The sequence below is a fragment of the Pseudomonas silensiensis genome (genome assembly GCF_050434865.1).
Classification (GTDB): domain Bacteria; phylum Pseudomonadota; class Gammaproteobacteria; order Pseudomonadales; family Pseudomonadaceae; genus Aquipseudomonas; species Aquipseudomonas fluorescens_W.
Genome location: NZ_JBNDJH010000022.1, coordinates 1 through 57,480, shown reverse-complemented (window position 1 = coordinate 57,480; position 57,480 = coordinate 1). Strand labels below are relative to the sequence as shown.

The 57,480-nt window shown below is 60.0% G+C and carries 53 protein-coding genes and 2 pseudogenes (1 of these 55 only partly in view); 26 read left to right on the top strand and 29 right to left on the bottom strand.

Annotated features, from left to right (window positions below):
• Positions 1 to 589: the 3' portion of a penicillin-binding protein 1A gene (locus QF010_RS25770; protein ID WP_419866178.1), read on the top strand. It extends 1,853 nt beyond the left edge of the window; 589 of the gene's 2,442 nt are visible here — the last part of the coding sequence; its start codon lies off the left edge, out of view; it ends in the stop codon at positions 587 to 589.
• A gap of 164 nt (positions 590 to 753) precedes the next feature.
• On the opposite strand, the gene QF010_RS25765 is transcribed toward QF010_RS25770, so the two are convergent.
• The 3 genes from QF010_RS25765 to rpmE all read right to left on the bottom strand — a co-directional run bounded on the left by QF010_RS25765 (position 754) and on the right by rpmE (position 3,251).
• Positions 754 to 2,022: a malic enzyme-like NAD(P)-binding protein gene (locus tag QF010_RS25765; RefSeq protein ID WP_223431115.1), complete on the bottom strand. Its 1,269-nt coding sequence runs from the start codon at positions 2,020 to 2,022 to the stop codon at positions 754 to 756.
• A gap of 183 nt (positions 2,023 to 2,205) precedes the next feature.
• A complete protein-coding gene (locus QF010_RS25760) occupies positions 2,206 to 3,006 on the bottom strand; it encodes a thermonuclease family protein (protein ID WP_429534189.1) in 801 nt (266 codons plus the stop codon).
• Positions 3,007 to 3,020: 14 nt separating this feature from the next.
• Entirely contained in the window at positions 3,021 to 3,251 is a 231-nt protein-coding gene (rpmE, locus tag QF010_RS25755; protein WP_008149553.1) for a 50S ribosomal protein L31, read from the bottom strand.
• Between the two features lie 170 nt (positions 3,252 to 3,421).
• Here rpmE and QF010_RS25750 point away from each other — a divergent pair, with 170 nt between their 5' ends.
• The 10 genes from QF010_RS25750 to QF010_RS25705 all read left to right on the top strand — a co-directional run bounded on the left by QF010_RS25750 (position 3,422) and on the right by QF010_RS25705 (position 16,162).
• Entirely contained in the window at positions 3,422 to 5,641 is a 2,220-nt protein-coding gene (locus QF010_RS25750; RefSeq protein ID WP_033055356.1) for a primosomal protein N', read from the top strand.
• A 166-nt stretch (positions 5,642 to 5,807) separates the two neighbouring features.
• Positions 5,808 to 7,544, top strand: a complete 1,737-nt coding sequence (gene argS, locus QF010_RS25745) for an arginine--tRNA ligase (protein WP_033055355.1) — start codon at positions 5,808 to 5,810, stop codon at positions 7,542 to 7,544.
• 1 nt (position 7,545) lies between these two features.
• The gene (locus tag QF010_RS25740; protein ID WP_033055354.1) at positions 7,546 to 8,250 is read left to right on the top strand and encodes an SPOR domain-containing protein; all 705 of its coding nucleotides are present in this window, start codon (positions 7,546 to 7,548) and stop codon (positions 8,248 to 8,250) included.
• A 232-nt stretch (positions 8,251 to 8,482) separates the two neighbouring features.
• Positions 8,483 to 9,013 (top strand): ATP-dependent protease subunit HslV, encoded by a 531-nt coding sequence (gene hslV, locus QF010_RS25735; RefSeq protein WP_007899242.1) that lies wholly within the window; start codon positions 8,483 to 8,485, stop codon positions 9,011 to 9,013.
• Positions 9,014 to 9,068: 55 nt separating this feature from the next.
• Positions 9,069 to 10,409: an ATP-dependent protease ATPase subunit HslU gene (gene hslU, locus QF010_RS25730; protein ID WP_033055353.1), complete on the top strand. Its 1,341-nt coding sequence runs from the start codon at positions 9,069 to 9,071 to the stop codon at positions 10,407 to 10,409.
• A 76-nt stretch (positions 10,410 to 10,485) separates the two neighbouring features.
• Entirely contained in the window at positions 10,486 to 10,863 is a 378-nt protein-coding gene (locus QF010_RS25725) for a gamma-butyrobetaine hydroxylase family protein (protein WP_008149540.1), read from the top strand.
• Positions 10,864 to 11,120: 257 nt separating this feature from the next.
• On the top strand, positions 11,121 to 12,800 hold the full coding sequence (gene phaC / locus QF010_RS25720) for a class II poly(R)-hydroxyalkanoic acid synthase (RefSeq protein WP_429534188.1): 1,680 nt from the start codon (positions 11,121 to 11,123) through the stop codon (positions 12,798 to 12,800).
• A 62-nt stretch (positions 12,801 to 12,862) separates the two neighbouring features.
• Positions 12,863 to 13,717, top strand: a complete 855-nt coding sequence (gene phaZ / locus QF010_RS25715) for a poly(3-hydroxyalkanoate) depolymerase (RefSeq protein WP_033055350.1) — start codon at positions 12,863 to 12,865, stop codon at positions 13,715 to 13,717.
• Between the two features lie 114 nt (positions 13,718 to 13,831).
• Positions 13,832 to 15,514, top strand: coding sequence for a class II poly(R)-hydroxyalkanoic acid synthase (phaC, locus tag QF010_RS25710; protein ID WP_429511322.1), 1,683 nt, complete (start codon positions 13,832 to 13,834; stop codon positions 15,512 to 15,514).
• A gap of 27 nt (positions 15,515 to 15,541) precedes the next feature.
• Positions 15,542 to 16,162 (top strand): TetR/AcrR family transcriptional regulator, encoded by a 621-nt coding sequence (locus tag QF010_RS25705; RefSeq protein WP_033055348.1) that lies wholly within the window; start codon positions 15,542 to 15,544, stop codon positions 16,160 to 16,162.
• A 258-nt stretch (positions 16,163 to 16,420) separates the two neighbouring features.
• Here the strand turns inward: QF010_RS25705 and QF010_RS25700 are convergent, their stop codons facing one another.
• From QF010_RS25700 to QF010_RS25690, 3 genes are all read right to left on the bottom strand, one after another.
• Positions 16,421 to 17,251, bottom strand: a complete 831-nt coding sequence (locus QF010_RS25700; RefSeq protein ID WP_033055347.1) for a phasin family protein — start codon at positions 17,249 to 17,251, stop codon at positions 16,421 to 16,423.
• A 10-nt stretch (positions 17,252 to 17,261) separates the two neighbouring features.
• The gene (locus QF010_RS25695; protein ID WP_429534187.1) at positions 17,262 to 17,684 is read right to left on the bottom strand and encodes a phasin family protein; all 423 of its coding nucleotides are present in this window, start codon (positions 17,682 to 17,684) and stop codon (positions 17,262 to 17,264) included.
• A 243-nt stretch (positions 17,685 to 17,927) separates the two neighbouring features.
• A complete protein-coding gene (locus QF010_RS25690) occupies positions 17,928 to 18,203 on the bottom strand; it encodes a polyhydroxyalkanoic acid system family protein (RefSeq protein ID WP_056741153.1) in 276 nt (91 codons plus the stop codon).
• 155 nt (positions 18,204 to 18,358) lie between these two features.
• Here QF010_RS25690 and ubiE point away from each other — a divergent pair, with 155 nt between their 5' ends.
• The 12 genes and pseudogenes from ubiE to QF010_RS25630 all read left to right on the top strand — a co-directional run bounded on the left by ubiE (position 18,359) and on the right by QF010_RS25630 (position 26,453).
• A complete protein-coding gene (gene ubiE, locus QF010_RS25685) occupies positions 18,359 to 19,129 on the top strand; it encodes a bifunctional demethylmenaquinone methyltransferase/2-methoxy-6-polyprenyl-1,4-benzoquinol methylase UbiE (protein WP_007948968.1) in 771 nt (256 codons plus the stop codon).
• On the top strand, positions 19,129 to 19,752 hold the full coding sequence (locus QF010_RS25680; protein WP_429534186.1) for a ubiquinone biosynthesis accessory factor UbiJ: 624 nt from the start codon (positions 19,129 to 19,131) through the stop codon (positions 19,750 to 19,752). The genes ubiE and QF010_RS25680 overlap by 1 nt, the downstream gene beginning before the upstream one ends.
• Positions 19,749 to 21,353, top strand: coding sequence for a ubiquinone biosynthesis regulatory protein kinase UbiB (ubiB, locus tag QF010_RS25675; protein WP_046052145.1), 1,605 nt, complete (start codon positions 19,749 to 19,751; stop codon positions 21,351 to 21,353). Before QF010_RS25680 ends, ubiB begins: the two co-directional genes overlap by 4 nt.
• A gap of 78 nt (positions 21,354 to 21,431) precedes the next feature.
• Positions 21,432 to 21,833 (top strand): phosphoribosyl-AMP cyclohydrolase, encoded by a 402-nt coding sequence (gene hisI / locus QF010_RS25670; protein ID WP_033055339.1) that lies wholly within the window; start codon positions 21,432 to 21,434, stop codon positions 21,831 to 21,833.
• A complete protein-coding gene (locus QF010_RS25665; RefSeq protein ID WP_008047820.1) occupies positions 21,826 to 22,158 on the top strand; it encodes a phosphoribosyl-ATP diphosphatase in 333 nt (110 codons plus the stop codon). The genes hisI and QF010_RS25665 overlap by 8 nt, the downstream gene beginning before the upstream one ends.
• A gap of 25 nt (positions 22,159 to 22,183) precedes the next feature.
• The gene (locus QF010_RS25660) at positions 22,184 to 22,456 is read left to right on the top strand and encodes a twin-arginine translocase TatA/TatE family subunit (protein WP_033055338.1); all 273 of its coding nucleotides are present in this window, start codon (positions 22,184 to 22,186) and stop codon (positions 22,454 to 22,456) included.
• Positions 22,457 to 22,466: 10 nt separating this feature from the next.
• Positions 22,467 to 22,928, top strand: coding sequence for a Sec-independent protein translocase protein TatB (gene tatB / locus QF010_RS25655; protein ID WP_033055337.1), 462 nt, complete (start codon positions 22,467 to 22,469; stop codon positions 22,926 to 22,928).
• Positions 22,925 to 23,719, top strand: coding sequence for a twin-arginine translocase subunit TatC (tatC, locus tag QF010_RS25650; RefSeq protein WP_033055335.1), 795 nt, complete (start codon positions 22,925 to 22,927; stop codon positions 23,717 to 23,719). Before tatB ends, tatC begins: the two co-directional genes overlap by 4 nt.
• Positions 23,716 to 24,423 (top strand): 16S rRNA (uracil(1498)-N(3))-methyltransferase, encoded by a 708-nt coding sequence (locus QF010_RS25645; RefSeq protein WP_033055333.1) that lies wholly within the window; start codon positions 23,716 to 23,718, stop codon positions 24,421 to 24,423. The genes tatC and QF010_RS25645 overlap by 4 nt, the downstream gene beginning before the upstream one ends.
• Before the next feature lie 113 nt (positions 24,424 to 24,536).
• Positions 24,537 to 25,331 (top strand): annotated as a pseudogene (locus QF010_RS25640) (methyl-accepting chemotaxis protein); the annotation flags it as partial.
• Positions 25,317 to 25,598 (top strand): annotated as a pseudogene (locus QF010_RS25635) (HAMP domain-containing protein); the annotation flags it as partial. The pseudogenes QF010_RS25640 and QF010_RS25635, both read left to right, overlap by 15 nt.
• Complete coding sequence (locus QF010_RS25630; protein WP_419866177.1) at positions 25,590 to 26,453, top strand: methyl-accepting chemotaxis protein; 864 nt, start codon at positions 25,590 to 25,592, stop codon at positions 26,451 to 26,453. The pseudogene QF010_RS25635 and the gene QF010_RS25630, both read left to right, overlap by 9 nt.
• Before the next feature lie 148 nt (positions 26,454 to 26,601).
• Here the strand turns inward: QF010_RS25630 and QF010_RS25625 are convergent, their stop codons facing one another.
• The 21 genes from QF010_RS25625 to hutC all read right to left on the bottom strand — a co-directional run bounded on the left by QF010_RS25625 (position 26,602) and on the right by hutC (position 52,696).
• Positions 26,602 to 27,336, bottom strand: a complete 735-nt coding sequence (locus QF010_RS25625; RefSeq protein WP_033055330.1) for an amino acid ABC transporter ATP-binding protein — start codon at positions 27,334 to 27,336, stop codon at positions 26,602 to 26,604.
• On the bottom strand, positions 27,329 to 28,288 hold the full coding sequence (locus tag QF010_RS25620; protein ID WP_033055328.1) for an amino acid ABC transporter permease: 960 nt from the start codon (positions 28,286 to 28,288) through the stop codon (positions 27,329 to 27,331). The genes QF010_RS25625 and QF010_RS25620 overlap by 8 nt, the downstream gene beginning before the upstream one ends.
• A 129-nt stretch (positions 28,289 to 28,417) precedes the next feature.
• Positions 28,418 to 29,215 carry a transporter substrate-binding domain-containing protein gene (locus QF010_RS25615; protein ID WP_429534185.1) on the bottom strand — a complete coding sequence of 266 codons (798 nt, stop codon included), beginning with the start codon at positions 29,213 to 29,215 and terminating at the stop codon, positions 28,418 to 28,420.
• 421 nt (positions 29,216 to 29,636) lie between these two features.
• Positions 29,637 to 32,207 (bottom strand): glucans biosynthesis glucosyltransferase MdoH, encoded by a 2,571-nt coding sequence (mdoH, locus tag QF010_RS25610; RefSeq protein ID WP_033055327.1) that lies wholly within the window; start codon positions 32,205 to 32,207, stop codon positions 29,637 to 29,639.
• Complete coding sequence (locus QF010_RS25605) at positions 32,200 to 34,047, bottom strand: glucan biosynthesis protein G (protein ID WP_429511327.1); 1,848 nt, start codon at positions 34,045 to 34,047, stop codon at positions 32,200 to 32,202. The genes mdoH and QF010_RS25605 overlap by 8 nt, the downstream gene beginning before the upstream one ends.
• Before the next feature lie 321 nt (positions 34,048 to 34,368).
• Positions 34,369 to 34,806: a D-aminoacyl-tRNA deacylase gene (dtd, locus tag QF010_RS25600; RefSeq protein ID WP_008149496.1), complete on the bottom strand. Its 438-nt coding sequence runs from the start codon at positions 34,804 to 34,806 to the stop codon at positions 34,369 to 34,371.
• Positions 34,803 to 35,774, bottom strand: a complete 972-nt coding sequence (gene pip / locus QF010_RS25595) for a prolyl aminopeptidase (RefSeq protein ID WP_033055323.1) — start codon at positions 35,772 to 35,774, stop codon at positions 34,803 to 34,805. The genes dtd and pip overlap by 4 nt, the downstream gene beginning before the upstream one ends.
• Before the next feature lie 113 nt (positions 35,775 to 35,887).
• Positions 35,888 to 36,808, bottom strand: coding sequence for an alpha/beta hydrolase (locus QF010_RS25590; protein ID WP_033055322.1), 921 nt, complete (start codon positions 36,806 to 36,808; stop codon positions 35,888 to 35,890).
• Entirely contained in the window at positions 36,808 to 37,755 is a 948-nt protein-coding gene (locus tag QF010_RS25585) for a choline ABC transporter substrate-binding protein (protein WP_033055321.1), read from the bottom strand. Before QF010_RS25585 ends, QF010_RS25590 begins: the two co-directional genes overlap by 1 nt.
• 240 nt (positions 37,756 to 37,995) lie before the next feature.
• Positions 37,996 to 38,799, bottom strand: coding sequence for an N-formylglutamate deformylase (gene hutG / locus QF010_RS25580; RefSeq protein ID WP_033055320.1), 804 nt, complete (start codon positions 38,797 to 38,799; stop codon positions 37,996 to 37,998).
• Between the two features lie 10 nt (positions 38,800 to 38,809).
• A complete protein-coding gene (gene hutI, locus QF010_RS25575; protein ID WP_046052158.1) occupies positions 38,810 to 40,015 on the bottom strand; it encodes an imidazolonepropionase in 1,206 nt (401 codons plus the stop codon).
• A gap of 17 nt (positions 40,016 to 40,032) precedes the next feature.
• Positions 40,033 to 41,442 (bottom strand): amino acid permease, encoded by a 1,410-nt coding sequence (locus QF010_RS25570; protein ID WP_429534184.1) that lies wholly within the window; start codon positions 41,440 to 41,442, stop codon positions 40,033 to 40,035.
• A gap of 109 nt (positions 41,443 to 41,551) precedes the next feature.
• Positions 41,552 to 43,084: a histidine ammonia-lyase gene (gene hutH / locus QF010_RS25565; RefSeq protein WP_033055317.1), complete on the bottom strand. Its 1,533-nt coding sequence runs from the start codon at positions 43,082 to 43,084 to the stop codon at positions 41,552 to 41,554.
• 115 nt (positions 43,085 to 43,199) lie between these two features.
• Entirely contained in the window at positions 43,200 to 44,723 is a 1,524-nt protein-coding gene (gene hutH, locus QF010_RS25560) for a histidine ammonia-lyase (RefSeq protein WP_429534183.1), read from the bottom strand.
• 135 nt (positions 44,724 to 44,858) lie between these two features.
• Positions 44,859 to 45,689, bottom strand: coding sequence for a quaternary amine ABC transporter ATP-binding protein (locus QF010_RS25555; protein WP_052962672.1), 831 nt, complete (start codon positions 45,687 to 45,689; stop codon positions 44,859 to 44,861).
• Complete coding sequence (locus QF010_RS25550) at positions 45,686 to 46,537, bottom strand: ABC transporter permease (RefSeq protein ID WP_033055315.1); 852 nt, start codon at positions 46,535 to 46,537, stop codon at positions 45,686 to 45,688. Before QF010_RS25550 ends, QF010_RS25555 begins: the two co-directional genes overlap by 4 nt.
• Positions 46,538 to 46,607: 70 nt before the next feature.
• Positions 46,608 to 47,576 carry an ABC transporter substrate-binding protein gene (locus QF010_RS25545; protein WP_033055314.1) on the bottom strand — a complete coding sequence of 323 codons (969 nt, stop codon included), beginning with the start codon at positions 47,574 to 47,576 and terminating at the stop codon, positions 46,608 to 46,610.
• Between the two features lie 69 nt (positions 47,577 to 47,645).
• The gene (locus QF010_RS25540; RefSeq protein ID WP_429534182.1) at positions 47,646 to 49,118 is read right to left on the bottom strand and encodes a purine-cytosine permease family protein; all 1,473 of its coding nucleotides are present in this window, start codon (positions 49,116 to 49,118) and stop codon (positions 47,646 to 47,648) included.
• A gap of 150 nt (positions 49,119 to 49,268) precedes the next feature.
• Positions 49,269 to 50,957: a urocanate hydratase gene (gene hutU, locus QF010_RS25535; protein WP_429534181.1), complete on the bottom strand. Its 1,689-nt coding sequence runs from the start codon at positions 50,955 to 50,957 to the stop codon at positions 49,269 to 49,271.
• A gap of 462 nt (positions 50,958 to 51,419) precedes the next feature.
• Entirely contained in the window at positions 51,420 to 51,989 is a 570-nt protein-coding gene (locus QF010_RS25530; protein ID WP_429511336.1) for a HutD/Ves family protein, read from the bottom strand.
• On the bottom strand, positions 51,986 to 52,696 hold the full coding sequence (gene hutC / locus QF010_RS25525) for a histidine utilization transcriptional repressor HutC (protein ID WP_177326944.1): 711 nt from the start codon (positions 52,694 to 52,696) through the stop codon (positions 51,986 to 51,988). Before hutC ends, QF010_RS25530 begins: the two co-directional genes overlap by 4 nt.
• A 146-nt stretch (positions 52,697 to 52,842) precedes the next feature.
• Here hutC and QF010_RS25520 point away from each other — a divergent pair, with 146 nt between their 5' ends.
• Positions 52,843 to 54,207, top strand: a complete 1,365-nt coding sequence (locus QF010_RS25520; protein ID WP_429511337.1) for a formimidoylglutamate deiminase — start codon at positions 52,843 to 52,845, stop codon at positions 54,205 to 54,207.
• Between the two features lie 119 nt (positions 54,208 to 54,326).
• Here the strand turns inward: QF010_RS25520 and QF010_RS25515 are convergent, their stop codons facing one another.
• Together QF010_RS25515 and QF010_RS25510 are read right to left on the bottom strand one after the other, a co-directional pair.
• Entirely contained in the window at positions 54,327 to 54,896 is a 570-nt protein-coding gene (locus tag QF010_RS25515) for a lipocalin family protein (RefSeq protein WP_033055307.1), read from the bottom strand.
• A gap of 31 nt (positions 54,897 to 54,927) precedes the next feature.
• Positions 54,928 to 55,182 carry a lipoprotein gene (locus tag QF010_RS25510; RefSeq protein ID WP_033055306.1) on the bottom strand — a complete coding sequence of 85 codons (255 nt, stop codon included), beginning with the start codon at positions 55,180 to 55,182 and terminating at the stop codon, positions 54,928 to 54,930.
• 30 nt (positions 55,183 to 55,212) lie between these two features.
• On the opposite strand from QF010_RS25510, the gene QF010_RS25505 reads away from it, so the two are divergent.
• The gene (locus tag QF010_RS25505) at positions 55,213 to 55,392 is read left to right on the top strand and encodes a hypothetical protein (RefSeq protein ID WP_429534180.1); all 180 of its coding nucleotides are present in this window, start codon (positions 55,213 to 55,215) and stop codon (positions 55,390 to 55,392) included.
• Between the two features lie 51 nt (positions 55,393 to 55,443).
• Positions 55,444 to 57,336, top strand: a complete 1,893-nt coding sequence (locus tag QF010_RS25500) for a methyl-accepting chemotaxis protein (RefSeq protein WP_429534179.1) — start codon at positions 55,444 to 55,446, stop codon at positions 57,334 to 57,336.
• Positions 57,337 to 57,480: the final 144 nt, after the last annotated feature.

Genomic DNA, 57,480 nt, shown 5'->3' with positions numbered 1-57,480 from the left:
CCCTGTCGTGGCCAACGCCTTCACCGTCAACGCAACCCCGGGCGAAGCCTTGACCGCCCAGCCAGCGCCACAAACGCCGGCCGTAGCCGAGCGCGTCGTCGATGGTCGCACCACGTTCATCCTCAACAGCATGCTCGAGGACGTGATCAAACTCGGCACCGGGCGCCGCGCCCTGGCCTTGGGCCGCAGCGACATTGCGGGCAAGACCGGTACCACCAACGAATCCAAGGACGCCTGGTTCTCTGGGTACAACGCCGATTATGTGACCACTGTCTGGACCGGTTTCGACCAGCCTGAAAGCCTGGGTCGCAAGGAGTTCGGCGGTACCGTCGCCCTGCCGATCTGGATGAACTACATGGGCGCCGCACTCAAAGGCCTGCCGCCACATACGCAGCCAGAGCCGGAAGGCATTCTCAGTCTCCGAGTCGACCCGGTCAGCGGCCGTGCAGCTAGCCCAGGCACGCCAGGCGCCTACTTCGAGCTGTTCAAGGTCGAAGACACGCCACCGTCGGCGAACGAGCTGGGCAACGGCACTGCGCCGGGCAGCCCACTGCCAGCGGATGAAGCGGCGCCGATCGATTTGTTCTGATCACCTGAAGCTGCAAAAAGCCCCGCCTTCGAAAGAAGAGCGGGGCTTTTTGTTGCGTGCCAGTAGCTCGCGAAGAGGCCAGCACAACCGCTGCAAAACCCACCGGTAATAAAAAAGCCCCGACTCGCAAGAGCCGGGGCCTTTGATTGAAGCGCTACAACGACTTAGCCGTTGAACACGTCATCCACGCTTTTCAGCGGGTAGTTCTTCGGATACGGCAGGGTCGCTACGCCGGTCTCGATCGCAGCCTTGGCCACGGCATCGGAGATCACGGTGATCAGACGGGCATCCATTGGTTTCGGAATGATGTACTCACGACCGAATTCCAGTTTGATGCCGCCGTAGGCGTCGCACACTTCCTGAGGAACCGGCAGCTTGGCCAGTTCACGCAGGGCGTTGGCTGCAGCCACTTTCATTTCTTCGTTGATGCGCTTGGCGCGAACGTCCAGGGCACCACGGAAGATGAACGGGAAGCCCAGCACGTTGTTGACCTGGTTCGGGTAGTCCGAACGGCCGGTCGCCATGATCACGTCGTCACGGGTGGCGTGAGCCAGTTCCGGGGAGATTTCCGGATCAGGGTTGGAGCACGCGAACACGATCGGGTTGGCCGCCATGGACTTCAGGCCTTCAGCGCTCAGCAGGTTCGGGCCGGACAGGCCAACGAACACGTCCGCGCCTTTCAGGGCGTCGGCCAGTGTGCGTTTTTCAGTCGAGTGAGCGAAAACAGCCTTGTACTGGTTCAGGTCGTCACGGCCGGAGTGGATCACGCCGGTACGGTCAACCATGAAGATGTTTTCGATATTGGCACCCATGCTCACCAGCAATTTCATGCAGGAGATGGCGGCAGCACCGGCGCCCAGGCAGACGATCTTGGCGTCAGCGAGGGTTTTGCCTGCGATTTCCAGGGCGTTGATCATGCCGGCCGCAGTAACGATCGCGGTGCCGTGCTGGTCATCGTGGAATACCGGAATGTCGCACTGCTCGATCAGAGCACGTTCGATCTCAAAGCACTCAGGTGCCTTGATGTCTTCCAGGTTGATGCCACCGAAGGTGATGGAGATGCGCTTGACGGTGTCGATGAAGGCTTGCGGGCTTTCGGAGTCGACTTCGATGTCGAAAACGTCGATGCCGGCGAAGCGCTTGAACAGCACGCCTTTACCTTCCATCACTGGCTTGGATGCCAATGGGCCGAGGTTACCCAGGCCGAGAATTGCGGTGCCATCGGAAATGACTGCAACCAGATTGCCCTTGCCGGTGTACTTGTAGGCGAGTTCAGGGTCGCGGGCGATTTCGCGGACTGGTTCGGCTACACCGGGGCTGTAGGCCAGCGACAGGTCGCGGGCGGTAGCGGTGGCTTTGGTGAGCTCGACGCTCAGCTTCCCTGGACGAGGATGGGCATGATATTCGAGAGCGGCAGTTTTCAAATCAGACATAGGGGCATTCCGCTTTTTACTGTGGGACAGACGGACCGCCGAGGATACTCGTGTCGCAAAGTCCCTACAAGACTGACCGGTCACCCCTGTCAAGCACCCGGCCCTACGACTTTGGACCAAGAGCCACGGAACACAAGGGATTGACTGTTCACAATCCACATTAAAAATGTCTACAATTTTTTATCACTGTGCCATCTGAAGCATCGCCGGGTCGGTCAATGGCAAAAGCCAGCGCGCCTGCCCTTCTTTCAGTCCGCCGCGCCGCGAACGGTCCAGCACCCAGCCTCGGGCCTCGATCTGCCTGCCCTTCAGCCGCTCGAGATTCGCAACATCAAACCGACCCAACAAATTGGGTGCAACGCGCAGTACAACCGAATCCTGCAACTCGATCCAAACCCCGCCGCGATTGCGTTGAACCTTGCTCACACGACCGCTGAGCACAACGAAGCCGGAAGTGCTGATCTGCTCCGCTTTCAGCACAGGGGATTGACGCCACAACCCGAGTCCGGCCTGACGGGCACTGTGTTCCGCCGCTTGCTGGCAGTCGACCAGATCGACATTCGGCGCGACCGCTACCTGGAAACCGAGTCCTTCAGCGAGCATCTGCGCTTCAAGGTTGGCGCCATCGGCGCTGTAGACATGGGCCAAGGTGCGGCCGTAATGATCTTTGCTTTCTTTACCGGGCAGTAAACCCACCCGCCCGTCGCTGGCGGCCACCAGAACCTCCAGACGTTGGCGCGCAACCACCGCGAACGGTTCGTCGGAGCGGCCTTTCTTGCCCAGCTCCGGCGTATTCAAACCGATCATGCGCACGCTGCGGCCATCACTCAGGCGCAGCGTGTCGCCATCCACCACCCGTTGCACCACAACGGGTGTCAGCCCGCTCGGCGCCGGACAGAAGGCCTGGGCACCGGAAAGCCAAATCGCAGACACAAAAAAGGCGCCCGCAAGGGACGCCTTTTTCATCAGCAAGGAAAAGCCCATGGGGCTTTCGAACCTTACTCTGCTGCAGCAGCAGGTTTCTTGCCGAAAGCACCGAAACGGTCTGCGAAGCGCTGTACACGGCCGCCAGTATCCAGAGTCTTCTGCTTACCGGTGTAGAACGGGTGGCACTCGTTGCATACGTCAGTACCCAGTGGCTTGCACAGGTTCGAACGAGTTTCGAACTTGTTGCCGCAGCTGCAAGTTACTTCGATGGTTTCGTACGCTGGATGGATATCGGCTTTCATGGTGTATTCCTCAGGCTAGTGTGCCGCCACTCAACACTATTGTTGAATACCGCACATAATTAGGCCGCGGATTCTACCAGACCTTTGCAATCACGCAAGCTGTCCCTTACACCAGTCGTCTGCTAGGCTCCCGGCCTTCTTCACCGCCCCATCATCGAGAAAACAACCGCGTGCCCGACGCCATTTTGCGCCTCGCCCTGCCTTCGCCCCTGCGCCGTCTGTTCGATTACCGTGCCCCGGCCGGGGTCCTGCGTGCCCAGTTGCAGCCGGGCATGCGCCTGCGGGTGCCGTTCGGCCGACGGGAGATGATCGGGATTCTGGTGGAGGTCACCGACACCAGCGAAGTGCCGGTAGAAAAGCTAAAGCCGGCCCTGGCCCTGCTCGATGCCACGCCACCCCTGCCTCCCGCGCTGTTCAAACTGTGCCTGTGGACCTCCCAGTATTACCAGCACAGCCTCGGCGACACGTTGAGCTGGGCGCTGCCGGTGTTGCTGCGCCAGGGTGAACTGGCCGAAGCACGGCAGGAACGCTTCTGGTCCGCCGCGCCCGGTGCCAGCCTTGATGACCCGCGCATCGCTCGCGCCCCGCGTCAACGGGAGGCCCTGGCGACCCTGGCCCAGCATCCCCACGGCGTCGCCCATCAGTTGTTGAGCAAACTGATGCTGAGCAAGGACAGCCTGGATTTGCTGCTGGCCAAGGATCTGGTGCAAGTCGAAATCCGCAAGCACGCCCCCGACGCCCGCCACGAACACTGGCTGGCGCAGCCGGAACTGCCGCTCAACCCGGAGCAGCGTGCGGCCTATGAGGCGATTCGCGCCGGCTTCGACAGCTATCACGCGTTTCTGCTGGCCGGCGTCACCGGCAGCGGCAAGACCGAAGTCTATTTGCAACTGATCCGCGAAACCCTCGAGGCCGGCAAGCAAGCGCTGGTGCTGATCCCGGAGATCAACCTCGGCCCGCAGACCCTGGCGCGCTTCGAGCAGCGTTTCAATGCACGCATCGCGCTGATCCACTCGGCGGTCAACGACCGCGAACGCCTGGAAGCCTGGCTCGCCGCCCGGGACGGTGACGCCGACATTATTATCGGCACCCGTTCGGCGCTGTTCACGCCGATGAAGAACCCCGGCCTGATCATCATCGATGAAGAGCACGACGGTTCCTATAAACAGCAAGAAGGCCTGCGCTATCACGCCCGCGACTTGGCACTGGTGCGCGCACGCCAGGAAAACATCCCGATTGTCCTCGGCTCTGCCACGCCTTCGCTGGAAAGCCTGCACAACGCCTACACCGGTCGTTATGGCCTCCTGCGATTAAACGAGCGTGCCGGTGGCGCCAAACAACCGCGCTTCCTGCGCCTGGACGTGAAAAGCCGTCCACTGGACAGCGGCATTTCCGGGCCGATGCAGCAGGCCATCGGTCAGACGCTGGCCGCTGGCCAACAAGTGCTGGTGTTCCTCAACCGTCGCGGCTTTGCCCCGACCTTGCTGTGCCACGACTGCGGCTGGATGTCCGAGTGCCAGCGCTGCGATGCGCGCATGACCGTGCACCAGCGCTCCGGCGAACTGCGCTGCCACCATTGCGGCTACGTCGAACGCGTCCCTCGGCATTGCCCGAAATGCGGCAAAGTCGATTTGCGGCCTGTCGGCGCCGGCACCGAACGCGCAGAGGAACGGCTGGGGATTCTATTCCCGGACGTCCCGGTGCTGCGGGTCGACCGCGACAGCACTTCGCGCAAAGACGCCATGAATCAGCTGTTCGCGACCATTCAGAAAGGCCAGCCGTGCATTCTGGTGGGCACGCAAATGCTTGCCAAAGGGCACCACTTTCCACGGGTGACTTTGGTGTCGATTCTCGATGCCGACGGCGGGCTGTTTTCCGGCGACTTCCGCGCCAGCGAGCGCATGGCGCAGTTGATCGTCCAGGTTGCCGGACGCGCGGGCCGGGCTGAAGAGCCGGGCAAAGTGATCATCCAGACCCACTTGGCCGACCATCCGCTGCTGGTGCAACTGACTGAACAGGGCTATTTCGCCTTTGCCGAACAGGCGTTGAGCGAACGTCGCTCGGCGGGGTTACCACCGTTTGCGCACTTGGCGCTGCTGCGGGCCGAAGCGCACAAACCGGGGCAAGCTGAAGGTTTTCTTGATGAGGCGTGCAGCGAGGCCGAGCGTTTGCTGGCCGAGCAGAACCTGACCGGGATTGAACTGCTCGGGCCGGTGCCGGCTCCGATGGAACGCCGGGCCGGGCGTTATCGTGCGCAGTTGTTACTGCAAGCGACGGCCCGGGCGCCGTTGCACCGACTATTAAGCAGCTGGCTGCTGGTGTTGGAGCAGATGCCGAGTGGGCGGGCGGTGCGTTGGTCTTTGGATGTCGACCCTGTCGATCTGTATTGATTTAGAGATCGCCTTCGCGAGCCTGTTCGCGAAGAGGCCCGAATAGTCACCACATATCCATAACCTGCCCGGTATAGTTGGCAAGCCCGTCTTCGCAACGGATAATGCCCAGTTTTTCCACTAGCGCATCCAGGCGCCGCCGCGCTTGCGGTCGAAAGAGAACACCATGAAAGACACCATTCGCCAGCTGATCCAACAAGCCATCACCCAACTCGTCAACGAAGGTGTGTTGCCTGAAGGCCTGTCGCCGGCGATCCAGGTGGAAAACTCCCGTGACAAGACTCACGGCGATTTCGCCAGCAACATCGCGATGATGCTGGCCAAACCGGCCGGCATGAAGCCGCGTGACCTGGCAGAAAAAATCATCGCCGCGCTGCCGGCTGACGAAAACGTAACCAAGACCGAAATCGCCGGCCCTGGCTTCCTGAACTTCTTCCAGAACACCCAAGCCCTGGCCACTCGCCTGGACGCCGCCCTGGCCGACGCCCACATCGGCGTGCGCAAGGCCGGCCCGGTGCAGCGCACCGTCGTCGACCTGTCGGCACCGAACCTGGCCAAAGAGATGCACGTTGGCCACTTGCGATCGACCATCATCGGTGACGGCGTGGCGCGGGTGCTGGAATTCCTCGGCGACGAAGTGATCCGTCAGAACCACGTCGGCGACTGGGGTACCCAGTTCGGGATGCTGATGGCGTACCTCCAGGAAAACCCGATCACCAGCGACGAGCTGTCGGACCTGGAAAACTTCTACCGCGCCGCCAAACAACGCTTCGATGAATCCGAAGAGTTCGCAGATCGCGCCCGTGGTCTGGTGGTCAAGCTGCAAGCCGGCGACCCGGACTGCCTGGCGCTGTGGACCAAGTTCAAAGACATCTCGCTGTCGCACTGCCAGAAAATCTACGAACTGCTGAACGTCAAACTGACCATGGCCGACGTGATGGGTGAAAGCGCCTACAACGACGACCTGATCAACGTGGTCAACGACCTCAAGGCCGCTGGCCTGCTGGTCGAGAGCAACGGCGCCCAGTGCGTGTTCCTCGACGAATTCAAGAACGCCGACGGCGACCCGCTGCCGGTGATCATCGTCAAGGCTGACGGCGGCTACCTCTACGCCACCACCGACTTGGCGGCCGTGCGTTACCGCAGCGGCAAGCTGAAGGCTGACCGCGCGCTGTACTTCGTCGACCAGCGTCAGGCCCTGCACTTCCAGCAAGTGTTCCAGGTCGCGCGTTTGGCCGGCTTCGTGACGCACCCGATGGACATGGAACACATGGGCTTCGGCACCATGAACGGCGCCGATGGCCGTCCGTTCAAAACCCGTGACGGCGGCACCGTGAAGCTGATCGACCTGCTGACCGAAGCCCAGGAGCGCGCCTACAACCTGGTGAAAGAAAAGAACCCGGAACTGGCTGAAGACGAACTGCGCAACATCGCCAAGGTCGTGGGCATTGGCGCGGTGAAATACGCCGACTTGTCCAAGCATCGCACCAGCGACTACAGCTTCAACTTCGACCTGATGCTGAACTTCGAAGGCAACACCGCGCCGTACCTGCTGTACGCCTACACCCGCGTGGCCGGCGTGTTCCGCAAACTCGGCAAGGACTTCAGCGAAGTCGAAGGCCAGATCGTCCTCGAAGCACCGCACGAACACGAATTGGCGGCGAAGCTCGCGCAGTTCGGCGAAGTGCTGAACAACGTTTCCGACAAAGGCACGCCGCACATCCTGTGCACCTACCTGTACGATGTTGCCGGCCTGTTCTCCAGCTTCTACGAGAACTGCCCGATCCTCAGCGCCGACACCCCGGCGCAAATGCAGAGCCGTCTGCGCCTCGCCGCGCTGACCGGCCGCACTCTCAAGCAAGGCCTGGAACTCTTGGGTCTGGAAACTCTGGAGCGTATGTAAGTTGGCTGCCAAGAAAAAACCTGCACCCAAGCGTGGCGCCAGCCGTTACCAAGCTCCTGCAAAACAACCGATCCCGGGCTGGCTGTGGATGGCCATCGGCCTGACGGTCGGCGCGTTTATTGTGTTCCTGATGAAGCTGGAACCGGGCAAGGGCAGCGAGAGCGTCAAGCGCGAGAAGATCGAGCAGCAGAAAGCCAAGATCGTCGAGGCCAACAAGACCCCGCCGAGCCCGACTCAACCGGTGAAGCCGAAGTACGACTTCTACACGTTGCTGCCGGAATCGGAAGTCATCGTGCCGCCGGATGCCGTGCCGGAGAAAACCCTGCCGACGCCACAAGTGCCGGCCATTCCGACGACGCCGGTCACACCAGAGCAAGCGGCGAAGATCGATACCGCGCGGGCTCAGGCCGCACTGGCAGGGATTACCCCGCCGCCAGCGCCACCGGTGTCCAAAGCGGCGCCAGTGACCAAGTTCTTCCTGCAGGCCGGTTCGTTCCGCAAGGAGGCTGATGCGGACAAGGTTCGGGCGCAGATCATCTTGCTCGGTCAGGCTGTGGCGGTTGAATCCGGCACCGTGAAGGACGAAACCTGGTATCGGGTATTGGTCGGACCGTTCAGCAACCGCGAACAGCTGACCACCGCCCAGAAACAACTGGCCGGCAGCGGGTTCAGCAACCTGTTGTTACAACAACGCCAAAGCCGCTGATTTCATCTGACGTACCGCGTTATCGTTCTTCGCGGGCAAGCCTCGCTCCTACAAGGATTGCGCTATCCCGTGTAGGAGCGAGGCTTGCCCGCGAAGGCGCCAGCACCGACAACGCCCCCATCCCAGCGAAACACCGCTCGTCCCCCGCCGCGCCCTACAGTTGAAATACGCTCCACCACCCCCATATGAGTTGGCATAAGGCATTTTCGCCCCGCTGCGTGGAGACTCTCCCTTGACCACCATCGTTTCAGTTCGCCGCCACGGCAAAGTCGTCATGGGCGGCGACGGCCAGGTTTCTCTCGGCAATACCGTGATGAAAGGCAACGCGAAGAAAGTTCGCCGCTTGTACCACGGCCAGGTGATCGCCGGCTTTGCCGGGGCCACCGCTGACGCCTTCACCCTCTTCGAGCGTTTCGAAGGCCAGCTTGAGAAACATCAGGGCCACCTGGTTCGCGCCGCTGTCGAACTCGCCAAAGAATGGCGCACTGACCGCTCCCTCAGCCGCCTCGAGGCCATGCTCGCGGTCGCGAACAAAGACGCTTCTCTGATCATCACCGGCAACGGCGACGTGGTCGAACCTGAAGAAGGTCTGATCGCCATGGGCTCCGGTGGCGGTTACGCCCAGGCTGCCGCCAGCGCGCTGCTGAAGAAAACCGATCTGTCGGCCCGGGAAATCGTCGAAACCGCCCTCGGCATCGCCGGCGACATCTGTGTATTCACCAACCACACCTTCACCATTGAGGAGCAGGACCTCGCTGAGTAAGCCTGTTTTGGCCACCATGCCACGGCTCACTTTTACCTGAGGACCGCCAATTACTATGTCCATGACTCCCCGTGAAATCGTCCACGAACTCAATCGCCATATCATCGGCCAGGACGATGCCAAGCGCGCCGTCGCCATCGCGCTGCGTAACCGCTGGCGCCGGATGCAGTTGCCTGAAGAACTGCGCGTTGAAGTCACGCCAAAAAACATCCTGATGATCGGCCCGACCGGTGTCGGTAAAACCGAGATCGCTCGTCGCCTGGCGAAACTGGCCAACGCGCCGTTCATCAAGGTCGAAGCGACCAAGTTCACCGAAGTCGGCTACGTCGGCCGCGACGTTGAATCGATTATTCGTGACCTGGCCGACGCAGCGATCAAGCTGCTGCGCGAACAGGAAATGACCAAGGTTCGCCACCGCGCCGAAGACGCCGCCGAAGAACGCATCCTCGACGCCCTGCTGCCACCAGCACGCATGGGCTTCAGCAGCGACGACGCCGCACCGTCGGCCGACTCCAACACCCGTCAGCTGTTCCGCAAGCGCCTGCGCGAAGGTCAGCTGGATGACAAAGAGATCGAAATCGAAGTCGCCGAAGTGACCGGTGTCGATATCTCCGCGCCGCCGGGCATGGAAGAGATGACCAACCAGTTGCAGAGCCTGTTCGCCAACATGGGCAAAGGCAAACGCAAGAGCCGCAAGATCAAGGTCAAGGAAGCACTGAAACTGGTGCGTGACGAAGAAGCCGGTCGCCTGGTCAACGAAGAAGAGTTGAAGGCCAAGGCGCTGGAAGCCGTCGAGCAGCACGGCATCGTGTTCATCGACGAAATCGACAAGGTCGCCAAGCGCGGCAACTCCGGTGGCATTGACGTCTCCCGTGAAGGCGTACAGCGCGACTTGCTGCCGCTGATCGAAGGCTGCACCGTCAACACCAAACTGGGCATGGTCAAGACCGACCACATCCTGTTCATCGCGTCCGGTGCGTTCCACCTGAGCAAGCCGAGCGATCTGGTGCCTGAGCTGCAAGGTCGCCTGCCGATTCGTGTCGAACTCAAGGCGCTGACGCCTGAAGATTTCGAACGCATTCTCAGCGAACCGCACGCATCGCTCACCGAGCAGTATTGCGCACTGCTGAAAACCGAAGGCCTGGTGATCGAGTTCCAGCCGGACGGTATCAAGCGCATTGCCGAGATCGCCTGGCAGGTCAACGAGAAGACCGAGAACATCGGTGCCCGTCGCTTGCACACGCTGCTTGAGCGTCTGCTTGAAGAGGTGTCGTTCAGCGCCGGTGATCTGGCCAGCGCCCACGATGACAAGGCGATCCTGATCGACGCCGATTACGTCAACAGCCACTTGGGCGAATTGGCGCAGAACGAAGACCTGTCCCGTTATATCCTGTAAGAAACACTTACAGTGATGGAGGACCTGTGGGAGCGAGCTCGCTCCCACAGGGTTCTACCAAAAACGGAACGCAGTCATGACCCAACTCCCCACCGATATCAAACTGCACAAAGCCTCGAAAACCCTGTCGCTGAAATACGCGTCCGGCGAGGAACATCACCTGCCCGCCGAGTTCCTGCGCGTGCACTCTCCTTCCGCCGAGGTCCAGGGCCACGGCAAACCTATCCTGCAATTTGGCAAGATCGGCGTAGGCCTGACCAAGGTAGAACCGGCCGGTCAGTACGCACTGAAATTGACCTTCGACGACGGCCATGACAGCGGCCTGTTCACCTGGGAATATCTGTACCAGTTGGGCGTGCGCCAAGAGGATCTCTGGAACGATTATCTTGCCGAACTAAAAGCCGCCGGAAAGACCCGCGATCCGAACGAGTCCATCGTCAAGCTGATGCTCTAAATCGGGCCTTTCGCTCATTAGAAGGCATTTTCTAATTCCATCTGTTTGAATGCTCCGCTTCCTGGCCGACGATTGGCCTGCTTGCGAAAAAAATTAAACTCGGGTAACCAATGGAGCTGGCAAGGTACCTGCAGTGCTCTCTGAACTAAAAAGCAGCGATGCAGAATTAACGGTCACCCGAGCAGTAGTACCTGGCATTGGCTGTGGACTGCACAGCTGGACCCAGGTACTCGTCTCAGGACAATGGAGCGTCGTAGATGAGTAACAAGAATAACGATGACCTGAAAGTTCAGGCCTCGGAAAATACCTTGGGGCTGAATCCGGTCGTTGGACTGCGTAGAAAAGATCTGTTGGGCTCTGCCCGCATGGTGCTGACCCAGGCCATCAAACAACCGATTCACAGTGCAAAGCATGTCGCTCATTTCGGCATCGAACTGAAGAACGTGCTGTTCGGCAAATCCGCGCTGCAACCGACAAGCGATGACCGTCGCTTCGCCGATCCGGCCTGGAGCCAGAACCCGCTCTACAAACGTTATTTGCAAACTTACCTGGCGTGGCGCAAGGAGCTCCACGACTGGATCGGCGAAAGCAATCTCTCGCCCAAGGACGTCGCACGCGGGCATTTCGTGATCAACCTCATGACCGAAGCCATGGCCCCGACCAACAGTGCGGCCAACCCGGCGGCGGTCAAACGCTTCTTCGAAACCGGTGGCAAAAGCCTGCTCGACGGCCTCTCCCATCTGGCCAAGGATCTGGTGCACAACGGCGGCATGCCGAGCCAGGTCAACATGGGCGCGTTCGAGGTCGGCAAGAGCCTGGGCGTCACCGAAGGCGCGGTGGTGTTTCGCAATGATGTGCTGGAGCTGATCCAGTATCGGCCGACCACCGAACAGGTGCACGAGCGCCCACTGTTGGTGGTGCCACCGCAGATCAACAAGTTCTATGTTTTCGACCTGAGCCCGGAAAAGAGTCTGGCGCGCTTCTGCCTGCGCAACAACATGCAGACGTTCATCGTCAGCTGGCGCAACCCGACCAAGGAACAGCGCGAGTGGGGTCTGTCGACCTACATCGAAGCGCTCAAGGAAGCGGTCGACGTGGTCACCGCGATCACCGGCAGCAAAGACATCAACATGCTCGGCGCCTGCTCCGGCGGCATCACCTGCACCGCCCTGCTGGGCCACTACGCCGCGCTCGGCGAGAACAAGGTCAACGCCTTGACGCTGCTGGTCAGCGTGCTGGACACCACCCTGGACAGCGACGTGGCCCTGTTTGTCGACGAACAGACCCTCGAATCCGCCAAGCGCCACTCTTATCAGGCCGGCGTACTGGAAGGCCGCGACATGGCGAAAGTTTTCGCCTGGATGCGCCCCAACGACCTGATCTGGAACTACTGGGTCAACAACTACCTGCTGGGCAACGAGCCGCCGGTGTTCGACATCCTGTTCTGGAACAACGACACCACACGGTTGCCCGCAGCGTTCCACGGCGACCTGATCGAGATGTTCAAAACCAACCCGCTGATCCGTCCTGACGCACTGGAAGTGTGCGGCACACCAATCGATCTGAAGCAGGTCACTGCCGACATCTTCTCCCTGGCCGGCACCAACGACCACATCACCCCGTGGAAGTCCTGCTACAAGTCGGCGCAACTGTTCGGTGGCAAGGTTGAATTCGTACTGTCCAGCAGTGGGCATATCCAGAGCATTCTGAACCCGCCGGGCAATCCGAAATCGCGCTACATGACCAACACCGAGATGCCGCTCAAGGCTGAGGAGTGGCAAGAAAACTCCACCAAGCACACCGATTCCTGGTGGCTGCACTGGCAGGGATGGCAAGCCGAACGTTCGGGCAAGCTGAAGAAGTCTCCAAACAGTTTGGGCAACAAGGCTTATCCGGCGGGCGAAGCTGCGCCGGGCACCTATGTGCATGAGCGGTAATTGAAGTAACACACGTGGGAGCGGGCAAGCCTGCTCCCATACACACCTACAGGGCTCCGTGCATGCCGCAACCGTTCATATTTCGTACCGTCGACCTGGATGGCCAGACCCTCCGCACGGCGGTACGCCCCGGCAAGCCTCACTTGACGCCCTTGCTGATTTTCAACGGCATCGGCGCCAACCTGGAGCTGGTGTTTCCGTTCGTCGCGGCGCTGGACCCGGACCTGGAAGTCATCGCTTTCGACGTCCCCGGTGTCGGCGGTTCGTCGACGCCAAACCGACCGTATCGCTTTCCGGGACTGGCGAAACTCACGGCGCGGATGCTCGACTATCTCGACTACGGGCAAGTCAATGTCATCGGCGTTTCCTGGGGCGGCGCCCTCGCCCAGCAGTTCGCTTACGACTATCCCGAGCGCTGCAAGAAACTCGTTCTGGCGGCCACGGCGGCTGGCACGGTTATGGTGCCGGGCAAGCCGAAAGTCCTGTGGATGATGGCCAGCCCACGACGCTACATCCAGCCGTCTCACGTGATTCGCATCGCGCCGATGATCTATGGCGGTGCGTTCCGTCGCGATCCAACCCTCGCCGCCAGCCATGCCGCCAAGGTCCGCTCGGCCGGCAAGCTCGGATACTACTGGCAGCTGTTTGCCGGCCTCGGCTGGACCAGCATTCACTGGTTGCACAAGATCCATCAGCCAACCTTGGTGCTGGCCGGTGACGACGATCCACTGATCCCGTTGGTCAACATGCGGTTACTGGCCTGGCGGATTCCCAACGCCCAGTTGCACATCATCGATGACGGGCATCTGTTTTTGATTACCCGGGCCGAAGCAGTGGCACCAATCATCATGAAGTTTCTCGAAGAAGAACGTCAGCGTGCCGTGATGCATCCGCATCCAGCGCCATTGGGCGGCTAATCGGCCCATTGTCAGTCGGGAAGACGCAGCGCCGCGCAACAACCCGCAACAGCGTCTATGGTGTTCTGGTTCGGAGTAACTGTATTTGGCCTGAAGACGAAGGAGTGTTGATTCATGCGCGAAAAACCAGCGAGGGAATATTTGCCCACTCCCGCCGCGTTCATCAACGCACAGAGTGCGATTACCGGCCTGCGTGGTCGGGATCTGTTTTCCACCCTGCGCAGCGTTGCTGCCCATGGTTTGCGCAACCCGGTGCACACCGCCCGACACGCCTTGAAGCTGGGCGGTCAACTGGGCCGCGTACTGCTGGGCGAAACCCTGCACCCGACCAATCCGCAGGACAATCGCTTTGCCGACCCGGCGTGGAGCCTCAATCCATTTTATCGCCGCAGCTTGCAGGCCTACCTGAGCTGGCAGAAGCAGGTCAAACACTGGATCGACGAGAGCAACATGACCCCGGACGATCGCGCCCGCGCGCACTTCGCGTTCGCCTTGCTCAACGACGCCATGGCACCGTCCAACAGCCTGCTTAATCCGCTGGCGATCAAGGAGATCTTCAACTCCGGCGGCAACAGCCTGGTGCGAGGCATCAGCCACCTGGTCGACGACTTCCTGCACAACGACGGTCTGCCCAGACAAGTCACCAAGCAAGCTTTCGAGGTCGGCAAAACGGTCGCCACCACGACGGGCTCCGTGGTGTTTCGCAATGAGCTGCTGGAGTTGATCCAGTACAAGCCCATGAGCGAAAAGCAGTATTCCAAGCCGCTGCTGGTGGTGCCGCCACAGATCAACAAGTACTACATTTTCGACCTGAGCCCGCACAACAGCTTCGTCCAGTTCGCCCTGAAGAACGGCCTGCAAACCTTCATGATCAGTTGGCGCAATCCGGATGTACGTCATCGCGAATGGGGGCTGTCGACGTACGTTGAAGCCGTGGAAGAAGCGATGAATGTGTGCCGGGCGATCACCGGCGCTCGTGAGGTCAACCTGATGGGCGCCTGCGCGGGCGGACTGACCATCGCCGCGCTGCAAGGCCATTTGCAGGCCAAGCGACAACTGCGGCGGGTGTCCAGCGCGACCTATCTGGTGAGCCTGCTCGACAGTCAGATGGACTCGCCTGCGACCCTCTTCGCCGACGAACAGACCCTTGAAGCGGCCAAGCGCCGCTCGTATCAGAAAGGCGTGCTGGACGGCCGCGACATGGCCAAGATCTTCGCCTGGATGCGTCCCAACGATTTGATCTGGAGCTATTTCGTTAACAACTACCTGTTGGGCAAGGAGCCGCCGGCGTTCGACATCCTTTACTGGAACAACGACAACACACGTTTACCGGCAGCCTTGCATGGCGACTTGCTGGACTTCTTCAAACACAACCCGCTGAGTCATCCGGGTGGTCTGGAAGTGTGTGGCACGCCGATCGACTTGCAAAAAGTCAACGTCGACAGCTTCAGCGTCGCGGGCATCAATGACCACATCACCCCGTGGGATGCGGTATATCGCTCGACCCTGCTGCTGGGTGGCGAGCGACGCTTCGTGTTGTCCAACAGCGGCCATGTACAGAGCATTCTCAACCCACCCTCAAACCCGAAAGCCAACTTCGTCGAGAGCACGAAGCTGAGCGGCGACCCACGGGCCTGGTATTACGACGCCAAGCAAGTCGACGGCAGTTGGTGGACTCAGTGGCTGGGCTGGATTCAAGAACGTTCAGGCGCGCTAAAAGAAACTCACATGGTGCTTGGCAACCAGAACTATCCACCGATGGAGGCAGCACCCGGTACTTACGTGCGTGTGCGCTGACGTTCAACGAACCATTAAGAAGACTGGATGAAAACCCGCGACCGGATTCTCGAATGTGCTTTGCAGTTGTTCAATCAGAAGGGCGAGCCGAACGTCTCCACCATGGAAGTTGCCAACGAAATGGGTATCAGCCCGGGCAACCTCTACTACCACTTCCACGGCAAGGAACCGTTGATTCTCGGACTGTTCGAGCGCTTCCAGGCCGAACTGGCGCCCCTGCTCGATCCACCGGCCGATGTGGAACTTGCGCCGGAAGATTACTGGCTGTTCCTGCACCTGATCGTCGAGCGCCTGGCCCATTACCGGTTTCTGTTCCAGGACCTGTCGAACCTCGCCGGGCGCTTGCCGAAACTGGCCAAGGGCATACGCAACCTGCTCAACGCGTTGAAGCGCACGCTGGCTTCGTTGCTCGCACGATTGAAGGCTCAGGGGCAATTGGTCAGCGATACCCAGGCGTTGGGGCAGTTGGTGGAACAGATCACCATGACGCTGCTGTTCTCACTGGACTATCAGCGGATTCTTGATCGCGAGGGTGAGGTGAGATTGGTGGTGTACCAGATCATGATGCTGGTGGCGCCGCATCTGCTGCCCCCGATCAAGGTCGCGACGGAGCAGTTGGCGCTTCAATACCTCGAAGAACACGAGTGAATCAGTTGGAACCACCCCTCACCCTAACCCTCTCCCCAGGGGGTAGAGGGGACTGACCGATGTGTTCTTGGAGCTACATCGACCTGAAAGTCCACAGTCGAACTCAGGATCTGAAAACTCCCCGATTGGCTCCCTTTCCCCCTCTCCCCACTGGGGCGGTCCGACGTTTCGGGAGGGCTGGGGTGAGGGGTGGTTCTTGAAGCACAAACAAAAACGCCCGACCTTCACAGGCCGGGCGTTTTCTTGAGCCCTGAAAAATCAGGACTGACTGGTTGGCGTCGAAGGAGCTGGCGCGACAGTCGGGGTTACAGCAGGGGTCGGCGCAGTAGCGGAGTTCGAAGTGCTGACCGGTGCCGGGGTTGCCGGTTTGGCGGCAGCCACTGCTGGTTTTGGCGCAGCCGCTTTCGGAGCCGCCGGCTTTTTCACCGCTGGCTTCTTCGCTGCGGCAGGTTTGGCCGCTGGCTTGGTAGCGGGTTTGGCCGCTGCAGTTTTGGCAGCCGGTTTAGCGGCTGGTTTTGCTGCTGCTTTGACCGCTGGTTTTGCTGCTGCAGGTTTCGCTGCGGCAGTTTTGGCCGCTGGTTTGGCAGCCGGTTTAGCGGCAGCTTTAGCCAGTGGTTTGGCAGCGGACTTCGCCGCAGGTTTGGCCGCTGCGGTTTTCGCCGCAACAGGCGCCACCTTGGCACCGGTGAGTTTTTCGATTTGCTTGGTCAGGGTATCGACCTTGCTGTGCAGTGCTTTGACTTCATTGCGGCTCGGTACACCCAGGCGCGAAATGGCGCTGTTCAGACGCTTGTCGAAAGCCCCTTCCAGCTCATCCCACTTGCCCAGTGCGCGATCTTTCACGCCGCTGATGCGCGACTTGGCCGACGAAGCAGAGTCCTTGGCAGCATCAACTTTCTTGCCGACAGCGCTCTTGGTGAGCTTCTCGGCTTTCTCGCCATCTTTAACCAATGTATCGAAGAGTTTGCTGCCGTCAGTGTCGATCTTCGAGTACACGCCTAAACCAGCCAGCCAGATTTTGCGGGAGTAGTCTTCGACTTTCCCGATCCACGAGCTGCCTTCTTTTTCGGTGTTCTTTTTACCAGCCATCCCGTTCTCCTTAAGATTTACGCGCGACGCGTTCGAGCAATGCCGTCAGCTCATCGAGCTTGGCAGAGAGTGTCTCAACGTCATGTTTAGACGGAATGCCGATACGATTCAAGGTACTTGCGACACGTGAGTCAAAAGCCTTCTCGACCTTGTCGAGTTGAAGTTCGACCTTACCTTTGAAAGTAGTGACTTCACTCTTGGCTTCATCGATCTCGGCATTGGCCGCTTCAAGTTTCTCGGCAACTACTTTTTTGCCTTTCTTTTCAACAGCTTGACCCGCCTGGATCAACTCTTGAAAGTACTCGCTGCCCTCTTGGCCGACCTTGGTGTAGGCACCCAGGCCTGCCAGCCAGATCTTGCGGGCATAAGATTTAACGTCGCCCAGAGCAGCCGTCGAAGCGTCGATTTTTTTCTTCAAAATAACTTTGGCCATGGTGCACCTCACGCGCAGAAGGTTTGAGGAACTGCCCGCGAAAGAGTCGGGCTCAGGCACAAAGTAGTGAGAATAATTAGAAACGGCACCCTAACAACTGACACAAAACCTTGGGCACACCACAAAACAAATGTAGGAGCGAGCCTGCTCGCGATAGCGGTCTATCAGCCAAAATTGATGTCGACTGACAGACTGCTATCGCGAGCAGGCTCACTCCTACAAGAGTTGCATGTCACGTGAAAATCAAACCAACGCTTTATCCAGGGCCTTTTCGATTTCCGATTTGATCGTGCCGCTCATGGCCGACATCAACAGGCCAAGTTCGACATCGACCTTGATCGAATCCTCGCCCACATACACCGCGCCTTTCACACCGGAACGCTTGAGGTTCAGGGTATCGCCGGACCATTGCGGCTCCAGGCCATATTGATCGGACAGTTTCTGCGCCAACTGGTCGGCCTTCTCGCGGGCCGCTTCCTTACCCAGGCCGTGGGAACGCTCAACACTAATACGGGCCATCGAATGACTCCTGCTTTATGAATACTTTCCTGACGCATCTTGACCGCTACTGCGGCAAAACGTCCCGGTGGTTACCTATCTTACCTGCAGCCTTGCCAAGACAAAGCAGGCCACCGGGATTAGAATGTCCCGCATTCTCTTTTGGTGACAGCGATATGACTGATCAGCGCAAAGGCAGCGATGCCGAACCCACCACTCACTTCGGCTTCAAAAACGTTCCGGAAAGCCAGAAAGCGGAAAAAGTCGCTGAAGTTTTCCACTCGGTAGCCGCCAAGTACGACTTGATGAACGACCTCCTGTCGGGCGGCATGCACCGTCTGTGGAAGCGTTTCGCGATCGAGCTGTCGGGTGTTCGCACCGGTAACCGCGTGCTGGACATCGCTGGCGGCACGGGCGATCTGACCAAGAAGTTCTCGCACCTCGTTGGCCCGACCGGCCAGGTCGTGTTGGCCGACATCAACGAATCCATGCTCAAGGTCGGTCGTGACCGCCTGCTGGATCTGGGTGTGGCCGGCAACGTCGAATTCGTTCAGGCCGATGCTGAAAAGCTGCCGTTCCCGGACAACCATTTCGACTGCGTGACCATCGCTTTCGGCCTGCGCAACGTTACCCATAAAGAAGACGCCCTGCGTTCGATGCTGCGCGTGCTGAAACCGGGCGGCCGCTTGCTGGTGCTGGAGTTCTCCAAGCCAACCAACGCGCTGATGTCCAAAGCCTACGACGCCTACTCGTTCGCCTTCATGCCGCTGATGGGCAAGCTGATCACCAACGACTCGGAAAGCTATCGCTACCTGGCCGAATCGATCCGCATGCACCCGAATCAGGAAACCCTGAAGTCGATGATGGTCGAGGCCGGTTTCGACCGCGTGACCTACCACAACATGACCGCAGGCATCGTCGCCCTGCACCGCGGCATCAAACCCTGATGTTGCTGGCCGGCCTGCTCGCCAGCGTTGAACTCGGTCTGAACCGGGTGCTGCGTCTCGACAGCACGGCGTTGCCGCGGCTGGCGCATTTGAGTGGCAAGGTGATTGCCGTCGACTGCCGCAGCCCGGCGCTGCAAGTGTTCATCTTGCCCAGCGACGAAGGCTTGATGCTGGCTTCCCACTGGGAAACCGGCGCCGACTGCACCTTGCGCGCACCGGCCTCCAGCCTGTTGAAACTGGCCATGAGCAAGGACAAGACTTCGGTCTTGCATGCTCCTGAAGTCGAACTCGACGGCGACAGCGGCGTGCTGCTGGAACTGGCGGCGATCCTTCAGGACCTTGAGCTGGACTGGGAGTACGAACTCTCGCGCTGGCTGGGGCCGGTCGCCACGCCACTGCTCGGCGGTCATCTGCGCAGTCGCGCACGCTGGTATCAGCAAGGGTTCGCCAGCCTGAACCAGAACCTTGGCGAGTACCTGGCCGAAGAATCGCGCGCCCTCGTCGGTCAGCGCGAAGCCGAAGCCCGTTTCAGTGAACTGGACCAGATCAAACTCGATCTGGAACGTCTCGAGGCGCGTTTCGAGCGCCTTTCCCGATCCCTCGACCCAAGCGATAACGCATGAAGCTGCTTGCCGTCCGCCGTTTGTTGCGCATCCAGCGCGTTGTGATTCGCTACCGCCTCGATGACCTTTTGTTCGCCCTGCCACTGCCATGGTTTCTGCTGGCGCTGCGCTACGCCTTGCCGTGGCGCTGGTTCCCGCGCAAGACGCTGGACCTGAGCCGTGGCGCGCGATTGCGCCTGGCGTTGCAGGACCTGGGACCGATTTTCATCAAGTTCGGGCAAATCCTGTCCACCCGCCGCGACTTGCTGCCGGAAGACATCGCCGATGAGCTGATGAAGCTGCAGGACCGCGTGCCGCCGTTCGACTCGCAAGTGTCGGTCAATCTGATCGAAGAACAGCTCGGCAAAAAGATCAGCGAAGTCTTCAGCCGCTTCGACGTCGAACCGCTGGCTTCGGCCTCGGTGGCGCAAGTGCATGCCGCGCAGCTGAAAACCGGCGAAGAAGTAGTGGTCAAGGTCATCCGCCCAGGCCTCAAGCCGATCATCGCGCAGGACCTGGCGTGGCTGTTCATCCTCGCCCGCGCCGCCGAAAAGCTCTCGGCCGACGCGCGCCTGCTGCACCCGGTGGACGTGGTCCAGGACTACGAAAAAACCATCTACGACGAACTCGACCTGCTGCGCGAGGCGGCCAACGCCAGCCAGTTGCGGCGTAACTTCGACGGCTCGCCGCTGCTCTACGTGCCGCAAGTCTATTGGGACTGGTGCCGGCCGAAAGTGCTGGTGATGGAGCGCATCTACGGCATTCAGGTCACCGACCTGACAACCCTGGCCGACCAGCGCACCGACATGAAAATGCTCGCTGAGCGCGGCGTCGAGATCTTCTTCACCCAAGTGTTCCGCGACAGCTTCTTCCACGCGGACATGCACCCCGGCAACATCTTCGTCAGCACCGTGAACCCGTGGAGTCCGCAGTACATTGCGATCGACTGTGGCATCGTCGGCAGCCTGACTCCGGAAGACCAGGACTACCTGGCGCGCAACCTGTTCGCGTTCTTCAAGCGTGATTACCGTCGTGTCGCGCAGCTGCACATTGACTCAGGCTGGGTGCCGGCGGAAACCAAACTCAACGAATTCGAGGCGGCGATCCGCACCGTGTGCGAGCCGATTTTCGAAAAACCGTTAAAGGATATTTCCTTCGGTCAGGTGCTGATGCGCCTGTTCCAGACCGCCCGACGCTTCAACATGGAAGTGCAGCCGCAGCTCGTTTTGCTGCAAAAAACCCTGCTGAACATTGAAGGCCTGGGCCGTCAGTTGTACCCGGACCTCGATTTGTGGAACACCGCCCAGCCGTTCCTCGAACGCTGGATGCGCGAGCGCGTCAGTCCCAAAGCCTTGATCGGCAACGTGCAGAGCCAGTTCGAACAGCTACCGCACCTGGCCAACATGGCCCGCGACCTGCTCGAGCGCATGTCCCAGCCCCACGCCTACGACCCGCCGCCACCGTGGCACCGCCGCAAGGATGATTGGCTTCTGCGACTGCTCGGCTGTGCGCACCTGGCCGGCGGCACCATACTCGCTGCCGGTGGGCCGCTGAACGAACTGGGTCATTGGCCGGCCGGGATCATGGTGGCCGTCGGCTTGTATCTGGTCGTTCGCCGATAGCCAGAGCACCCGCACGCTGGCACACTGTTTCAACGCCTGCCCGACTAATGAAGTGTCGGGCCGCTGTCGGAGTCGAAGATGAAAAACTGGCTGGACGAGATCAAGTGGGACGCAGATGGCCTGGTGCCGGCGATTGCCCAGGATCACAAGACCGGGCGCGTCCTGATGATGGCCTGGATGAACCGTGAAGCGCTGGAACTGACCGCTGCCGAGAACCGCGCCATTTACTGGTCACGCTCCCGTGGCAAGCTGTGGCGCAAGGGCGAAGAGTCCGGCCACGTGCAAAACCTGCATGAGATGCGCCTGGACTGTGACGCCGACGTGATCATCCTGATGGTCGAGCAGATCGGTGACATCGCTTGCCATACTGGCCGTCAGAGCTGCTTCTATCGCGTCTTCGAGAACGGCGACTGGAAAACCGTCGACCCGGTGCTCAAAGACCCGCACGCCATCTATTCCGCAGGACACACACATGAGTGACACTCTGACCCGTCTGGCCGAAGTGCTGGAAGAGCGCAAAGGCGCCGCCGCCGACAGCTCGTATGTCGCCAGCCTGTACCACAAGGGCTTGAACAAGATTCTGGAAAAAGTCGGCGAAGAGTCGGTCGAAACCATCATTGCCGCCAAGGATGCCGCTATCAGCGGTGACTGCAGCGATGTGATCTACGAAACCGCCGATTTGTGGTTCCACAGCATGGTCATGCTCGCCCAACTGGGGCAGCATCCACAAGCTGTACTCGATGAACTGGACCGTCGTTTCGGTCTGTCCGGACACGCCGAGAAAGCCTCGCGCCCGTCCGCCTGAACAACTATTAGAGAGGAGCAGCGACATGGGCATTTTTGACTGGAAACACTGGATCGTCATCCTGGTTGTTGTCGTACTGGTGTTCGGCACCAAGAAACTGAAAAACCTCGGCACTGACGTGGGTGAGTCGATCAAGGGCTTCAAGAAAGCCATGAACGACGACGAAAAACCGGCTGATCCGACCGCGACGCCGTCCCAACCGGTACCACCGGTTCAGCCGCAGAACTCGGTGAACCAGCCGCACACCATCGACGTGCAGGCGCAAAAAGTCGAAGAGCCGATCCGCAAAGACGTGTGAGCACTGACTAATGTTTGGTATCAGCTTCTCTGAACTGCTGCTCGTCGGCCTCGTTGCCCTGCTGGTGCTGGGCCCCGAGCGTCTGCCGGGTGCTGCGCGCACCGCCGGCCTGTGGGTCGGCCGTCTGAAGCGCAGCTTCAACGCGATCAAACAGGAAGTTGAACGTGAAATCGGTGCCGACGAGATTCGTCGGCAGCTGCACAACGAGCACATTCTGTCGCTTGAGCAGGAGGCGCGGAAGATTTTCACGCCGACTCAGCAAGAGGCCACGCCGGTTCAGCCGGTTGAACCTGTGGCGGAGCAGACGATTCAGGCTCCGACTGCAGAAGCTACACCTGCCGCTGCACCGACGGAAACGGTGAAAGCTGTTGAACCTGCGCCGGTTGTCGCGTCCGTAGATCCTGTTGCTCCTGCCGCCGCGCCGACAACGCCGGCTCCTCACGACACCACTTTGCCGCCGCGAGCCCCATGAGCGATCTCCCAGAAAACGACCAGCACATGCCGCTGGTTTCGCACCTCACCGAGTTGCGTACCCGCCTGCTGCGTTGCGTAGCTGCAATCTTCATCATCTTTGCCGGGTTGTTTGCCTTCACCCAGCAGATCTACACCTTCGTCTCCACGCCGCTGCGTCAGTACCTGCCCGCCGGCGCGACGATGATCGCCACCGACGTGTCGTCGCCGTTCCTGACGCCGCTTAAGCTGACGATGATGGTCTCGCTGTTCCTGGCGATCCCGGTGATCCTGCATCAGATCTGGGGCTTTATCGCGCCGGGCCTGTACAAGCATGAAAAACGCATCGCCGTACCCTTGCTGGTATCGAGCATCATGCTGTTCTATACCGGCATGGCGTTCGCCTATTACCTGGTGTTCCCGCTGATCTTCAAATTCTTCGCCTCCGCCACCCCGGCCGGCGTGGAAATGATGACCGACATCAGCAGCTACCTCGATTTCGTCATGACGCTGTTCTTCGCCTTCGGCGTAGCGTTCGAGATTCCAGTGGCCGTGGTGCTGCTGGTGTGGATCGGCGTGGTCAACGTCGCTTACCTGAAGAAAATCCGCCCGTACGTGGTCATCGGCTGCTTCGTGGTCGGCATGGTCCTGACGCCACCGGACATCTTCTCGCAGACACTGTTGGCCGTACCGATGTGGCTGCTGTTTGAAATCGGCATCCTGTTCGGCAGCCTGATCACCAAGCGCGGCGAGCACCCGGACGACCAGCCGGCCGACGATCACAACGACCAGCCGCCAGCGACTCAACCGTGAACCTGCTGCTGCTCGAAGAGGCCGATTTCATTGCGGCCGACCGGGCGATCCTGCGTGATCGCCGGTTGACGCACATGCAGGAAGTCCATCGCTCCGTTGTCGGTGACAGCCTGCGCGTCGGCCGTATCGGCGGGCTGATGGGCTCGGCCGAACTGCTGCGCCTTGACGCCGATGAAGCCGAATTGCGCGTCACCCTCGACCAGCCACCACCGGCCAAGCTGCCGTTGACCCTGGTGCTGGCCCTGCCAAGGCCCAAAATGCTTCGCAGGGTGTTTCAGACCGTGGCGGCCATGGGTGTGCCACGAATCATTCTGGTGAACAGCTATCGCGTCGAGAAGAGCTTCTGGCAAACCCCGTTCCTGGAGCCCGAGGCGATTCGCGAGCAGTTGATTCTCGGCCTCGAACAGGCCCGGGACAGTGTGCTGCCGGAAATCGTCATCGAGAAGCGCTTCAAGCCTTTCGTCGAGGATCGTCTACCAGCGATCACTGAAGGCACCCTCGGCCTCGTCGGCCACCCCGGCAACTACCCGCCCTGCCCTCGCGGCCTGGACGAACCGGTGACCCTGGCCATCGGCCCCGAAGGCGGCTGGATTCCTTACGAAATCGACCTGCTGGGCAAGGCAGGCCTGCAACCGGTGCAGCTCGGCGACCGCATCCTGCGGGTCGAAACCGCCGTGACCGCCCTCCTCTCACGCTTGTTCTGAAAGACCGACGGACGCGCTTCAGTTCGAGCGCGCCGGGCCGATGCAGTGTGTAACAACAATAAACTGCAGTTGAACCCGACCGGCTTTCGCCTGTTCCCGATGGAGTACTTCACATGTCTCGATGGTTAACCCAGAGTCTGGGAAACGTGAGCGTAAGTCTAAAGCTCGGAATGGGGTTCGGTCTGGTATTGCTGCTGACCCTGCTGATTGCTACCACTGGCTGGATGGGGCTGAGCACCTTGATCGACCGCGGCGAAAAGTCTGCGGCAATATCGCAGTTGAGTGAATTGAGTAAAGACCTGCGTGTCGCCCGCTTGAGTTTTGAACTGCAGAAGGGCCTTGAAGGCTCCACTGAAATCGCTCGTCTACGGGACCAGCTTGAACAGAAAGGGCAAGAACTTCGCCAACTTCTGCAAGACCCGAAAGACCGGACCATGGTCGATGAAGAGACAGTCTTGCTACGCGACTACAAAAGCGACCTCAACAACCTGACCGTGGCGATACAGAATCGCGAAACCAGCCGCAGCAACCTTGGCACCAATGCAGACCGCGCCGTTTCACTGATTGGCGAGCTTGAAAAAACGCTATTGCAGAGCGAAAACATCGCGCAGTACAACAGCGTTGTCGAACTGAACAAACTCATCCAGCAAGCACGCTTCCAGGTTCGTGGCTACACCTACAGCGGCAAGACCGACGCGGAACAGCCAGCCCTGGATGCCATCGATCAGGCCCTGAGCAGTATTGCCAGCTTGTCGGGCAAACTGCCTGAGCAATATGGCGCCAACCTGCAACAGGCTGGCGAAGCGCTGAAAGCCTACCGTAGCGCCGTCGGCCAATACCACGACGCGCTGATCAGCAGTACGCAAGCCTTCAAACAGATGGGTGAAAAGGTCATGCGTGTGTTCGAATTGAATACACAAATGAACGCAATACAAACCATCAAACGCGACAACGAAGCCCGGCAGGCCAAGACCATGCTGAGCATCGCCGCTGCTCTGGCGATGCTGCTCGGGGTTCTCGCCGCCTGGAGCATTACCCGGCAGATCGTCATCCCGCTGCAGCAAACCCTGCAAGTGGTCGAACGCGTGGCATCCGGCGATCTCAGCCAGGACCTCGACGCCCAGCGCCGCGACGAACTCGGCCAGCTGCAACGCGCCATACACCGCATGACCGTCAGCCTGCGGGAACTGATCGGAGGCATCAGTCAAGGAGTGACGCAGATAGCCAGCGCCTCCGCGCAGCTGTCAGCCGTCACTGAACAGACCAGTGCCGGGGTCGACAGCCAGAAGGTCGAGACCGACCAGGTAGCGACCGCCATGAACGAAATGACCGCCACCGTTCAGGAAGTCGCGCGTAACGCCGAAGAAGCCTCCGAAGCCGCCGTCGCCGCCGACCAGCAGGCCCGCGAAGGTGACAAAGTGGTCGGCGAAGCCATTGCCCAGATCGAACGTCTGGCCAAAGAAGTCGGCAACTCCACCGAGGCCATGAGTCATCTCAAACGCGAAAGCGACAAAATCGGCAGCGTGCTCGACGTGATCAAATCCGTGGCCCAGCAAACCAACCTGCTGGCCCTCAACGCCGCCATCGAGGCCGCGCGTGCCGGTGAGGCCGGGCGTGGTTTTGCGGTAGTTGCCGATGAAGTCCGCAGCCTGGCCCAGCGCACCCAGAAATCTACTGAAGAAATCGAAGAGCTGATCGGCGGCCTGCAAAGCGGTACCCAGCAAGTCGCCACGATCATGGACAACAGCCGCACCCTGACCGAAAGCAGCGTCGAGTTGACCCGCCGCGCCGGGGGTTCGTTGACCAACATCACCCGTACCGTCTCAGCGATTCAGGCGATGAACCAACAAATCGCCGCTGCAGCCGAGCAGCAAAGTGCCGTGGCCGAAGAGATCAACCGCAGCGTGCTTAACGTGCGCGATGTGTCCGAGCAGACCTCGGCAGCCACTAAAGAAACCGCGGCCTCCAGCGTCGAGCTGGCGCGACTGGGGACGCATCTGCAGACGCTGGTGGGACGGTTCAAAGTCTAAGAAGCATCGCCTACCCCTGTGGCGAGGGAGCTTGCTCCCGTTCGGCGGCGCAGCCGTCGTAAATCAGGCTGTCGGATTCATCTGAGAACATTTGGGGCCGCTTCGCGGCCCAGCGGGAGCAAGCTCCCTCGCCACAGGGATTTCAGCGTTAGAGAACCTGGCGCAAGAAGGCCTGAGCCCGCGGATCCTTCGGCGCATCGAAGAATTCGGCCGGTGAAGCGTCTTCCAGCAATTTGCCGTGATCGAAGAACAGCACCCGATCCGCCACTTCCCGGGCGAAGCCCATTTCGTGGGTGACGCAAACCATGGTCATGCCTTCCACCGCCAGGGTTTTCATCACGTCCAGCACTTCGCCAACCATTTCCGGGTCGAGCGCCGAGGTCGGCTCATCGAACAGCATGACCTTCGGTTCCATCGCCAGTGCCCGGGCGATGGCCACACGCTGTTGCTGACCGCCGGACAGGCGCGACGGAAACTCGTTGGCCTTCTGCGCAATACCGACCTTTTCCAGCAACGCCAAGGCCTTGGCCTCGCGCTCCTTCTTGCCGCGCTTACGCACGACTTTCTGGGCCAGGCAGAGGTTTTCCAGCACGGTCATGTGCGGGAACAGATTGAAATGCTGGAACACCATGCCGACTTCGCGGCGATAGGCATTCACATCGGTTTTCGGGTCGGCCAGTTGCAAGCCGTCGATGCTCACCGAGCCAGAATCAAACGCTTCCAGACCATTGAGGCAGCGCAGGAAGGTCGACTTACCTGAACCGGACGGGCCGATCACCACCAGCACTTCGCCCTTGGCCACGTGCGTCGAAACGTTATCCACCGCGCGAACCACGTGGCCGCGGGTGTCGAAAACTTTTACCAGATCGCGGACTTCAATCACTTTGCGCGAGCCTCCGCTCAAGCCGGCTGGCGATTTTCGACAGCGGCAGGTTGATCAACAGGTACAGACCGGCCACGCAGAACAGGATTTCGAACGGCGAGAACGAGGTGGTGATGACTTCACGACCGCTTTTGAGCAGCTCGGTAATGGCGATCACCGACACCAGCGAGGTGTCCTTGACCAGACTGATGAACTGACCGGCCAGCGGTGGCAGCACTCGCTTGAGCGCTTGCGGCAACACCACGTGGCGCATCGACTGGCCAGCGCTCAGGCCCAGGGAGCGAGCGGCTTCGTTCTGGCCACGGGCGATGGATTGAACGCCGGAACGGATGATTTCCGCCACATAAGCGCCAGTGAACAGCGACAGCGCGGCGATCCCGGCGAACTCCCGGGAGAGGTTCATCACGGTGCCAATGAAGAAGTAGAAAATGAAGATCTGCACCAGCAGCGGCGTACCGCGCACCAGTTCGACGTAGATCGTCGAGAGATCGCGCAGGGTCGGGTTGTTCGACAGTCGGCACAGCCCCGTGGCCAGGCCGATCAGCAGACCGAGCACACCTGAAACCACGGACAACCATAAGGTGGTCCAGAGCCCCCACATCAGCGGTCCGGCGGCCCAATGGCGGGTCACGCCAATCACGTCGCCTTCAGCCACGTCATCACCTTGGGCGACTTGCAGGCTGTTGTTGTCGACGGTCAGGTGCTGCTCGACACCGGCATCACTGCGCAGGGTGACTTCAGCCTGGTCGCCCTTGCGCACCAGTTCGCTGACGGTGGAGATATCGGCGGCACGCTGGGACTCTTCGGCGTGATAGGCGAAGTATTGCGGCACACGGTTCCAGCGCCATTCGTAGGACATCAGCGAGGTGGCGTAATACAACGCGCCAGCCAGGCCGATCAGCACCAGCACGGTTAACACGTGCCACGGCCATAGGGCTTTTTTCTGTTTCATTGCAGGTTCCGGATTTGTGTTGCCTTGGAGGCACCCATCGCGAACAGGCTCACTCCTACATTGGAATGCGCTCCCCTGTAGGAGTGAGCCTGCTCGCGATTGAGGCGACGCGGTCAGTCTGACCGGCGCTTATTCCATGTCCTTGAGCCAAGCGGTGTCTTTGAACCACTTGTCATGGATGCGATCGTAGGTGCCGTCTTCGTGGATCTGGCGCAGGAAGTTGTTGATGAAGTTGATGCTGTCGTAGTCACCCTTCTTCAGACCGAAGGCCAGCGGTTCGTAGGTGAACGGCTTGTCGAGGAACACCAGTTTGCCGGCACCGACCTTGTTCACGGCCACGACGTTGTAAGGCGCGTCGTAGATGAAGGCGTCGGCCTTGCCGTTGACCACGTCGAGCACGGCTTCCTGCTCGTTGTCGTAGCCGTGGTACTTGGCTTTGGAGATAAGCTTTTTAGCGACCATCTCGCCGGTGGTGCCGAGCTTGGAAGTGATGCGGTAGTCGGCGGTGTTCAGGTCTTTATAGGACTTGATGGTGCCTTCCAGCTCCTTGCGGATCAGCAGGGTCTGGCCCACCACGATGAACGGTTCGCTGAAGTTCAGGCGCAGGTTGCGTTCCTGGGTCAGGGTCATGCCGCTGCCGATCATGTCGAACTTGTCGGTGAGCAGGGCTGGGATGATGCCGTCGTAGCCGGTGGAAACCATCTCCAGCTTGACGCCCATGGCCTTGGTCATGGCTTTGAGGAGGTCGACTTCGAAACCGATGATCTCGCCGCGCTTGTTGGTCATTTCGAACGGCATGTAGGTCGGGTCCATGCCGACTTTCAGCGTGCCGCGCTTGACCGCCTCATCGATGGCGCCGGCGTGCGCCGCGTTGACTGCAACCAATGCCGTGACGCCGACCAGCAGCATCGAGAGATACTTCTTCATCATCAAGTCCCCAAAACCATCGCGTTGTGAGGCGCGCAAACTGCGGATTTTCCTTGGAAAACCGGCAGATACGAACAAAAAGTTGTCCGGGCGCACCAATTCGGGGACGGATGCTAACGCACTCGTTCGTTTGCACAAGGGTTTGGTTGGGATTTGTTGTGAATTCAAGAGCCACCCCTCACCCCAACCCTCTCCCCAAGGGGGAGAGGGGAAAGGGAGCCGATCGGGGACGTTACAAAACCTGAGTTCGACCCGATAGTTCAGGTCGATGTAGCTCTAAAGAACACCTCTGTCAGTCCCCTCTACCCTCTGGGGCGGTCCGACGTTTCGGGAGGGCTAGGGTGAGGGGTGGATCTGAAGGTTGATCCCAACTCATGCCCCACCACAAACAAAAACCCCGCTAATTTAGCGGGGTTTTTTATCAGGCCAACTGAGGCTGCGCACTCAATGGCTTGAGCGGCAACAGCGGCGCATGGGGATCGGCTTTCACCGATTTACGCCATGCCTCGAGCCACTCGGGGTGACCTTCGTTCCAGATCTGCTCATGCAGACGACCCAGTGCTACCGGGTCACTGAGCAGTTGCACGCGCTCATTGTTGTCCAGGCCCTCAGGCCCGACTTTCAGCGCATGACGCACCCGCTCGATCCGCAGCCATTCGATCGGCTCGGCCTCACGGTGGCGTGAAGTCGCCAGCGAGCACGCCAAGGCGTTCTGCTGTGGATCGACCACGGCCCGGACGAAGCCGTCGTTCAGCGCATGCCAACGGTTTTCGTGGGTGTACTGGTCGGTCGCCAGCAGCGCCTGTGGCGGATTGTATTCCTCAGGGATCAGGAACAGGCTCTCGTCACGGGACTTGAGGCCCAGGCCCACTCGACTGGAGATCACCGACACCGGAATCGACAGCATCAACGAACCGACGATCGGCACCAGCCACCAGAGGAAGCTCGGGTTCAGCCAGATCACCAACAGGGCCCAGAAGAAGCCCAGCAAGGTTTGCGGACCGTGGCGTTTGACCGCTTCGCTCCATGGCGTGGAGTCGTCGTCACGTTGCGGCGAGTTCCAGGTCGCGGCCCAGCCAAGGAACGCGGCGAGCACGAAACGGGTGTGGAAAATCATCCGCACCGGCGCCAGCAGCATGGAGAACAGCATCTCCAGCAGCATCGACAGGGTTACCTTGAACTTGCCACCGAACTCTTTCGCGCCCTTGGCCCAGATCAGGATGATGCTCAACAACTTCGGCAGGAACAGCAGCACGACGGTGGTCGAGAACAGCGCGATCGCCTTGTCCGGGTGCCATTGTGGCCACAACGGATACAGCTGGCGTGGCTCAAGGAAGTACTGCGGCTCCATCAACGTGTTGACCGCCAGCAGCGCCGTCGACAGCACAAGGAAGAAGAACCACAACGGCGCCGACAGGTAAGACATCACGCCCGTCAGGAACACCGCACGGTGTACCGGGTGCATGCCTTTTACCAGGAACAGCCTGAAGTTCATCAGGTTGCCGTGACACCAGCGACGGTCACGCTTGAGTTCGTCCAGCAGGTTCGGCGGCAATTCTTCGTAGCTGCCCGGCAAGTCGTAGGCAATCCACACGCCCCAGCCGGCACGGCGCATCAGCGCAGCTTCAACGAAGTCGTGGGACAGAATTGCACCGGCAAACGCGCCTTTACCGGGCAACGGCGCCAGGGCGCAGTGCTCGATGAACGGCTTCATGCGGATGATCGCGTTGTGGCCCCAGTAGTGGGATTCGCCCAACTGCCAGAAGTGCAGACCGGCGGTGAACAGTGGACCGTACACGCGGGTGGCGAACTGCTGCATGCGTGCATACAACGTGTCCATGCCCGAAGCGCGCGGCGCGGTCTGGATGATCCCGGCGTCCGGGGTGGCTTCCATCAAGCGCACCAGACTGGTCAGGCAATCGCCGCTCATCACGGAGTCCGCGTCGAGCACGACCATGTACTTGTAGTCACCGCCCCAACGACGGCAGAAGTCGTCGAGGTTACCGCTTTTACGCTTGACGCGACGGCGACGGCGACGATAGAAGATCTTGCCGAAGCCCTTGGCTTCACGGCAGACGTCCAGCCAGGCTTGTTGCTCGGCGACGCAGATATCGGCGTCGTTACTGTCGCTGAGGACAAAGAAGTCGAAGCGATCCAGGTTACCCGTGGCCGCAACCGACTCGAAGGTCGCCCGCAAACCGGCAAACACCCGTGGCACGTCTTCGTTGCAGATCGGCATTACCAGTGCGGTGCGAGCGTCCGTAGGGATCGGCTCGTTACCGGCGCTTTTACCGGAAATGCGGTATTTGTCGTGACCGGTGAGCAACTCGAGGAAGCCCATCAGTGCCGTCCAGAAACCCGCCGACACCCAGCAGAACAGAATCCCGAACAAGATCAGGATGCTGGTTTGCAGTGCATACGGCAGCACTTGCGTAGCGGTTTGCGACAGCGGTTGATGCAGCACTTCGTTCAGGTCGACAAACGACCAGCCCTGGTACGGCATGATGCCTTTCATGTACCAGCCGGCGACGATGGTCTGGCCGAGCATCAGCACCAGCAGAATGTAGCGGCGGATCGAACCGACGGTGCGCCAGCGAGCAGCCGGCAGCACACGCTCATCCTTCGGCGGGGCCGGCGGATTGGTGCGACCGGTCAGACGACGCCAGCCACGCACCAGAATGTTGGTGCGCCATGGCTCCGGCACGACTTTGGTCCGACGAATCGGCGGGGTTGCCCGCAGGCAGACCCGGCCGCTGGCGTCGAGCACCAGCATTTCAGCGTCGGCCAGTTCCTCGGCGGTGTTCAGGGTCAGGCGACGACCCACCGAAGCTTGAGCAGCCTCGGTCGGCGCGTCGAACGTCGAGGACGACAGGCGCTCATGCAATTCGCTGAAAGACTTGCAGCCCGCGAGTTCCGCGCGCTGCTCGTCGGTCATCGGTAGATGCGCCAGATACTCGGCAAGAGTCTCTGGCTGTACTTGAGAATTACTCATCGGCAGGCAACTGGTAGCTCCAGGTCTCGGTCAGGACTTCTTCAGTCGGTGCCGATTCCGGTGTGGCTGGGGCCGCTTCGGCAGCAACAGGCTGCTTGGCGTCTTTGTTGTCCTTGTCCTTGGAAACTGCGGCTGGCTTGGCTTCGACCTGTTTGGTTTCAACCTGCTTGGCCTCAGTTTGCTTGGTTTCCTTCGCTTCCTTGGCTTCCTTGTCCAGCTTCTCCTGCTGCCGTGCGGCAATCTTGTCAGCCTTGGCGACGGAAGAGTTGGAGGCTGGAGACGATGCTTTGGCCAGGTCGGCAGTCACGATGTTCTTGACCAGTGCAGCACGCATCTCGGTAGGCTTGCCCGGATCCTTGATTTTCATCCGCAGCGTCAGGCGCCAGCCCTTGGTTTCAGGGTTGTAACGTACGCTGTTCTCGACCAGCTCGGCATTCTCGCCAACGCTGACCTGGCTACGAACGTCCGTATCATCCGGCAATGCCGCAAGGGACGGGCCTTCGAAGTCCACCAGATATGCAACGCTGCCGTCCGGCTGACGGATCAGGTTGGACTGTTTCACGTCACCCGTGGAACGCAGGGTCTGTTGAACCCAGGCGCTGTCCGGTGCGTGAAGCGCGGCTTCGTCGATGGTCCAGTGCAAGCGGTAAGCGACGTCCAGCGGCTGGCCAGGCTCGGGCAGCTTTTCCGGACTCCAGAACGCAACGATATTGTCGTTGGTTTCGTCGGCAGTCGGAATCTCTACCAGATCGACGGAGCCTTTGCCCCAATCGCCTTTTGGTTCGATCCAGGCACTTGGGCGCTTGTCGTAGCGGTCGTCGAGGTCTTCGTAGTGGCTGAAGTCGCGGCCACGTTGCAGCAGGCCGAAACCGCGCGGGTTCTCGATCGAGAAGTTGCTCACCGCCAGGTGTTTCGGATTGTTCAGTGGGCGCCAGATCCACTCGCCATTGCCGGCATGGATCGACAGACCGCTGGAATCGTGCAGTTCACGACGGTAGTTCAGCACTTTCGACGGCTGATTGGCGCCGAACAGGAACATGCTGGTCAGCGGCGCAACGCCAAGCTTGGTGACCTTGTCACGCAGGAACATCTTGGCCTTGACGTCGACAATGGTGTCGCTGCCCGGACGCAGGGTCAGGCGATAGGCACCGGTAGCGCGTGGCGAATCCAGCAGGGCGAAGATCACCAGTTGCTTGTCACCCGGTTTCGGCTGTTCAATCCAGAACTCGGTGAAACGCGGGAATTCTTCGCCGGACGGCAACGCGGTATCGATGGCCATGCCGCGAGCGGACAAGCCATAGGTGTGCCCCTTGCCGACAACGCGGAAGTAACTCGCGCCGAGCATGGTCATGATTTCGTCTTGCTTGTCAGCCTTGTTGATCGGGTACAGCACACGGAAACCGGCATAACCCAGTTGTTCGGTGGCTTTAGGATCAAACTTCACGTCGCCGAAATCGAAACGACTTGGGTCGTATTTGATCTCTTCGACGGTGTTAGCTGTGATTTCGTTGATTTTCACCGGTGTATCGAAATGCATACCCTGGTGATAGAACGACAGCTTGAACGGGGTTTTCTGATCGGCCCACTCGGCTTTTTCGGTCAGGAAGCGAATTTTTTGATAGTCCGCGAATTTCATCTCGCGGAACTCGTTCGGCAGGTTACTGCGCGGAGCTTCGTACTTCTGCCCCGCCAGCTCTTTTGCCTTGACCGATACATCATCCAGATTGAATGCCCAAAGCTGACCGGCGCTGAGCAGGCAGAGCAGTGCAGAGCCCGCTACCAGAGCGCTTCGTAACCGTTTGGCAGACAATTTTGGTGCATTACAGGGACTAACAATCACGAGCAACCCTCGCCGAAAACAGATCAAAAAACCAACGGCCAGTTAAAGTGCCTGTGGGGTGCGCGGCATGAAAAAACCGACCCTACCGACCACTCTTGCCAAGTTGGCGAGCATTGTTCCGACTCCTATGGGGCTAAATGATTCCCCAAGAGGTTCAGGACAAGTCTCTACCTAAGTCAAAATGGACCAACGAACGCTGATCCCCGTAGCGCGCGATTATCTAGTAGGCCGCGTTACAACGCATCAGGGGTAACAAAGTATTTATCGCGAAAAACGCCTGTTTTCAGTCGAAATGCCCTTAAAAACATGTTTCAAGCGCTTTCAGGTCTGTAACAGGAAGGTTACCGGGCCGTCGTTGACCAGGTGCACCTGCATATCCGCGCCGAATCTACCTGATGCCACAGTGCCATGCACCTGTTTCGCTTTGCCTAATAGATAGTCGAAAAGTTCCTCGCCCAGGGCCGGAGGGGCCGCGGTCGAAAAACTCGGGCGCAACCCGCTCTTGGTATCGGCGGCCAGGGTGAACTGTGAGACCAGCAGCAACCCACCGCCTACATCCGCCAGGGACAGATTCATCTTGCCCTCGGCGTCACTGAACACACGATAGTTAAGCAGCTTCTGCAGAAGTTTGTCGGCGCTGGCCCGAGTATCCTCGGGCTCGACCGCCACCAGCACCAGCAAACCCTGATCAACGGCGCCAACCACCTCCCCCGCTACCTCGACTCGCGCGCCACGTACGCGTTGCAGCAGGCCCTTCATGCTTCTTCAGGGGCCAGGTCGAGCAAACGACGGGCCATCAGATTAGCGGCGCGAACCAGTGCGTCGGTAATGCCAGGTTCGGACGCGGCATGGCCGGCGTCACGGATCACCTGCAATTCACTGTTCGGCCAGTTCTGATGCAGTTCCCAGGCGTTATCCAGCGGGCAGATCACGTCGTAGCGACCGTGGACGATCACGCCAGGCAAATGGGCGATCTTGCCCATGTCGCGGATCAGCTGGTTGGGCTCCAGGAACGCATTGTTGGTGAAGTAGTGACATTCGATGCGGGCGATGGACAACGCACGCTGTGGCTCGGAGAAACGATCCACCACCATCGGGTTCGGGCGCAGGGTGGCGGTCCGGCCTTCCCAGGTCGACCAGGCCTTGGCCGCGTGCATCTGGGCAATCTGATCGTTGCCGACCAGGCGCTTGTGGAAAGCCGAGAGCAAGTCTTCGCGCTCGTCCAGCGGGATCGGCGCGATGTAGTCCTGCCAGTAATCGGGGAACAGACGACTGGCGCCACACTGGTAGAACCACTCGATTTCCTGCGGACGGCAAAGAAAAATCCCGCGCAGAATCAGACCGTGCACACGCTCCGGGTGGGTTTGCGCGTAGGCCAGTGCCAGGGTCGAGCCCCACGAACCGCCGAACAGCACCCATTTATCGATGCCAAGGTGCTGGCGAATTCGCTCAAGGTCGGCGACCAGATCCCAAGTGGTGTTGTTTTCCAGGCTGGCGTGAGGCGTGGAACGACCGCAACCGCGCTGGTCGAAGGTCACAATGCGATACAGGTTCGGGTCGAAATACCGACGGCTCTGGGCATCACACCCTGCGCCGGGGCCGCCGTGGATGAATACAACCGGCAAACCTTCCGGCGAACCGCTTTCGTCGACATACAGCGTGTGGGTTTCATCGACGGCCAGATCGTGCCGGGCGTGGGGTTTGATCTGCGGGTACAAAGTCTGCATTGCGCGCTCCGTAAGGGGTCGAGGTCATCCCTGGGGGGACTTCTATTATTCTGCCGTCCGGCATCATAAACCCGAATTACGCCAATGAGCATGCCTTGCAGAGCCAGAGTTTTTCAGCCCGTTTTTTCAGACAAATAGCCGAGCAGCGTTTCATAGAGTGTGTCGACCTCGGCGACCTGCCCCCGAGCCCGCAAACAGCCGTGAACCAACCCCTCCCCGTAATAGAGCGTCGCGGCCACGCCTGCGGCGTTCAGTCGCTCGCTGTAGAGCATGCCGTCATCGCGCAGCGGATCGAATTGCGCCACGGCGATCAAGGTCGGCGGCAACCTGCTGAAATCCTCGGCGAGCAACGGCATTGCATAGGCACTTGGCTGTCCAGTACCGCGCAAGTACAGGGCGTGATAACAATCCACGTCGCTGCTGCTGAGCAAGGGAGCATCGACGCATTCGCTGCGCGACGGCAATCGGTGATCACCGCCCAGCCCCGGATAAATCAGCACCTGAGCGGCCGGCAATGGCTCGCCCGCATCGCGCAATGCCAGGCACAACGCCGCCGCAAGGTTGCCACCGGCGCTGTCCCCGGCCACCAGCGTTCGCTCAGGATCGAGCCGGAATGGCCCGGTCCGTAGCGCGCGCCAGACACCCAGACAATCCTCGAACGCCGCCGGAAACGGATGTTCCGGCGCCAACCGATAATCGACGGCGATCACCAGCACACCGAGCGTCGACGCCAGTTCGGCGCAGATGAAGTCGTGGGAGTCCAGATCCCCCACCACCCAACCGCCGCCATGCAGATACACGATGCACGGGCAACCGCTGGTCGGTGGCGAAACCGGTGGTTGATAAGACCGCACCGGCACGCCGGCCAATTCAAAGTCGACCACATACAGCCCGGCGGGACGCGACGGAGTGAACGCCCGGCACATGTCGCTGTAGGCCTGGCGCAAACCACCGAGGCTGCTGTCGGTGCTGTTGAAGCTGACGGTCTTCTCGACGAAAGCCGTCATCTGCTCGGATAACGGATAGGCGTTCATCAAAGTTTCAAACGGGTCTGAACGGTCGCCACGCCATCCTTGCCATCAAAACTGGTGACACCGGCGAGCCAGCGTTGCAGATCCTCGGGATGGTCGCGCAGCCATTGTTTGGCAACGTCCTGCGGCGTCTTGCGCTCCATGATCGGCACCATCAACTGGCTTTCCTGGGTGGCGGTGAAGGTCAGGTTTTCCAGCAGGCGATTCACGTTCGGGCAGCGCTGGGCGTAGTCCGGGGCGGTCACGATGGAAACGGTGGCGGCGCCTTCGTTCGGGCCGTAAACGTCTTCGCTGCCGGTCAGGTAGGCGATCTTCATGTTGATGTTCATCGGGTGCGGGGTCCAGCCGACGAACACCACGAATTCCTTGCGATTCACTGCCCGCTGAACGGCGGCAAGCATGCCGGCTTCGCCCGACTCGATCAGTTTGAAATCCTTCAAGCCAAATTGATTGGTCTCGATCATGGTTTTGATGGTGGTGTTGGCGCCGCTGCCCGGCTCGATGCCGTAGATCTTGCCGCCGAGTTGATCCTTGAATTTGGCGATATCGGCGAAGGTTTTCAGACCCGCTTCGGCGACATACTCAGGTACGGCGAGGGTTGCCTGGGCGTCGGCCAGGCTCGGTTTGTCCATCACCTTCACCTGATTGGCGGCCACAAACGGCGCGATGTTTTTGTCCATCGCCGGTTTCCAGTAACCGAGGAAGATGTCGAGGCGCTTGTCGCGGATGCCGGCGAAGATGATTTGCTGCACGGCGCTGGTTTGCTTGCTTTCGTAGCCGAGGCCGTTGAGTAGCACGTCGGCCATGCCACTGGTGGCGATCACGTCGGTCCAGTTGACCACGCCCATGCGCACGGCCTTGCAGGAAGCGTCGTCACTGGCCAGGACGCTGGTGCTCAGCAGAGCAGTGCCGCAGAGGATTGAGAGACAGCGGGTAAACAGTCTTTTCATTGGGAGGATCTCGTGCGGCAGCGGATTATTGTGGGGCCGGTGTCTTTGTGCACCGTGCCCGGAACATTACGCAGCGTCGAGAGGGTAAAAGCGAACTGTGGCGACCGTGTTTTGCACGGTGGCGACTTGGTAACGAAGTCCTTTACCTGTGGGAGCGAGCTTGCTCGCGATGAGGCCGTAACATTCAACATTGATGTTGCATGTCAGTCCGCCATCGCGAGCAAGCTCGCTCCCACAGGGTTATGCGTTGTAGTGCTTCTCGCCCCAGGCCAGCAGCCCTTGCAGCAATTCCTTGAGCACCACCTGCGTCGGCGCCGCCATGTCCGGGCGATAGCGGAACGGCTCGAACTCTTCCATGTACGTGCACTGGCCCAACTCCAGTTGCACGGCATGGATGTTCTCGGCCGGATTGCCGTAATGCCGGGTGATGTGGCCACCCTTGAAGCGACCGTTCAGCACATGGCTGTAATCGCCGTGGCGCGCGCAGATGGCTTCCAGCTGAGTGGCCAACTGTGGATCGCAACTGGCGCCGTTGAAGGTACCGAGGTTGAAGTCCGGCAGCTTGCCGTCGAACAGGTGCGGGATGATCGAGCGGATCGAGTGCGCATCAAACAGCAGCGCATAGCCGAACTCGGCTTTCAGTCGTGCCAGCTCGTCCTGCAACGTGTTGTGGTACGGCGTCCAGATCTGCTCCAGGTAAGTCGCACGTTCCGCCGCTGACGGCTCATGCCCTTCGCGGAACAACGGAATACCGTCGAACAGCGTCGCCGGGTACAGGCCGGTGGTCGCGCCGACATACAAAGGCTTGTCGTCAGACGGTCGATTCAGGTCGATGACAAAACGCGAGTACTCGGCGGCCAAGGTGCTGGCGCCCAGCTCGGCAGCAAATTCATAGAGCTGCGGGATATGCCAGTCAGTGTCCGGCAGGCTTTTCGCGTCGGGGATCAACCCGGCTTCGACCGTCGGGGTCAGGCGCAGGCCGGCGTGGGGCATGCTGATCAGCAGTGGCACGCGGCCTTGTTTGAAGTTCAGAACCTTATCCACAACTGTTCTCCTAAATGCTCACTTCAACGCCGTGACGCACGACGCGTTTTTCCAGGTCACCGCCCAGCCAGTACGACAGGTCGGCCGGACGATCGATTTGCCAGGCGACGAAATCTGCACACTTGCCGACTTCCAGCGAACCGTGGGTTTCAGCCATGCCCAGCGCCGTGGCGGCATGAATCGTTGCGCCCGCCAGCGCTTCTTCCGGGGTCATGCGGAAACAGGTGCACGCCATGTTCAGCATCAAACGCAACGACAGCCCTGGTGAGGTGCCTGGGTTGAGGTCGGTGGCGATGGCGATTTTCACGCCGTGTTTGCGCAACGCTTCCATCGGCGGCAATTGGGTTTCCCGCAGGAAGTAAAAGGCGCCCGGCAGCAACACTGCGACGGTACCGGACTTGGCCATGGCGATGGCGTCGTCTTCGGTCATGAATTCCAGGTGATCGGCCGACAGTGCGTGGTAACGCGCGGCCAGACTCGAACCATGCAACGACGACAACTGTTCGGCGTGCAGCTTCACCGGCAAGCCGAGTTTCTGCGCGGCGATGAACACCCGCTCGACCTGCGCCGGCGAAAACGCCAGGTATTCGCAGAACGCGTCCACTGCATCCACCAGCCCTTCGGCGGCCAGGGCCGGGAGCATCTCGGCGCAGATGTGATCGATGTAGTCGTCGGCACGGTCCGCGTATTCCGGCGGCAAGGCGTGAGCCGCCAGGCAGGTGCTGCGCACGCTGACCGGCAGTTCGGCGCCGAGACGGCGGATGACCCGCAGGATTTTGCGTTCGCTGGCCAGGTCCAGGCCGTAGCCCGATTTCATTTCGACCGTGGTCACACCATCGCGCATCAGGCTCTTCAGACGCTTGGCGGCGCTGGCGAACAGTTCGTCTTCAGTGGCCGCGCGAGTGGCGCGCACGGTGCTGGCGATGCCACCGCCAGCCGCTGCGATTTCTGCATAGCTGACGCCTTGCAGACGCTGTTCGAATTCACCGCTGCGGTTACCGCCGAACACCGTGTGGGTGTGGCAGTCGATCAGGCCCGGCGTCACCCAGGCCCCGTTAAGATCATTGACTGCCGGGTACTCGCCCGACGGCAGTTCAGCGCGTGGGCCGATCCACTCAATGTGCGCTCCTGACGTCACGATGGCCGCATCCTCGATGATCGAGTAGGCGCCTTGCGCCATGGTTGCGACGTGGCAGTGTTGCCAGAGAGTTTTCATCCGTGGCCTCCGTTAGGTTATCGATGAGAAAAAGAAGGTTCCCGCTCCACCGGTATTGCCTTCCCTGCCGCCGGTTTCACCCACGTCAGGTAAGCCAGCACCAGCAATACAATCCAGACCACGCCGACGATCAGAGCCGCCTGGGTGTCCGGGAAATAGCCCAGCACACCAAAGATGAACAGCATGAAGGCAATCGCCGCCATCGGCGCATAGGGCCAGAACGGCACCGGGAATTTAAGTTGCGCGACCTGCTCGGCAGTCATGGAGCGACGCATGGCCACTTGGGTGAACAGAATCATCAACCAGACCCACACCGTCGCAAAGGTGGCGATAGAGGCGATCAACAGGAACACGTTTTCCGGAATCAGGTAGTTCAGCAGCACGCCCAGTAGCAGCGCTACGCTCATGACCACCACAGTCATCCATGGCACGCCGTTGCGCGACAAGCGGGCGAAGCCTTTAGGCGCATGCCCTTGCTGGGCCAGACCGTACATCATGCGGCCAGCGCCGAAGATGTCACTGTTGATCGCCGACACTGCCGCCGAGATCACCACGATATTGAGAATGGTCGCCGCCGAGCTGATCCCAAGATTGTCGAAAATCTGCACGAATGGGCTGCCTTGGCTGCCGATCTGCTGCCATGGAAAAATCGACATCAGCACGAACATCGTCAGCACGTAGAACAGCAGGATACGCAACGGTACGGCATTGATCGCCCTGGGCAGTACGCGCTGCGGGTCTTTGGCTTCACCGGCGGTCACGCCGATGATTTCAATGCCGCCAAACGCAAACATCACTACCGCGAACGAAGCGATCAAACCGCCCACGCCGTTAGGCATGAAGCCGCCATGGCTCCAGAGATTGCTGATGTCGGTCGCCTGGGCGCCGGGCGCCGTGCTGATGCCGAACAGCATGATGCCGAAGCCACCGAGGATCATCGCGACGATGGCCGCGACCTTGAGCAGCGACAGCCAGAATTCCATTTCACCGAAGACTTTGACGTTGCACAGGTTCAAGCCGCCGACCACCGAAACGATGCCCAGCACCCAGATCCAGCGGGCGACTTCCGGAAACCAGAAGCCCATGTAAATACCAAATGCGGTGACGTCGGCCATGCCGACGATGACCATTTCAAACGCGTAGGTCCAACCGAGGATGAAGCCCGCCATCGGCCCAAGGTAGGTGCTGGCGTAGTGGCCGAAAGAGCCGGCCACCGGGTTGTGCACCGCCATCTCACCGAGGGCGCGCATGACCATGAACACCGCCGCGCCACCAATCAGGTAAGCGAGCAGGACCGCAGGACCGGCCATTTGAATGGCCGAGGCAGAACCGTAAAACAGCCCGGTGCCGATCGCCGACCCCAGCGCCATGAAGCGAATATGTCGGGCAGAGAGCCCGCGTTTCAAACCCTTTTCTGACTGTTGCATTGCTCGTCCTTAATTATTCTTATTCGACGCAAAATCGAATCGAGAGCAGGCTCGCTCCCACAGGGGTATGCATTCCAATGTGGAAGCGAGCCTGCTCGCGAAAAGGCCATTACAGGCTAGGCAACAACTTCGCCGTAACCAGCTCATTCAGGCAACGCGTGGCCAACAACTTGCTGGCCGCATTGATGTCCGGCGCAAAGAAACGGTCCTTCTCATAAAACGGCACGTCAGCCCGCAAAATCGCCCGGACCTTTTCCAGTTTGGCCGAGGTTTTCAGACCTTCACGCAGGTCGAGGCCCTGAGCTGCCGCCAACCATTCCACCGCGAGGACGCCGCGCGTGTTTTCGGCCATTTCCCACAGGCGCTTGCCGGCAGCCGGGGCCATGGAAACGTGGTCTTCCTGGTTCGCGGAAGTCGGCAGGCTGTCCACCGAGTGCGGATGAGACAACGCCTTGTTCTCGCTGGCCAGTGCCGCTGCGGTTACCTGGGCAATCATGAAGCCGGAGTTCACGCCGCCATTGGCCACCAGGAACGGCGGCAGTTGCGACATGTGCTTGTCCATCATCAGCGAGATACGACGTTCGCTCAGGGAACCGATTTCAGCGATGGCCAACGCCATGTTGTCGGCGGCCATGGCGACAGGTTCGGCGTGGAAGTTACCGCCGGAGATCACGTCACCTTCAGCGGCGAACACCAGCGGGTTGTCCGAAACGGCGTTGGCTTCGATGGCGAGCACTTCGGCGGCCTGACGGAACTGGGTCAGGCAGGCGCCCATGACTTGTGGCTGGCAGCGCAGGGAGTACGGGTCCTGCACTTTTTCGCAGTTTTCGTGGGAGTCGGACACTTCACTGCGCTCGCCCAGCAGATCGCGGTAAGCGGCAGCGGCGTCGATCTGGCCTTTCTGGCCGCGAGCAGCATGGATACGTGCGTCGAACGGCGAGCGCGAGCCCAGCACGGCTTCAACGGTCAGGGCGCCCAGCGCCACAGCGCCAGCAAACAGATCTTCACCTTCGAACAGACCACGCAGCGCGTAAGCGGTGGACACCTGAGTACCGTTGAGCAACGCCAGACCTTCTTTCGCGGCCAGGGTCAGCGGGGTCAGACCGGCGACTTTCAGCGCTTCGGTTGCTTCCATCCACTCGCCTTTGTAGCGAGCTTTACCTTCGCCCAGCAGCACCAGCGACATGTGGGCCAAAGGCGCCAGGTCACCGGATGCACCGACCGAACCTTTCAATGGGATGTGCGGGTAAACCTCGGCATTGATCAGGGCGATCAGCGCGTCGATGACCTTGCGACGAATACCGGAGAAGCCACGGCTCAGGCTGTTGACCTTGAGCACCATGACCAAGCGAACCAGTGCGTCGCTGATCGGCTCGCCGACACCGGCGGCGTGGGACAGCACCAGCGAACGCTGCAGGTTTTCGAGGTCTTCGCTGGCGATACGGGTCGACGCCAGCAGGCCGAAACCAGTGTTGATGCCATAGGCGGTGCGGTTCTCGGCGAGGATCTGTTCCACGCAGGCAACGCTGGCTTCAATCTGGTTCGAGGCGCTGTCATCGAGGGTGATTTTGACCGGCTGCTGATAGACATCACGCAGTTGGGCAAGGCTCAGTTGGCCGGGAATAAGGTTTAACGCAGTCATTTCGTGCTCCTTTTGAGAGTTTGTCATTAACTCACCAGACGCTCCGGAGATATCCGTTGTCCGTCGCGTCTCGCCTTCTGGGGAGCCGCGCCTTGGCACGCTGGTGTGGTGGAAATCAGTTCAGGTTCGGTAACGCTTTGTGCAGCAAAATCGGGTCTTTCAAAACGGCGGCGGCACTGGCGATGTCCGGTGCCAGCCAGCGGTCCTGGTCGTAGGCCGGAACTCGCTCGCGCAGCAGACGCCAGGCAGCATCAGTGCCGGTGCCGAAGCGTTGCTCTTTCAAGAATTCAAACGCCTGAGACGCCAGCAGGTACTCGATGGCGAGGATCTGCGTGCAGTTTTCCAGGGCGCGATGCAGCTTCAGCGCGGCGTTGGTGCCCAGGCTCAGGTGGTCTTCCTGCAGACCCGAAGTGACGTAGTTGTCGAGTACCGCCGGTTGCGCCAACTGACGGTTTTCCGCACACAGGGAAGCGGCGACGTACTGGACGATCATCATTCCGGAGTTCACCCCCGGATTGGCCACCAGGAATGCCGGCAAACCGCTGACATGCGGGTTGATCAGGCGGTCCAGGCGACGCTCGGCAATGGAGCCGATTTCCGCCATGGCGATGGCCAGCAAATCAGCAGCGAGCGCGACCGACTGGCCGTGCGGATTGGCCTGGGACATGACGCGGAAGTTGTCCGGCGTGCCCAGCAGCATCGGGTTGTCGGTGACGGAGTTGAGTTCGGTTTCGATCTGCTTTTTCGCGTGCTCAAGCTGATCGCGAGCGGCGCCGTGAACCTGCGGGATCGAGCGGATGCTCAACGCATCCTGCGTACGAATGCCTTTGCTGCTGGCGATCACTTCACTGCCATCGAGCAGCGCCCGCAGGTTGATGCCGACTTGCTGCATACCCGGGTGTGGCTTGAGGGCAATGATCTCGGCATCGAACGCGGCGATCTGGCCGCGCTGGGCTTCGAAGCTCATGGCGCCGATCACGTCAGCCCACTGCAGAAGACGCGTGGCGTCGGCGATTGCCAGGCAACTGAGGCCGGTCATGCACGGCGTGCCGTTGACCAGGCACAGGCCATCTTTGGCGCCCAGCTGAACCGGTTGCAGGCCTTCTTCGGCCAGGGCTTGCTGTGCGGAAACGATCTGCCCGCGATAGCTGACATTGCCGACACCCAGCAGCGCGATGCTGACGTGGGCCATGTGGGTCAGGTAACCCACCGAGCCTTGGGACGGCACTTGCGGGGTGATGCCACGATTGAGCAGCGCCAGAAGCCCTTCGACGACCCGGCGATGAATGCCGGATTTGCCATGGCTGTAGTTGCGAATAGCGGCGCAGATGATTGCGCGGGTCTGTTCGTCGGCCAGTGGCGCGCCAACGCCACAGGCGTGACTGAGCAGGGTGTTGCGCGACAGTTGGCTGAGTTGTTCGTCTTTGAGCGAGACATTGCACAGCGCACCGAGGCCGGTGTTGACGCCATACGCGCGTTCACCGCTGACGACGATGCGCTGGACGATCGCCTGGGCATTTTCGATCCGTGCCCAGACCTGTGGCGACAGCTCAAGCTGTGCGCCATGACGGGCGACGGCGACCACATCTTGCCAACGCAACGGGGCGTCGGCGATAACGATTTTTTCAGCCTGGGACATCTAAAACCTCAACCGTAATATTGATGCAGCTTCACTGACGCTATCGCGAGCAGGCTCACTCCTACAGGGGTACGCATTCCAACTGTAGGAGTGAGCCCGCTCGCGATGAGGTCAGCCCAGCCAACACAAATCTCTTTAAACCACCGCAGCCCGCCGCTGTACGAACCGATCCACATACTCATCCGCCGGCGAATGCAGGATCTCTCTTGGCGTGCCCACCTGAATCAGGCGGCCATCCTTGAGAATCGCAATGCGGTTGCCGATGCGCACGGCCTCATCGAGGTCGTGGGTGATGAAGACGATGGTCTTATGCAGGGTCTTTTGCAGTTCCAGCAACTGGTCCTGCATCTCCGCGCGAATCAGCGGGTCGAGGGCACTGAAGGCTTCGTCCATCAGGATGATGTCGGTGTCTGCCGCCAAGGCGCGAGCCAGGCCCACACGCTGACGCATGCCGCCCGAGAGCTGATGCGGGTACTTGTTTTCGTAGCCCTTGAGGCCCACGGTGTTGATCCAGTGCAGCGCACGCTCGGAGCACATTTGCTTGGTCTCGCCACGCACTTTCAAGCCGTAGGCGACGTTATCCACCACGGTCTTGTGCGGCAGCAGGCCAAAGCTCTGGAACACCATGCTGATCTTGTGCCGGCGAAATTCGCGCAGGGCTTCCATGTCGTATTGCAGGATGTCCACGCCGTCCACCAGGATCGCGCCGCTGGTCGGGTCGATCAGACGATTGAAGTGGCGCACCAGCGTCGACTTGCCGGAACCCGACAGGCCCATGATCACGAAGATCTCGCCGGTGCCGATGCTCAACGACAGGTCGTTCACGCCGACCACACAGCCGGTTTCGGCCAGCACCTGATCTTTGGTTTTGCCCTGGCCAATCATGGCCAGCGCATCCTTGGAACGGTTGCCGAAAATCTTGAAGACGTTTTTGACTTCGATCTTGCTGATGGCTTCGTTGTTCATTTGCTCACCTCATGCCGTGCCCGACCATACGCCTGAGTAATACGGTCGATAACCACTGCCAGAATCACGATCGCCAGACCGGCCTCAAGACCACGCCCGACGTTGAGGGTCTGAATCCCCACCAACACGTCTTCGCCAAGACCACGAGCGCCGATCATCGAGGCGATTACCACCATCGACAGGGCCATCATGGTGGTCTGGTTAATCCCGGCCATGATGCTCGGCAGGGCCAGCGGAAGTTGCACGCCAAACAGTTGCTGCCAACGGTTGGCACCGAAGGCGTTGATCGCCTCCATCACTTCGCCGTCGACCTGGCGAATACCCAGATCAGTCAGGCGGATCAGCGGTGGTGCGGCATAGATCACGGTGGCGAAAATCGCCGGGACCTTGCCCAGGCCGAACAACATCAGCACCGGGATCAGGTACACGAAACTCGGCATGGTCTGCATGATGTCCAGCAGCGGCATCAGGATCGAACGCAGGCGATTGCTGCGTGCCGAAAGAATGCCCAGCGGAATGCCGATCATCACCGAAATGATGGTCGCCACCATCATCAACGCCAGGGTCTGCATCAGCTTGTCCCAGAGGCCGACCGCACCCACCAGGAACAACAAGCCAACGATCACGGCGGTGGTCACGACTTTGCGGGTCGCGTGCCAGGCAACGCCCGCCACGATCGCCAGCATCAGCCACCAGGGCGCCGCACGCAGCAGCCCTTCAAGATTGACGATGGCCCACAACAGGGTGTCGGAGATGCTGCGGAACACATCGCCGTAGTTAGTGACCAGTGAATCGACCCAACTGTTGACCCAGTCGGCGATGGAAAAGGTAAAGCTTTCGGGAAACATAAGAGACTCTCAATCAAGGGGTTGCGATCAAGCGTCCGACTGCCGCTCAGGGCAGCCGGAGAGGCTCAACCTACAAGGCCGCGTCGATTTTCTTGGCTGCGTCGTCGCTCACCCATGCGTGCCAGACTTCAGGATGTTCCTTCAAGAAGATCTTGGCCAGTTTTGGTGACTCGATCCGCTCTTTGGCCATGCGCCCGAGATTCTGGTTGAGCAGGTCGATTGGCAGGTTGACCTTTTCCAGCACAGCCACCAGTTCCGGGGCTTGCTCGTGGAAGGTCTTGGACAGGCCGACCTTGATGGTCACTTGCTTGTTCACTCCTGGTTTCTCATCGAGTTTCACCAGGTCGACCTGGCCCATCAACGGGGTTGGCGACCAGTAGTAGAACAGGATCGGCTCGCCACGCTTGTAGCTCGACAGCACCGCGGCATCCAGCGCCGGGCCGGTGCCCGGACGGAAGTTGGTGTAGGTGCTTTCCAGACCGTAGCTTTTCAGCATTTCGCTGTTGTCGAGTTCACAGGTCCAGCCGGCCGGGCAGTTGTAGAAACGGCCCTTGGATGGCTCTTCGGCGTCCTTGAACACGGCGGAATACTTGCCTAGGTCAGCAATGTTTTTCAGGTCCGGCGCCTTGGCTTCCAGCTTGCGCTTGGCGTCGCCTTCGATCACGTAACGCGGTACGTACCAGCCTTCGACAGCACCCACGACCGGAGCGCCGACACCGACAACCTTGCCGGCCTTCTCGGCCTTGTTCCAGACTTCGCTGCGGCCAACCCACTCTTCGGCGAAGATTTGAATATCGTTGCTGCTCAGGGCGTTTTCCATGGTGATGGAGTTGCCCGGCAGGCTGTCGGTCTTGCAGTCGTAGCCTTTCTCCAACACGACTTGCAGCACGTCGGTCAGCAGCATGGCGCTTTCCCAGTTCAGGCCGGCGAACTTCACCGGTTTGCCCGACTCGCACCAACCAGCCGCCTGAGTGGCGCCGGCGCTGGCCAGCAGGCCCATGGAAAGCAATGTGGTCAGCAGGGTCTTGTTCGATTTCATTGTAGTGACGCTCCTAATCATAAGTTGGCTTACGGCAGTCAAGAGGCATCCAGCCCTGTCCACGTCCAATCAGGCCTGCGCCGCAGCGCGACCGGCCCCGCTTGTTATAGGTGCTGCATCGCTGTCCTGCTCGACTGGCAGAATCAGGTGATCAGGTACGGAGCCGTGCCATTTTTTTGCGCTCACGTAGTACAGGGCTGCGGGAATCACCAGACCGATGATCCAGGAAATATCCACATCACCCAGGGCCGCTACCAGCGGACCGGTATAGAACTTGGTAGAGATGAACGGCAACTGCACCAGCACACCGAACACATAGACGCTGATACCGAGGGCGTTCCAACGGCCGTAGCGACCATTCGGATCGGCCAGCGCCGGTACGTCATAGCGCTCGCGGGTGATGCAGTAGTAGTCCACCAGGTTGATCGCGCTCCATGGCGTAAAGAACGCCAGCAAGAACAGGATGAAGGACTTGAACGCACCGAGGAACGAGTGCTGACCGAGCAACGCCATCAGGGTCGCCGCACCGACGATGACCAGTACGAAGACCAGACGCTGCAAGCGCGAGACCTTCAGTTCACCACGGAAGCCGCTGATGATGGTCGCAATGCACATGAAGCTGCCGTAGGAGTTGAGCGTGGAGATGGTGACCTTGCCGAACGCGATGCTGAAGTACAGCAGCGCAGCGGTGGCACCGGTTCCACCCAGACCCACGATGTAGGCCACTTCATGGCCGGCGAATTGCCCGTTGGCCGAAGCGGCAGCAAACACGCCAAGGACCATCGCCACCTGGGCGCCAATGACCGAACCTGCACCTGCGGCAAAAAAGGTTTTCACCGAGGAAATCTTGCTCGGCAGGTAGCGAGAATAGTCCGCCACATAAGGGCCGAAAGCGATCTGCCAGGACGCCGCGAGCGACACCGCAAGCAGGAAGCTGCTCCAGCTGAAGTGACGGATTTGCAGAAGTGCACCCACGTCAACCTGACTGATCAGACGGCTGAACAGATAAACAAAGGCAATCACGCCAATGACGCTGGCAACACGGCCTATCCAATGGATCACCCTATAACCGAGCACCGTGACCAGCACGATGACACTGGCGAAAATCAGGATACCTACGGTGTCGCTGACGCCAAACAACTGGCCCAGCGCCTGACCGGACAGCACGGTGCCGGTGGCAGTGAAGCCGAGGTACATCAAGCACACCAGCACGATAGGGATGGCCGCGCCATATACGCCGAACTGCACCCGGCTGGAAATCATCTGCGGCAGGCCAAGCTTCGGCCCTTGTGCCGCGTGCAGCGCCATGACGCCACCGCCGAGCAGTTGACCGATCAGCAGACCGATCAACGACCAGAACACGTCACCGCCCAGCACCACGGCCAGAGCCCCGGTGACAATCGCGGTGATTTGCAGGTTGGCACCCATCCACAGGGTGAACTGGCTCAACAGACGACCGTGTCTCTCCGCTTCCGGGATGTAGTCGATCGAACGTTTCTCGATCAACGGTTTACTGCCTGCACGATCACTGTTAACAGCCATGATTCAACCTCTATGGATTGTTATGGGTATTGTTCTTGTTGTTGGCTCTTGTAGGAGTGAGCCTGCTCGCGATAGCGGTGTGTCAGTCAGCAAAAGTGCTGAATGTGCCGCCCTCATCGCGAGCAGGCTCGCTCCTACAGGTTTTGCATTTTATTTGCCGGTAATCATCGGCAGGTTCAGCCCCTGTTCCTTGGCGCAGTCGATCGCGATCTGGTAACCCGCATCGGCGTGACGCATAACACCGGTAGCCGGGTCGTTGTGCAGGACGCGAGCGATACGCTCGGCCGCTTCGTCAGTACCGTCGCAGACAATCACCATGCCCGAGTGCTGAGAGAAGCCCATGCCGACGCCGCCGCCGTGGTGCAGGGAAACCCAGGTCGCGCCGCTCGCGGTGTTGAGCAGAGCGTTGAGCAGTGGCCAGTCGGACACGGCATCGGAACCGTCTTGCATGGATTCGGTTTCGCGGTTCGGGCTGGCTACCGAACCGGAGTCCAGGTGGTCGCGACCGATCACGATTGGCGCGGACAATTCACCGCTGCGAACCATTTCGTTGAACGCCAGACCGAGCTTGGCGCGCAGGCCCAGGCCAACCCAGCAGATACGTGCCGGCAGACCCTGGAAGCTGATGCGCTCGCGCGCCATGTCCAGCCAGTTGTGCAGGTGGGCGTCGTCCGGGATCAGTTCTTTGACCTTGGCATCGGTTTTGTAGATGTCTTCGGCGTTGCCCGACAGTGCAGCCCAACGGAACGGACCGATACCGCGGCAGAACAGCGGACGGATGTAAGCCGGTACGAAACCTGGGAAGTCGAATGCGTTCTCAACGCCTTCTTCCTGGGCCATCTGACGGATGTTGTTGCCGTAGTCGAAGGTCGGAATGCCCATCTTCTGGAATTCGAGCATCGCTTTAACGTGCACGGCCATCGATTGCTTGGCGGCTTTGACCACGGTAGCAGGCTCGGTCTTGGCGCGAGCGCGGTACTCTTCCCAGGTCCAGCCGGCTGGCAGGTAACCGTTGAGCGGGTCGTGGGCGCTGGTCTGGTCGGTGACCATGTCCGGGCGCACGCCGCGCTTGACCAGTTCTGGAAGGATTTCGGCGGCGTTGCCGAGCAGGGCGATGGAAATCGCTTTGCCTTCCTTGGTGTATTTGGCGATACGGGCCAGTGCGTCGTCGAGGTCAGTGGCTTGCTCATCGACGTAACGGCTGTTCAAACGGAAATCGATGCTGACTTGTTGGCATTCGATGTTCAGCGAGCAAGCGCCGGCCAGGGTCGCGGCCAGAGGCTGAGCGCCGCCCATGCCGCCGAGGCCTGCGGTCAGGACCCAACGACCTTTCAGGTCATCGTTGTAATGTTGGCGACCGGCTTCGACGAAGGTTTCGTAAGTGCCTTGAACGATGCCCTGGCTGCCGATGTAGATCCAGCTGCCGGCAGTCATCTGGCCGTACATGGCCAAGCCTTTGGCGTCCAGTTCGTTGAAGTGTTCCCAGCTCGCCCAGTGTGGCACCAGGTTGGAGTTGGCGATCAGTACGCGCGGGGCGTTGCTGTGGGTCTTGAACACGCCGACCGGCTTGCCGGATTGCACCAGCAGGGTCTCGTCGTCATTCAGGTTGGTCAGGCTTTCGACGATCTTGTCGTAGCATTCCCAGTTACGTGCCGCACGGCCGATACCACCGTAAACCACCAGTTCTTTAGGGTTCTCGGCGACTTCCGGGTCGAGGTTGTTCATCAACATGCGCAGCGGCGCTTCAGTCAGCCAGCTTTTGGCGGTCAGCTTGTTACCGCGAGCGGCACGGATTTCAACGTCACGAAACTTAGTAGGTTTCTGGGTATTGTCAGTCACGAAAAAGACTCCTCAGCGATCAATTCAAACCAACCCTGGCGGGGGGCAAGCCAGCCTGTGCGCGTCAAAGCGACACAAGCGAATCAGTGGACGCTGCGGGGAGTCTCGATCGACTCATACGCATACGTCTTTACTTGTACATACAAGCATATGCAATCAAGCGGCCAACTTGCTGGATGAGTGTTCAAGAAAAGTTTTGAAAGGGCTGGAAGGCGCCTGGATCAAGGGTTCTGGCAAAGATGAAATTTTTCGGGGGGATTTTGCGAGGGGTGTGACCGCTGTTACCTGAACGTGGTTTTGCGCCACGCTGGGGCGTTCGGTAACAAGTTGGTGCGCGTTGGGGAACGCTAGAAAGCAAAAGATCGCAGCCTCGTTTCACTCGACAGCTCCTACAGGAGAATGGCGTTCATCCTGTAGGAGCTGTCGAGTGAAACGAGGCTGCGATCTTTTAAGAATGTTGAATCAGCGTGCGATCAGTTCGATGACACAGCACGGGCCATTGCTGGAGACTTCCAGCAAACCGGCGTTACCGTCGAGTTGCAGGCAATCATGGCGACCGAGTTGTGAGGCACTGTTACCGACCTTCACTTCAAGCTCGTCGGTGACACTAAATACCAACACGGTGCCTGCCGAGCTGAAAAACCGCTGCTCGCCGTCCAGCCACTGCAATCGCGCGCTATAACGCTGCGGGGCATAAATCAGGTTGAAGTCGCGGATCGGCCCACCGAGCAAGGTGCAGGAAACCTGGCTCTCGCCGCTGAAGGCAAACGGGTCCAGCGGTAACAGTGACTTTGTGTCCTGGCCATCAACCCGCAAGGTCATGCCGTCGCCTTGCAGTACAGTGATCACTCGCTCATAGCCGGCGAATGTCGAGAAGCCGCCCGACTCGCCGATGTCGGCAATCGACAGACGCCAGCCGAAACCCTCAAGACCGGCACCACCATCACGGGTGATTTCTTCAGTACTGCCGCCGCCGTTTTTCCATGGCATGCGTGGGTAATCTATTGCACGTAGAACCTTGAACTGACTCATTTATGGAACCGACCTTCCAGACGATGACGGGAACCGGGGTGGATCAAACGGGCGGCGGTCACTGGCTGACGACCGGACCAGGTCCGGCGACGAATCAGCAGGCACGGCTCGCCCTTTTCAATCTGCAGCAACTTGCACTCGCTGGCCTCGGCCAGAATCGCCTCGACCACGTGCTCGCCTTCGGTCAGCGGCGCGACCTGGTTCAGATAGGCGTAGGGCGTTTGCAGGGTGAAGTCCTGCTTGAGGTAGTCCGGCGCCACCAATGCGTTGACGAAACGGTCTTCGATTTGCACCGGGATATCATTTTCGAAATGCACGATCAGCGAGTGAAAGACTTTCTGGCCTTCACGCATGTCCAGGGCCAGTGCCCGCTCAGAACCAGCAGCCTCTTCCTCGAGGGTGATGACCTTGCAGGTGTGGCGATGGCCACGGGAGGCGATTTCGTCGGCGATGTTGTGGACTTCAAACAGCGCGGACTGACTTTTCGGCTCGGCGACGAACGTACCGACACCCTGCATGCGCACCAGCAGACCGTCGGCGGTCATCTCGCGCAAGGCGCGGTTGATGGTCATGCGGCTGAAACCCAGCTGATTGACCAGCTCGCTTTCCGACGGAACGCGGTAGTGCGGCGGCCAGTTTCCACTGTCGATTTGCTGGGTGATCATCTGTTTGACGCGGGCGTACAAGGGCGCCGGACTGTCGCCCATATTCGCGGCCAACGGGGAGACTGTAGGCGGAGTCGGCACGGTTAATCCTTGTTCATCGGTTAGAAGTTGCTAGCTTGCCGGAGTTTACCGAGCAGGCAAACGTCTGTATATGTATATACAAATAACACACGATGGGGTGCTGAACCATGTCCGCCTTCTTTGCCGAACGCGCGCTGCTGCCTAGTGGATGGGCCAACAATGTACGTCTTGAGGTCAGCGCCGATGGCGTGTTGACCCATATCCAGGCCGATTCCAACGCAGATGGCGCCGAACGGCTAAGCGGTCCGCTGCTGCCGGGTATGCCGAATTTACACTCCCACGCCTTCCAGCGCGCCATGGCCGGGCTGGCGGAAGTGGCGGGTAATCCGAATGACAGTTTCTGGACCTGGCGCGATTTGATGTATCGCCTCGTCGGAAAAATCAGTCCGGATCAACTCGGCGTTATCGCCCGTCAGCTGTACATCGAAATGCTCAAGGCCGGTTACACCTCGGTCGCGGAATTTCACTACGTACACCACGACACCAACGGCCAGCCTTACGCGGACCCGGCCGAACTGGCGCTGCGCATCAGCCAGGCCGCCAGTTCCGCCGGGATCGGCCTGACCCTGCTGCCGGTGCTCTACAGCCATTCCGGTTTCGGCGGCCAGGCCCCGAACGACGGCCAGCGCCGCTTTATCAACAGCACCGAAAACTACCTCAAGCTTCAGTCGCGCTTGCAGCCAATCCTGGCGCAGCAACCGGCGCAGTCGTTGGGTTTGTGTTTCCATTCGTTGCGCGCGGTAACACCGCAGCAGATCAGCGAAGTGCTGGCCGCCAGCGACCAGCAATGCCCGGTGCATATTCACATCGCCGAGCAGCAGAAGGAAGTCGATGACTGCCTGAGCTGGAGCGGTCGCCGTCCGCTGCAATGGCTGTACGAAAATACCGAAGTCGATCAGCGCTGGTGCCTGGTTCACGCGACCCACGCCAACCCGGAAGAAGTCACGCTGATGGCCAAGAGTCGCGCCATCGCTGGCTTGTGCCTGACCACCGAAGCCAACCTCGGCGACGGGATTTTCCCGGCGGTGGATTTCCTCGCTCAGGGCGGGCGCATGGGCATCGGTTCCGACAGCCATGTGTCATTGAGCGTGGTGGAAGAATTGCGTTGGCTGGAATACGGCCAGCGTCTGCGCGACCAACGCCGTAACCGTTTGTATGGCGCGGATCAGCCGATGGTTGGCCGCACGCTGTACGACGCGGCGCTGGATGGCGGGGCCCAGGCGTTGGGTCAGCCGATTGGGGCGCTGGAAGTGGGCAAGCGTGCAGATTGGCTGGTGCTGGATGGCAACGATCCGTACCTGGCGACGGCCAGTGGCGACGGGATTCTCAATCGTTGGTTGTTTGCCGGCGGTGATCGTCAGGTGCGGGATGTGCTGGTCAATGGCCAGTGGGTTGTGCGCGATGGGCGTCATGCCGGGGAAGAAGAAAGCAACCGCGCCTTCACCCAAGTCCTGCGCGATCTTTTGGGCTGACACAAAATAAATGTGGGAGTGAGCCTGCTCGCGATAGGGCCATCAGCTTCAACAAGGATGTTGACTGAAATTCCGCTATCGCGAGCAGGCTCACTCCCACATTGGGTCTTCGGTGACCGTTAGTTCGAAGTCTTGGCCATCTGCGTATCGGTCGCGCGCCAGATCAGCCGCGTCGTGTCGTAGCCCTGCTGACGCGCCTTGCTCAGCAGTTCCTCACGCACTACACCATTGACCGTCGGGGTCCGTGACAGCAGCCATAGATACTTGCGACTCGGATCGCCAACAATGGCGGTCTTGTAGTCATCGCTGACGTACAACACCCAGTACTCGCCCTTCGCCGCACCCGGAATCAGCCGCGAAAACCAGGTATCGAACTCGACCCATAGTTTGTCGGTTTTGCCCGGTTCCTGTGGCCAGGCCACGCCTTTGGCCTCTTCCCATTGCCAGTCTGTCGTCAGGCAGCGATTGAGCACCAACACCTTGCCGTCAGGCTTGAGCGTGTAGTGGGCTTCGGATTGCGCGCAGTTGCGCTGGAAATACATCGGCAGACGGGCCAATTCGTACCAGGTCCCTTGGTACTTCTTGAGATTGACGCTATTGGCAGTTTTCGGTGCCAATGGATCTACGCCGGAAGTGGCGCAGCCGGCCAATACCAGGCCGGCAAAAAGGAGTATCAATAACCGCTTCATTGTTTTTCTCCCGCGGGCGTGTAGCCCCGGTTTACTTCAGGCCTTGGCCGGAAAACATCAGTACTTTGTCACCGGCGTACTGCACGCTGATAAAGCTGTTCTTGTCACCCCATGTGCAACTGGACATGCCGAGCGCGCCCGAGCAATCGGCGGGTTTGCCCAGCAAGGTTTCTACCTCGGCCTTGGGCATGCCTGACGACAGCTTCGAGTAGTTTTCCTGATTGATCTTGCTGCAAGCGGCCAACAACACGCAGAACGAAAGCAGGGCAATAGAACGCAGCGACATGGTGTAGCTCCTGGGGCGAAGGGGAATGGCATGGCTGCCAAGCTGAAGCTTAGAAGAGAAAACCCCTTTCTGGTTCCCTGGTCGGCCGGCTATTTATCAGGCCGCTCGTCTGCCTTTTTTCGAAAAATCAGCAACTTTCTTTCGCTACTGAGTATTTCGTCGGTTTTCGCAAAAAGCCGCCTAATCTTTGGCGCCGACTGGTCGACATAAAAGCAACGCAAGACGCCCTTTTGACCAGCCCCCGCCGCGGTAGCTCATTTAATGACCAGAAACATGAAGTTCAGCCACAAGATCTTGTTGGCTGCCGCCCTCGTGGTGGCCGTTGCATTCGCTTGTTTCATCCTCTTCAACGACTACCGCCAGCGGCAAACCCTGCGCAGCAGTACCGAATCCTCGATGCAGGAACTCGGCAGCCTGACCACCAGCAACATCCAGACCTGGCTGGAAAGCCGCATTCAGTTGCTGCAATCGCTGTCCCAGCAGATCGCCGTGGACGGCAGCGCCCAGGCCAACCTCAAGCGCGCCATCGACCTGCCGGCTTACACCAGTAATTTTCAGTTGAGCTACTTCGGTGGCACCGACGGCGTGATGTTCTCGGTCCCGGCCGGCAATCGAGCGGCGGATTACGACCCTCGCGCCCGTGGCTGGTACAAGGCGGCCAACGGTGCACAACAGACCATCGTCACCGAACCCTACATCGCCGCGTCGTCGGGCAAACTGGTGATCACCGTCGCCACGCCGGTGAAACATCAGAATCAAATGATCGGCGTCGCCGGCGCAGACATCGACCTGTCCAGTGTCAGCGCGATCATCAACTCGCTGAACTTCGGCGGCCATGGCCACGCGTTCATCGTCAGTGCCGACGGCAAGATCCTGATTCACCCGGACAGCAAACTGGTGCTCAAGAGCCTGACCGACGCTTACCTGAATGGCGCGCCGAAAATCAGCCCGGGCATGAAAGAAGTCGAGATCGACGGCAAGACCCAATTCATCTCCTTTACCCACGTCAACGGTGTGCCTTCGGCAGGCTGGTACGTGGCGCTGGTGCTGGATCAGGACACCGCGTTCTCGATGCTCAGCGAATTCCGCACCTCGGCGATCATCGCCATGGTCATTGCCGTGGTGATCATCATCGCGCTGTTGGGCATGCTGATCAGCTTCTTGATGCAGCCGCTGTTGACCATGGGCCGCGCCATGCACGACATCGCCGAAGGCGAAGGTGACCTGACCAAACGCCTGACCATTCACGGCCAGGACGAATTCGGTGCTTTGGGCACTTCGTTCAACCGCTTCGTGGAGCGTATTCACACCTCGATTCGCGAAGTGTCCTCAGCCACCGGCCAGGTCAACGAAGTCGCCTTGCGTGTGGTTGCCGCGTCGAACTCGTCGATGTTCAACTCCGACCAGCAAGCCTCGCGCACCAGCAGCGTCGCCGCCGCTATCAACGAGCTGGGTGCTGCCGCCCAGGAAATCGCCCAGAACGCCGCCCTCGCCTCTCAGCATTCGAGCGATGCTCGCGCATTGGCCGAGGACGGCCAGCAAGTCGTGGATAAAACCATCGCGGCGATGCAGCAGCTCTCGGCGAAGATCAGCGATTCGTGCGGCAACATCGAAACGCTCAACAGCAACACCGTGAACATCGGGCAGATTCTGGAAGTGATCACCAGCATCTCCCAGCAGACCAACCTGCTGGCACTCAACGCCGCCATCGAAGCGGCCCGTGCCGGTGAAGCCGGTCGTGGTTTTGCCGTGGTAGCGGACGAAGTGCGTAACCTCGCGCACCGTACTCAGGATTCGGCGCAGCAAGTGCAGAAGATGATCGAGGAACTGCAAGTCGGCGCCCGGGAAGCCGTGATCACCATGACCGACAGCCAGCGCCAGAGCGAAAGCAGCGTCGGCATCGCCAACCAGGCGGGCGAACGTCTGGGCAGCGTGACTCAGCGTATCGGTGAGATCGACGGGATGAACCAGTCGGTGGCCACTGCGACGGAAGAGCAGACGGCGGTGGTGGAGTCGATCAACGTCGACATTACCGAAATCAACACGCTGAACCAGGAAGGCGTGGAGAACTTGCAGTCGACGTTGCGTGCGTGTTCAGACCTTGAGCAGCAGGCGGCGCGGTTGAAGCAGTTGGTCGGTAGTTTCCGAATCTAGTGATTTCGAGGGCCCCTTCGCGGGGGGGGGCCCGCCCCCCCGCCCCCGGGGGGGGGTGGTTGAGGGCGGGGGGGTGACGGCCCGGCTCATACCGACCCCAAGAAAAAAGAAAGAACGCCAGCCTGCGCCGAGCAAAAACACAAC

Bases quoted from the DNA above. Each gene is read 5' to 3' on its own strand.
- tatB (WP_033055337.1), top strand. From the start codon at position 22,467: ATGTTTGGTATCAGCTTCTCTGAACTGCTGCTCGTCGGCCTCGTTGCC.
- hisI (WP_033055339.1), top strand. From the start codon at position 21,432: ATGAAAAACTGGCTGGACGAGATCAAGTGGGACGCAGATGGCCTGGTG.
- QF010_RS25680 (WP_429534186.1), top strand. From the start codon at position 19,129: ATGTTGCTGGCCGGCCTGCTCGCCAGCGTTGAACTCGGTCTGAACCGG.
- QF010_RS25530 (WP_429511336.1), bottom strand. From the start codon at position 51,989: ATGAGTCAGTTCAAGGTTCTACGTGCAATAGATTACCCACGCATGCCA.
- QF010_RS25630 (WP_419866177.1), top strand. From the start codon at position 25,590: ATGACCGTCAGCCTGCGGGAACTGATCGGAGGCATCAGTCAAGGAGTG.
- QF010_RS25515 (WP_033055307.1), bottom strand. From the start codon at position 54,896: ATGAAGCGGTTATTGATACTCCTTTTTGCCGGCCTGGTATTGGCCGGC.
- QF010_RS25550 (WP_033055315.1), bottom strand. From the start codon at position 46,537: ATGTTTCCCGAAAGCTTTACCTTTTCCATCGCCGACTGGGTCAACAGT.
- QF010_RS25700 (WP_033055347.1), bottom strand. From the start codon at position 17,251: ATGGCTGGTAAAAAGAACACCGAAAAAGAAGGCAGCTCGTGGATCGGG.
- QF010_RS25765 (WP_223431115.1), bottom strand. From the start codon at position 2,022: ATGTCTGATTTGAAAACTGCCGCTCTCGAATATCATGCCCATCCTCGT.
- phaZ (WP_033055350.1), top strand. From the start codon at position 12,863: ATGCCGCAACCGTTCATATTTCGTACCGTCGACCTGGATGGCCAGACC.
- QF010_RS25555 (WP_052962672.1), bottom strand. From the start codon at position 45,689: ATGAACAACGAAGCCATCAGCAAGATCGAAGTCAAAAACGTCTTCAAG.
- QF010_RS25540 (WP_429534182.1), bottom strand. From the start codon at position 49,118: ATGGCTGTTAACAGTGATCGTGCAGGCAGTAAACCGTTGATCGAGAAA.
- QF010_RS25615 (WP_429534185.1), bottom strand. From the start codon at position 29,215: ATGAAGAAGTATCTCTCGATGCTGCTGGTCGGCGTCACGGCATTGGTT.
- QF010_RS25520 (WP_429511337.1), top strand. From the start codon at position 52,843: ATGTCCGCCTTCTTTGCCGAACGCGCGCTGCTGCCTAGTGGATGGGCC.
- QF010_RS25570 (WP_429534184.1), bottom strand. From the start codon at position 41,442: ATGCAACAGTCAGAAAAGGGTTTGAAACGCGGGCTCTCTGCCCGACAT.
- QF010_RS25760 (WP_429534189.1), bottom strand. From the start codon at position 3,006: ATGGGCTTTTCCTTGCTGATGAAAAAGGCGTCCCTTGCGGGCGCCTTT.
- QF010_RS25665 (WP_008047820.1), top strand. From the start codon at position 21,826: ATGAGTGACACTCTGACCCGTCTGGCCGAAGTGCTGGAAGAGCGCAAA.
- phaC (WP_429511322.1), top strand. From the start codon at position 13,832: ATGCGCGAAAAACCAGCGAGGGAATATTTGCCCACTCCCGCCGCGTTC.
- mdoH (WP_033055327.1), bottom strand. From the start codon at position 32,207: ATGAGTAATTCTCAAGTACAGCCAGAGACTCTTGCCGAGTATCTGGCG.
- phaC (WP_429534188.1), top strand. From the start codon at position 11,121: ATGAGTAACAAGAATAACGATGACCTGAAAGTTCAGGCCTCGGAAAAT.
- hslU (WP_033055353.1), top strand. From the start codon at position 9,069: ATGTCCATGACTCCCCGTGAAATCGTCCACGAACTCAATCGCCATATC.
- hutH (WP_033055317.1), bottom strand. From the start codon at position 43,084: ATGACTGCGTTAAACCTTATTCCCGGCCAACTGAGCCTTGCCCAACTG.
- tatC (WP_033055335.1), top strand. From the start codon at position 22,925: ATGAGCGATCTCCCAGAAAACGACCAGCACATGCCGCTGGTTTCGCAC.
- QF010_RS25500 (WP_429534179.1), top strand. From the start codon at position 55,444: ATGACCAGAAACATGAAGTTCAGCCACAAGATCTTGTTGGCTGCCGCC.
- QF010_RS25545 (WP_033055314.1), bottom strand. From the start codon at position 47,576: ATGAAATCGAACAAGACCCTGCTGACCACATTGCTTTCCATGGGCCTG.
- rpmE (WP_008149553.1), bottom strand. From the start codon at position 3,251: ATGAAAGCCGATATCCATCCAGCGTACGAAACCATCGAAGTAACTTGC.
- QF010_RS25705 (WP_033055348.1), top strand. From the start codon at position 15,542: ATGAAAACCCGCGACCGGATTCTCGAATGTGCTTTGCAGTTGTTCAAT.
- QF010_RS25725 (WP_008149540.1), top strand. From the start codon at position 10,486: ATGACCCAACTCCCCACCGATATCAAACTGCACAAAGCCTCGAAAACC.
- hutH (WP_429534183.1), bottom strand. From the start codon at position 44,723: ATGTCCCAGGCTGAAAAAATCGTTATCGCCGACGCCCCGTTGCGTTGG.
- hutI (WP_046052158.1), bottom strand. From the start codon at position 40,015: ATGAAAACTCTCTGGCAACACTGCCACGTCGCAACCATGGCGCAAGGC.
- QF010_RS25695 (WP_429534187.1), bottom strand. From the start codon at position 17,684: ATGGCCAAAGTTATTTTGAAGAAAAAAATCGACGCTTCGACGGCTGCT.
- ubiB (WP_046052145.1), top strand. From the start codon at position 19,749: ATGAAGCTGCTTGCCGTCCGCCGTTTGTTGCGCATCCAGCGCGTTGTG.
- pip (WP_033055323.1), bottom strand. From the start codon at position 35,774: ATGCAGACTTTGTACCCGCAGATCAAACCCCACGCCCGGCACGATCTG.
- QF010_RS25585 (WP_033055321.1), bottom strand. From the start codon at position 37,755: ATGAAAAGACTGTTTACCCGCTGTCTCTCAATCCTCTGCGGCACTGCT.
- QF010_RS25620 (WP_033055328.1), bottom strand. From the start codon at position 28,288: ATGAAACAGAAAAAAGCCCTATGGCCGTGGCACGTGTTAACCGTGCTG.
- hutC (WP_177326944.1), bottom strand. From the start codon at position 52,696: ATGGGCGACAGTCCGGCGCCCTTGTACGCCCGCGTCAAACAGATGATC.
- QF010_RS25510 (WP_033055306.1), bottom strand. From the start codon at position 55,182: ATGTCGCTGCGTTCTATTGCCCTGCTTTCGTTCTGCGTGTTGTTGGCC.
- QF010_RS25660 (WP_033055338.1), top strand. From the start codon at position 22,184: ATGGGCATTTTTGACTGGAAACACTGGATCGTCATCCTGGTTGTTGTC.
- QF010_RS25690 (WP_056741153.1), bottom strand. From the start codon at position 18,203: ATGGCCCGTATTAGTGTTGAGCGTTCCCACGGCCTGGGTAAGGAAGCG.
- dtd (WP_008149496.1), bottom strand. From the start codon at position 34,806: ATGAAGGGCCTGCTGCAACGCGTACGTGGCGCGCGAGTCGAGGTAGCG.
- QF010_RS25505 (WP_429534180.1), top strand. From the start codon at position 55,213: ATGGCTGCCAAGCTGAAGCTTAGAAGAGAAAACCCCTTTCTGGTTCCC.
- QF010_RS25590 (WP_033055322.1), bottom strand. From the start codon at position 36,808: ATGAACGCCTATCCGTTATCCGAGCAGATGACGGCTTTCGTCGAGAAG.
- argS (WP_033055355.1), top strand. From the start codon at position 5,808: ATGAAAGACACCATTCGCCAGCTGATCCAACAAGCCATCACCCAACTC.
- ubiE (WP_007948968.1), top strand. From the start codon at position 18,359: ATGACTGATCAGCGCAAAGGCAGCGATGCCGAACCCACCACTCACTTC.